30 protein-coding genes are annotated in these 45,802 nt (G+C 69.3%); 2 read left to right on the forward strand and 28 right to left on the reverse strand.

The window, feature by feature from the left end; genetic code table 11:
• The first annotated feature begins 150 nt into the window (after window positions 1-150).
• Window positions 151-1,485, forward strand: coding sequence for a Gfo/Idh/MocA family oxidoreductase (locus PLE19_16515; GenBank protein HPD16558.1), 1,335 nt, complete (start codon window positions 151-153; stop codon window positions 1,483-1,485).
• Window positions 1,486-1,514: 29 nt separating this feature from the next.
• The gene (locus PLE19_16520) at window positions 1,515-3,728 is read left to right on the forward strand and encodes a HEAT repeat domain-containing protein (GenBank protein ID HPD16559.1); all 2,214 of its coding nucleotides are present in this window, start codon (window positions 1,515-1,517) and stop codon (window positions 3,726-3,728) included.
• Between the two features lie 84 nt (window positions 3,729-3,812).
• Here PLE19_16520 and PLE19_16525 read toward each other — a convergent pair whose 3' ends face one another.
• The 28 genes from PLE19_16525 to PLE19_16660 form a co-directional block, all read right to left on the reverse strand.
• Complete coding sequence (locus PLE19_16525; GenBank protein HPD16560.1) at window positions 3,813-5,237, reverse strand: glutamate synthase subunit beta; 1,425 nt, start codon at window positions 5,235-5,237, stop codon at window positions 3,813-3,815.
• Window positions 5,230-9,813: a glutamate synthase large subunit gene (gltB, locus tag PLE19_16530; GenBank protein ID HPD16561.1), complete on the reverse strand. Its 4,584-nt coding sequence runs from the start codon at window positions 9,811-9,813 to the stop codon at window positions 5,230-5,232. Before gltB ends, PLE19_16525 begins: the two co-directional genes overlap by 8 nt.
• A gap of 24 nt (window positions 9,814-9,837) precedes the next feature.
• Window positions 9,838-11,616, reverse strand: a complete 1,779-nt coding sequence (locus PLE19_16535; GenBank protein HPD16562.1) for an NAD+ synthase — start codon at window positions 11,614-11,616, stop codon at window positions 9,838-9,840.
• A gap of 65 nt (window positions 11,617-11,681) precedes the next feature.
• Window positions 11,682-13,811: a glutamine synthetase III gene (locus PLE19_16540; protein HPD16563.1), complete on the reverse strand. Its 2,130-nt coding sequence runs from the start codon at window positions 13,809-13,811 to the stop codon at window positions 11,682-11,684.
• Window positions 13,812-14,910: 1,099 nt separating this feature from the next.
• Window positions 14,911-15,447 carry a hypothetical protein gene (locus PLE19_16545; GenBank protein HPD16564.1) on the reverse strand — a complete coding sequence of 179 codons (537 nt, stop codon included), beginning with the start codon at window positions 15,445-15,447 and terminating at the stop codon, window positions 14,911-14,913.
• A gap of 143 nt (window positions 15,448-15,590) precedes the next feature.
• Window positions 15,591-17,171 (reverse strand): hypothetical protein, encoded by a 1,581-nt coding sequence (locus tag PLE19_16550; protein HPD16565.1) that lies wholly within the window; start codon window positions 17,169-17,171, stop codon window positions 15,591-15,593.
• 17 nt (window positions 17,172-17,188) lie between these two features.
• Complete coding sequence (locus tag PLE19_16555) at window positions 17,189-19,243, reverse strand: hypothetical protein (GenBank protein HPD16566.1); 2,055 nt, start codon at window positions 19,241-19,243, stop codon at window positions 17,189-17,191.
• A 167-nt stretch (window positions 19,244-19,410) separates the two neighbouring features.
• Entirely contained in the window at window positions 19,411-20,367 is a 957-nt protein-coding gene (locus tag PLE19_16560; GenBank protein ID HPD16567.1) for a hypothetical protein, read from the reverse strand.
• Window positions 20,368-20,587: 220 nt separating this feature from the next.
• Complete coding sequence (locus tag PLE19_16565) at window positions 20,588-21,382, reverse strand: DUF4159 domain-containing protein (GenBank protein HPD16568.1); 795 nt, start codon at window positions 21,380-21,382, stop codon at window positions 20,588-20,590.
• A 10-nt stretch (window positions 21,383-21,392) separates the two neighbouring features.
• Window positions 21,393-23,681 carry a glutamine amidotransferase gene (locus PLE19_16570; GenBank protein HPD16569.1) on the reverse strand — a complete coding sequence of 763 codons (2,289 nt, stop codon included), beginning with the start codon at window positions 23,679-23,681 and terminating at the stop codon, window positions 21,393-21,395.
• Window positions 23,678-27,070 carry a hypothetical protein gene (locus PLE19_16575; GenBank protein ID HPD16570.1) on the reverse strand — a complete coding sequence of 1,131 codons (3,393 nt, stop codon included), beginning with the start codon at window positions 27,068-27,070 and terminating at the stop codon, window positions 23,678-23,680. The genes PLE19_16570 and PLE19_16575 overlap by 4 nt, the downstream gene beginning before the upstream one ends.
• 19 nt (window positions 27,071-27,089) lie before the next feature.
• Window positions 27,090-29,159, reverse strand: a complete 2,070-nt coding sequence (locus PLE19_16580) for a BatA domain-containing protein (protein ID HPD16571.1) — start codon at window positions 29,157-29,159, stop codon at window positions 27,090-27,092.
• Between the two features lie 138 nt (window positions 29,160-29,297).
• Window positions 29,298-30,194, reverse strand: a complete 897-nt coding sequence (locus PLE19_16585) for a DUF58 domain-containing protein (protein HPD16572.1) — start codon at window positions 30,192-30,194, stop codon at window positions 29,298-29,300.
• A 108-nt stretch (window positions 30,195-30,302) separates the two neighbouring features.
• Window positions 30,303-31,325 (reverse strand): AAA family ATPase, encoded by a 1,023-nt coding sequence (locus PLE19_16590; protein ID HPD16573.1) that lies wholly within the window; start codon window positions 31,323-31,325, stop codon window positions 30,303-30,305.
• A gap of 8 nt (window positions 31,326-31,333) precedes the next feature.
• Entirely contained in the window at window positions 31,334-32,365 is a 1,032-nt protein-coding gene (locus tag PLE19_16595) for an AAA family ATPase (GenBank protein ID HPD16574.1), read from the reverse strand.
• Between the two features lie 189 nt (window positions 32,366-32,554).
• Window positions 32,555-32,953, reverse strand: coding sequence for a response regulator (locus PLE19_16600; protein ID HPD16575.1), 399 nt, complete (start codon window positions 32,951-32,953; stop codon window positions 32,555-32,557).
• Window positions 32,925-34,421, reverse strand: a complete 1,497-nt coding sequence (locus PLE19_16605) for a HAMP domain-containing sensor histidine kinase (GenBank protein HPD16576.1) — start codon at window positions 34,419-34,421, stop codon at window positions 32,925-32,927. Before PLE19_16605 ends, PLE19_16600 begins: the two co-directional genes overlap by 29 nt.
• A complete protein-coding gene (locus PLE19_16610) occupies window positions 34,418-34,672 on the reverse strand; it encodes a hypothetical protein (GenBank protein HPD16577.1) in 255 nt (84 codons plus the stop codon). The genes PLE19_16605 and PLE19_16610 overlap by 4 nt, the downstream gene beginning before the upstream one ends.
• Before the next feature lie 74 nt (window positions 34,673-34,746).
• Window positions 34,747-36,111, reverse strand: coding sequence for a cytochrome c3 family protein (locus PLE19_16615; GenBank protein ID HPD16578.1), 1,365 nt, complete (start codon window positions 36,109-36,111; stop codon window positions 34,747-34,749).
• Entirely contained in the window at window positions 36,108-36,698 is a 591-nt protein-coding gene (locus tag PLE19_16620; protein HPD16579.1) for a tetratricopeptide repeat protein, read from the reverse strand. The genes PLE19_16615 and PLE19_16620 overlap by 4 nt, the downstream gene beginning before the upstream one ends.
• Before the next feature lie 3 nt (window positions 36,699-36,701).
• Window positions 36,702-37,802 (reverse strand): cytochrome c3 family protein, encoded by a 1,101-nt coding sequence (locus tag PLE19_16625; GenBank protein ID HPD16580.1) that lies wholly within the window; start codon window positions 37,800-37,802, stop codon window positions 36,702-36,704.
• A complete protein-coding gene (locus PLE19_16630) occupies window positions 37,778-38,374 on the reverse strand; it encodes a cytochrome c3 family protein (protein HPD16581.1) in 597 nt (198 codons plus the stop codon). Before PLE19_16630 ends, PLE19_16625 begins: the two co-directional genes overlap by 25 nt.
• 64 nt (window positions 38,375-38,438) lie before the next feature.
• Window positions 38,439-39,527 (reverse strand): 6-bladed beta-propeller, encoded by a 1,089-nt coding sequence (locus PLE19_16635; protein ID HPD16582.1) that lies wholly within the window; start codon window positions 39,525-39,527, stop codon window positions 38,439-38,441.
• Window positions 39,528-39,625: 98 nt separating this feature from the next.
• Window positions 39,626-40,687 carry a tetratricopeptide repeat protein gene (locus PLE19_16640; GenBank protein ID HPD16583.1) on the reverse strand — a complete coding sequence of 354 codons (1,062 nt, stop codon included), beginning with the start codon at window positions 40,685-40,687 and terminating at the stop codon, window positions 39,626-39,628.
• 19 nt (window positions 40,688-40,706) lie between these two features.
• Window positions 40,707-42,689, reverse strand: coding sequence for a hypothetical protein (locus tag PLE19_16645; GenBank protein HPD16584.1), 1,983 nt, complete (start codon window positions 42,687-42,689; stop codon window positions 40,707-40,709).
• A gap of 2 nt (window positions 42,690-42,691) precedes the next feature.
• The gene (locus PLE19_16650) at window positions 42,692-43,348 is read right to left on the reverse strand and encodes a cytochrome c3 family protein (protein HPD16585.1); all 657 of its coding nucleotides are present in this window, start codon (window positions 43,346-43,348) and stop codon (window positions 42,692-42,694) included.
• A gap of 35 nt (window positions 43,349-43,383) precedes the next feature.
• Window positions 43,384-44,565 carry a hypothetical protein gene (locus PLE19_16655; GenBank protein HPD16586.1) on the reverse strand — a complete coding sequence of 394 codons (1,182 nt, stop codon included), beginning with the start codon at window positions 44,563-44,565 and terminating at the stop codon, window positions 43,384-43,386.
• Between the two features lie 73 nt (window positions 44,566-44,638).
• Window positions 44,639-45,265 (reverse strand): cytochrome c3 family protein, encoded by a 627-nt coding sequence (locus PLE19_16660; protein ID HPD16587.1) that lies wholly within the window; start codon window positions 45,263-45,265, stop codon window positions 44,639-44,641.
• Between the last annotated feature and the right edge of the window lie 537 nt (window positions 45,266-45,802).

Here is a 45,802-nt window from a genome sequence, read left to right on the forward strand (position 1 = left end):
CCTATTTCGCTCCTTCGGAGCTCCCGCAGCCACCTACAATTCCGGCCCACACCCGGCGCCGAACTTGACAGCGGGCGGCTCGATGCGTATGAATAGGGCAGTGACACCCCCGCGCCAGCGCGGAATCCGTGCAAGCGAAAGGAGGCTGGAATGCCCCACACTGAAGCTCTGGGATCGAACTCAAGGCCGGCCCGCCGCCTGGGCCGCCGCGAGTTCCTCACCTCGGCCGGCCTCGCCGGCGCGGCCCTGGCGCTCGTGCGCCCGAGCGCGCTGGGCAAGGACGGCGCCGTGCCGCCCAGCGAGCGGATCATCATGGGCGGCATCGGCCTGCGCGGCCGCGGCATGGGCGACCTCGGCTGGATGCTCCCTGAGAAAGACGTCCAGTTCGTCGCCATCTGCGACGCGCAGCGCTCCGCCCGCGAAAACTGCAAGAAGTTCGTAGACCAGCGCTATGGCAACACCGACTGCAAGACCTACCCGGAGGTCAACGAGTTCCTGGCCGAGCGCACCGACATTGACGGCATCCTCATGGCCACGGGCGACCGCTGGCACGCCCTGATGTCCATCCTCGCCATGCGCGCGGGCAAGGACGTCTACACCGAGAAGCCCTCGGCCATGACCATCGCCGAGGGCCGCGCCGTGGTCGAAACCGCCCGGCGCACCGGCCGCGTCTACCAGACCGGCACCCAGCGCCTCAGCGAGGGCAACCACGTCTTCTGCATCGAGATGGCCCGCACCGGCCGCCTCGGCAAGGTCCACACCGCCTACGCCCACATCGCCCCGTGGGACGACGCCTACATGAAGCACGACTGGCTGCCCGCCGAGCCCGAGCCGCCGAAGGACGAGGTGGACTGGGACGCCTGGCTCGGCCCCTGCCCCTGGCGCCCATTCAACTCGGCCTACATCCGCGGCGGCTGGCGCGGCCACTACGACTTCCACACCAGTTGCATCGGCGAGTGGGGCGCCCACACCTTCGCCCAGGCCCAGGCCGGCCTCGACATGCTCCACACCTCGCCCGTCGAATACGAATACATCAACAACTCCACCGGCGACGGCATGGTCACCCACTTCGCCAACGGCGTCCGCCTGATCCTCTCGCGCGGCGACCGGTACTGGCACGGCTCGTGCGGCGAGCGCTTCGACGGCGAGAAGGGCTGGGTGGCCGCCGCCGACGGCTACTCCAAGCCCGACGTCTCCTCCCCCGCCCTGCTGGCCGACTTCAGGAAAGTGGTGGGCGACTACATGGAGCGCACCCAGCGCCCGATGAACCACATGCGCAACTTCCTCGACTGCATCAAGAGCCGCCGGCCCACCGTGGCCGACCCCGAAGTGATGCACCGCTCGATGACCACCGTCCACTGCGCCAACATCTGCATGTGGCTCCGCCGCAACCTCAAGTACGACCCGGCCAAAGAGGAATTCGTCAACGACGACGAGGCCAACCGCCTCCGCTCGCGCGCCATGCGCGCCCCCTACGTCATCTGAGGCCCCCGCTTCCGGAAGGAGACCGAACGGTGTTCAAAACCCAGTGGATTCTTCTGGCCGTTGCCGCCCTGGCGCTCGGCCTCGCCGCGCGGCGCACCGAGGCCGGCGCGCCCAAGCTGGAGATCCAGCGCGCCACCTACGAGGCCACCGACGGCGCCGGCAAGGCCGACGTCACCGACAAGGTCAAGGCCATGCTCAAAGGCGGCCGCCTCGTGGTCGAGGTGAGCAACGACGCCCTCGGCGGCGACCCCGCCAACGGCCACGTCAAGCAGCTCAAACTCGAGTACACCCTCGACGGCAAGGCCCTGGTCCTCACGGCCAGGGAAGGCGAGACCATCGCCATCCCCGAGCTCCCGCCTCCCTCGCCCGAAGAGGCCCTGGCCAACGCCCTCGCCGTCCTGAAATCCGACGCGCCCCAGGCCGACAAGGCCGGCGCCTGCCGCCTGCTCCAGCGGGTCGGCACCAAGGCGGCCATCCCCGCCCTCGTGGCGCTCCTGCCCGACGCCAAGCTGTCGCACATGGCCCTCTACGCCCTCGAGCCGATGCCGTTCCCCGAGGTGGATGACGCCCTCCGCGCCGCCCTCCCCTCGCTCAAGGGGCGGCAGCTCGCCGGCGTGATCAACTCGCTCGGCGTGCGGCGCGACCCGAAGGCCGTCGGGCCGATCGCGAAGTTCCTGGGCGACCCCGACCGGGACGTGGCGGCCATCGCCGTCCGAGCCGTCGGCACCATCGGCACGCCCGAGGCGGCCAAGGTGCTCACGGCCGCCATGGCCACCCCCTCGGTCCCCGTGGCCGATGGCGCGCTCCGCTGCGCCGACGCGCTCGCCGCCGCCGGCTACAAGGCCGAGGCCCTCGCCCTCTACGAACTCGTCCGAACCTCCAAGGCCGCCCCCTTCCAGCGCGCTGCCGGCGTGCGCGGCATCGTCCGCACCAAGGGAGCCGAGGGCGCCGCGTTCCTCGCCGAGCAGCTCCGCTCCGGCGACTACCTGCTCTTCGCTGCCCTCATCCACCTGGTGCAGCAGGAGCTGCCCGAGAAAGAGATCACCCAGGCCCTCATGGCCGAGGCCCAGAAGGCGGCCGGCGACAAGAAGCTGCTGCTCATCCAGGCGCTCGGCTGGCGCCGCGACGAGGCGGCTCTGCCCACACTCGCCGCCCTCGCCTCGGCCGGCGACCCGCCGATGCGCGTGGCCGCCATCCTCGCCCTCGCCACCATCGGCAAGCCCGCCGTAGTGCCCGCGCTGGCCAAGCTGTGCGAGGATGCCGACACCGAGATCGCCAAGGCCGCGCAAGAGGCCCTGGCCAGCGTGCCCGGCCAGGAGGCCGACCAGGCCATCCTCGCCCTCCTCGAGGCCAAGGAGGCCCCGCGACGGGTCCTGGGCATCCAGCTCGCAAACCGGCGCAGGATAGCGGGCGTGATGCCGGCGATCCTCAAGGCCGCCAAAGACCCCGATGCCACCGTACGCACCGCCGCATTCGGCGCGCTGCGCGACCTGGCCACCGAGGCCGATGTGCCCGCCCTCCTCGACCTGCTCGCCGCCGCCGAGGCGGGTGCCGAGGCCGACGCCGCCCTCCAGGCCCTCCTGGCCGCCTGCCGCGATGCGGCTCAGCCCGACGCCCTCGTGGCCAGGATCGCCGAGAAGATGGCCGCCTCCCCCGCGAAGACGAAGGCGGCACTCCTCCGCGCCCTCGGCGCCGTGGGCGGCCCCGCCGCCCTCAAGGCCGTCCGCACCGCCGCGGCCGACGCCGACACTGACGTGAAGCGCGCCGCCCTCCGCGCCCTCGCCGAGTGGAAGGACGCCGAAGCCGGCGCCACCCTGGCCGAGCTCGCCAGGACCGCGGCCAACGACACCGACAAGCTGCTCTGCCTCCGCGGCCTCCTGGGCCTGGCCGGCCGGCAGAATCTGCCGCCCGATCAGCGCCTGGCCCTCTGCAAGCAGGCCGCCGCACTCATCACCCGCGACGATGAGCGCAAGCAGCTCCTCGGCGCCCTGGGCGGCATCCAGACGCCCGAGGCCCTGGCCGAGATCGTGCCGCACCTGGACAATGCGGCCACCAAGGCCGAGGCCAGCCTGGCCATCCTGGGCATCGCGGAGAAGCTGCTCCAGGGCCGCCAGACCCAGGCCAACGCGGCCAAGGTGGCCGGCCCGCTCGAAAAGGTGGTCGAAGCGGCGGCCACCCCCGAACTGGTGAATCGGGCGAAGGCCCTGCTCAAGCGCGCACCGGCCCCCCGCGTCCGCCAGTAGCCGCTCCGGCGTGGGCTCTGTGGTTGGCAGATGATCGCGCCCGTCGAAGCGGCGCACCCTGCGCGAACGGTGCCGGCCGTCCGGCTAGCGCATCAGGTGGCGGTCCATCGCCGCCGCGGCCTGCCGGCCCAGGTAGATGGCCCGCACCACGAGCGAGGCGCCGAGCACGCTGTCGCCCGCCGCGAACACCCCCTCGGCGCTGGTGCGGTAGTCGGCGTCCACCCTCACGACCCCGCGGTCCGTCACCTCCACCCCGAGGTCCTCGATGAGCGGGCCGTGCTCGATGCGCGTGAAGCCCATCGCCAGCAATACGAGGTCGGCCGGCAGCTCGAAGTCGGAGCCAGGCACCTCCTTGAAGGAGGAGCGGCCGCTCGCATCGGGCGGCGACCATTCGAGCCGGACGCAGCGGAGCTTCTGCACTCGCCCCTCGCCGACGAACTCGCGCGTCCCGATGCTCCAGAGGCGCCGGCACCCCTCTTCGTGAGAGCTGGAGCTTCGCAAGGTGCGCGGCCAGGTGGGCCATGGATTGTCGGGCGGCCGCTCGGCCGGCGGCTCGGGCAGGAGCTCGATCTGCACGATGTCGCGGGCCCCCTGCCGCCGGGCCGTGCCGATGCAGTCGGCGCCGGTGTCGCCCCCCCCGATGACGACTACGCTCTTCCCCGCGGCCGAGATCGCCTCGTCGGGCGGGATCGTGTCGCCGGCGTTGCGGCGGTTCTGCTGCGTGAGGAACCGCATGGCGAAGTGGATGCCCCCGAGCTCGCGGCCCGGAATCTTGAGGTCGCGCGGCGTGCGCGCGCCGGCAGCGAGCAGAATGGCGTCGAACGTGCGGCGCAGATAGCGCACGGACACGTCGCTGCCCGCCTCCACGCGCGTCTCGAACACGACGCCCTCCGAACGCATCTGCTCGATGCGGCGGTCAATCACCCACTTCTCGAGCTTGAAGTCGGGGATGCCGTAGCGGAGGATGCCGCCGGGCCGGTCGGCCTTCTCGAACACCACCACCTCGTGGCCGCGGCGCGCGAGCTGCTGGGCGGCGGCCAGGCCGGTGGGCCCCGAGCCGATGATGGCCACCTTCTTGCCCGTCCTCACGGGCGCAGGCTCCGGCTGCACCCAGCCGCGCTCCCACCCGCGCTCGATGATCTGGAGCTCGATCTGCTTGATGGCGACCGGCTTCTGGTTGATCGAGAGCGTGCAGGCGGCCTCGCAGGGCGCGGGGCACACGCGGCCCGTGACCTCGGGGAGGTTGTTCGTGGCGTGCAGGAGGTCCAGCGCCTTCCGCCACTGCTTGCGGTAGACCATGTCGTTCCAGTCGGGGATGAGGTTCTGCACGGGACAGCCGAACGAGTGGCAGAACGGGATTCCGCAGTCCATGCACCGGGCGGCCTGGACCTCGAGCTGCGGCACGGGGAGGCGGAGCTCGATCTCCTGGTAGTCGTGCACACGCTCGACGACGGGGCGCTTGGGCGGGTCCTGGCGCTCGTAGAGCAGGAAGCCGGTGGGCTTACCCATGGTAGACCTCCTCGGTCGCCGACACGGTCTCGCGGTCGGTGTCTTCGCCGAGGCGCATGCGCTCGAGCGATCTCCGGTAGTCAATCGGCATGACCTTCACGAAGAGCGGCAGGCAGGCCTCCCAGTTGTCCAGGATGCGCTTGGCCCGCGCGCTGCCGGTGTGCCGGTGGTGGGTCTCCAGCAGCAGGCCCAGCTCGCCCTTGTCGGCGGCCGTCACCACGCTCTCGAGGTCCACCATGTCCAGGTTGCAGCAGGTGTCGAACAGCCCGGTCTCGTTGTAGACGTAGGCGATTCCGCCCGACATGCCGGCCGCGAAGTTGACCCCCGTAGGGCCAAGCACCACCACCGTGCCGCCCGTCATGTACTCGCAGCCGTGATCGCCCACGCCCTCCACGACGGCCCGGGCGCCGCTGTTGCGGATGGCGAACCGCTCGCCCGCGATGCCCAGGATGTAGACCTCCCCCCCCGTGGCGCCGTAGAGGCACACGTTGCCGACCAGGATGTTCTCGGCTGGATCGAAGGTCGCTTCGCGCGGGGGCACGACGATGATGCGGCCGCCGCACAGCCCCTTGCCCAGGTAGTCGTTGGCGTCGCCCTCGACCCGGAGAGTCACGCCCGGGGCGAGGAAGGCGCCCAGGCTCTGGCCCGCCGAGCCCCGGAGGTGCGCCACCACGGTGTCGTCGGGCAGGCCCCGCGCGCCGAACTGCTTCGTGATGACGCCGCTGAGCATGGCGCCCACGGTGCGGTGGGTGTTGCGGATCGGCCTCTCGATGGCCACGGGCCGCTTGTTCTTGAGCGCCGGCTGCGCCAGGCGGATCAGCTCCTGGTCGAGGTGCTCGGCCACCTCGTGCTCCTGGGGCCGGGTGCAGCGGACGGCGGCGCCGCCCTCCCGTGCGCCGGCGGCGAGCAGCGCCCGCAGGTTCACCTTGCCGGCCTTCCAGCGGCCGGCCAGGTCGGCCGTCTCCAGGCGATCGGTGCGGCCGATCATCTCGTCCAGCGTGCGGAAGCCCAGGGCGGCCATGTGCTCGCGGAGTTCCTGGGCGATGAAGCGCATGAAGTTCACCACGTGCTCGGGCCGGCCGGGAAAGCGGGCGCGCAGGGTCTTGTCCTGCGTCGCCACGCCCACGGGGCACGTGTTGAGGTGGCACTTGCGCATCATGATGCACCCGAGGGCCACCAGGGCAATGGTGCCGAAGCCGAACTCCTCCGCCCCCAGCAGCGCGGCGACGGCCAGGTCGCGGCCCGTGCGGAGCTGGCCGTCCACCTGCACGCGAATGCGGTCGCGCAGGTGGTTGTTGACCAGGGTCTGCTGGGTCTCGGCCAGGCCGAGTTCCCAGGGGAGCCCGGTGTGCTTGATGGCCGTGAGGGGCGAGGCGCCCGTGCCGCCGTCGTGGCCGGCGATGAGGACCATGTCGGCCTTGCCCTTGGCCACGCCGGCCGCCACCGTGCCCACGCCGACCTCCGAGACCAGCTTCACCGAGACCCGCGCCGCGGGATTGGTCATCTTCAGGTCGTAGATGAGCTGCTTGATGTCCTCGATCGAGTAGATGTCATGGTGCGGCGGCGGCGAGATGAGCGTGACGCCCGGCGTGGTGTGGCGCACGTGGGCGATCTCTTTCGACACCTTGTGGCCGGGGAGCTGGCCGCCCTCGCCCGGCTTGGCGCCCTGGGCGATCTTGATCTGGAGTTCGTCGGCGCTCATCAGGTACTCGGTGGTCACGCCGAAGCGGCCGCTGGCCACCTGCTTGGTGCGCGAGCAGCGGTTGTCGCCGTTGGGCAGCCGCCGGTAGCGGGCCGGGTCTTCCCCGCCTTCGCCCGAGTTGTTGCGCGCGCCCAGGCGGTTCATCGCGATGGCCATCGCCTCGTGCGCCTCGAGGCTGATGGAGCCGTGCGACATCGCCGCCGTGGTGAAGCGGGTGACGATGGATTCGACGGGCTCGACCTCCTCGATGGGCACGGGCGTGCCCGGCGTGAAGCGGAGCAGGCTGCGGAGGGTGACCTCGGCGCTGGACTGCTCGTCCACCAGGCGCGAGTACTGCTTGAAGAGGGCGTAGTCGCCCGTGCGGACGGCGTGCTGGAGCAGATAGATGGCGTCGGGGGTGAGGCGGTGCTTCTCGCCGCCGATGCGGATGTGGTAGACGCCGCCGGGGTCCAGCACGCGGGGCGGGTCGCCGGCCTCGGGGAAGGCGCGGCGGTGGCGCGCCATGGCTTCGGCGGCCAGCTCGTCGAGTCCGATGCCGTCCAGCCGCGAGGCGGTGCCGGTGAAGTAGCGCTCGACCAGTTCGCGGCCGAGGCCCAGGGCTTCGAAGATCTGCGAGCCCTGGAAGCTGCGGATGGTCGAGATGCCCATGCGGCTGAAGGTCTTGAGCAGGCCCTTCTTGACGGCGGTGATGTAGTTGTCGAGCGCCCCCTCGGGCGTCACGGCCGTTTCGAGCAAGCCCTCCTCGGCGAGCTGGCGGGCCGTGGCGAAGGCCAGATAGGGGCAGACCGCCGTGACGCCGTAGGCGATGAGCTGGGCGAAGTGGATCACTTCGCGCGCCTCGGCCGTCTCGACGATGAGGTCGGCATAGCCGCGCAGGCCCTTGCGGATGAGGTGGTGGTGAAGGCCGCTGGCCGCGAGCAGCACGGGGATGGGCGCGTGGTCGCGGTCCACCTGACGGTCGGTCAGGATGAGCAGGGTTGCGCCCCGCGCGATGGCCGCCTCGGCCTGGGCGAAGAGCGCGTCGAGCGCCCGCTCGAGCTCGGCCCCTCCGCCGCCGGCGGGGAACACGATGTCGAGGTCGAACACCGCCACGTCGGGGTGCTTGCTCCCGCGCAGGCGGAGCATGTCCTCGGGCGTGAGCACGGGGTGGTGCAGCTTGAGCTGGCGGCAGTGTTCGGGGGTCTCGTCGAGCAGGTTGCGCTTGCGCCCGGCGAAGTTCATCAGCGACATCACGAGCTCTTCGCGCAGCGGGTCAATGGGCGGGTTGGTCACCTGGGCGAAGAGCTGCTTGAAGTAGGCGAAGAGGAGCTGCGGGCGCTGCGACAGGCAGGCGAGAGCCGCGTCGTTGCCCATCGAGCCCACGGCCTCCTGCGCGTTGGCGGCCATGGGTCCGAGGACCATCTTCAGTTCTTCTTCCGTGTAGCCGAAGGCGTGTTGCTTCTGGCGCAGCACCTTGGGATCGGCGGGGGGCGGCTCGGCAGGCATGAGCAGGCCGCGGAGCTCGATGCGATTGTCTTTCACCCAGTGGCGGTACGGCTTCTGGCGCGAGATGCGGGCCTTGATCTCCTGGTTCGGGATGATGCGGTGCTGCTCGAGGTCCACCAGCAGCATCTTGCCGGGCTGAAGCCGCCCCCGGGACAGAATGCGGTCGGGTGGGATGTCGAGCACGCCGGTTTCGGAGGCCAGTACGACCAGGCCGTCGCGCGTGATGGTGTAGCGCGCGGGCCGCAGGCCATTGCGGTCCAGCGTGGCGCCGATGTAGCGTCCGTCGGTGAAGACGAGAGCGGCCGGGCCGTCCCACGGCTCCATGAAGGCCGCGTGGTATTCGTAGAAGGCGCGCTGGTCTTCCCCCATCGTGAACTTGGCTCCCCAGGCCTCGGGCACGAGCATCATCATGGCGTGGGGCAGCGAGCGGCCGGCCAGCACGAGGAGTTCGAGGGCGTTGTCCAGCATGGCCGAGTCGCTGCCGCCCTCGACGACGATCGGTTTGAGCTTCGCGATGTCGTCGCCGAAGAGGGCCGAGCGAAGGGTGGCCTCGCGCGCGCGCATGCGGTTGGTGTTGCCGCGCAGGGTGTTGATTTCGCCGTTATGAGCGAGCATGCGGAACGGCTGGGCGAGCTGCCAACTCGGAAAGGTGTTGGTGGAGTAGCGCTGGTGCACGAGCGCGAAGGCGCTGGCGAAGCGTGGGTCGGCCAGGTCGGGGTAGAAGACGGGCAGTTGCGACCCGACGAGCATTCCCTTGTAGACGATCGTCCGGCTCGACAGGCTGGCGAGGTAGAACTGGCTGGCCTCGTCGCCCCAGGCGGCGGCTTCCTTCTCGGCGACGCGGCGGATGACGTAGAGCTTGCGCTCGAACGCCTCGCGGCTGGCGGTGCCGCACCGGAGGAAGAGCTGGCGGACGGCGGGCATGGTGCGGCGTGCGAAGTCGCCCAGGGGTGCGGCATCCACCGGCACGTCGCGCCAGCCGAGCACCTCGGCTCCCTCGGCTTGCGCGATGCGCTCGAGCGCGCCCGCCGCGCGCTTGGCCAGCGCCGGCTGGCTGGGCAGGAAGACCATCCCCACGGCGTAGGCGCCGGCCTCCGGCAGCCGCAGGCCTTTGGCCGTGCAATCGGCGGCGAGGAGTTCGTGCGGGATCTGGACCAGCAGGCCGGCGCCGTCGCCCGTCGCCTTGTCGCCGCCCAGGGCGCCGCGGTGTTCGAGGTTCACGAGCACCTGCATGGCCGCGGTCACGATGGCATGGTCGCGTTGCGCATCGAGCCGCGCGACGAAGCCTACGCCGCAGCTATCGTGCTCGAAGGCTGGGTCGTAGAGGCCGAAGGCGCGGGGAAGCCCCGAGGGGGTGAAAGGTCGTCGTTGGCCGTCATCGCTGTTCACAGTGCGGACCTCTGAGGGGTTATTTTACCTGGTTGCCGTTCCCGGCACAAGGGGCGCGGGAGCGGAGGGCGGAGGGGCGGCAGGGCGGGGTCGGGCGGCGCCCGTGTAGCGGTTGGTGATGGGGAAGCGGCGGTCACGCCCGAAGGCTTTGGGCGTGATCTTCACGCCGGGCGGGGCCTGGCGGCGCTTGTACTCGCTGCTGTCCACCAGGCGCACCACGCGCCACACGTCGGCCGCGTCGCAGCCGCCCGCGATGATGGCTTCGGGCGACTTGTCCTCTTCCACGTAGGCGGTCACGATGGGGTCGAGCACTGCATAGGGCGGCAGCGAGTCCTCGTCCTTCTGGTTCGGCTTGAGTTCGGCCGTGGGTGCGCGCTCGATGACGCTCGGCGGGATGATGGCCCGCCCCGCCTTGCGGTTCACGTGGTGGCTCAGTTCGTAGACCACGGTTTTCGGCACGTCCTTGATCACCGCGAACCCGCCGGCCGTGTCGCCGTAGAGCGTGCAGTAGCCGACGGCGGTTTCGCTCTTGTTGCCCGTGGTGAGCACGAGCCAGCCGAAGCGGTTGGACAGGGCCATGAGGAAGTTGCCGCGCACGCGGGCCTGAAGGTTCTCGCACTCGATGCCCGGTTCGCCAGGGCCGAAGGCGTCGGCCAGCGACTCCAGGTAGCGCTCGAACACGGGGCGGATCGGCAGGGTGAGGAGCCGGATGCCCAGGTTGCGGGCCAGCAGGGTGGCATCGGCGAGGGTTTCGCTGGAGGTGAAGTGGGAGGGCATCGTGACGCCCACCACGTTGTCGGCGCCCAGGGCATCCACGGCGATGCAGGCGGTGAGCGACGAATCCACGCCGCCGCTGAGGCCGATGGCCACCTTGCGGAAGCCGTTCTTGAGGACGTAGTCGCGGGTGCCCAGCGTGAGGGCCTCGTAGATTTCCTCGATAGGCTCCAGCGGGCGGGCGACGGTGAACGGCGCGGGGGCCGCCCCGGCGGAGTTGGCCGACTCGAGCACGATGCGGCGTTCCCAACGCCCGCTCGTCTGGCGCGGGTGCACCGATTCTCCGGCGCCGTTGGTCACGATGTCGAACACCAGCAGGTCTTCGCGGAACCGCGCCGACGAGGCCACCATTTCGCCGGCCGGGTTGAAGACCAGGCCGCCGCCATCGAAGACCAGTTCATCCTGGCCGCCGACGAGGTTGTTATAGCACAGCGTCGTCCCGGTGCGCCGGGCGAAAGCCGCGAGCACGTTGCGGCGGGTGGCGAGCTTGCCGGCATGGAAGGGCGAGGCCGAGAGGTTGAGGACCACGTGGGCCTGGTTGCGCTGGGCGTAACGCTCGGCCATGCCGTCGCGCACCCACACGTCCTCGCAGATGGTGGTGAAGAGTCGCACGCCGTTCATCTCGAACACCAGGCAGCCGCAGCCGGGGGTGAAGTAGCGTTTCTCGTCGAAGACGCCGTAGTTGGGGAGCTCGAGCTTGTGGTAGATGCCGAGCAGGCCGCCCTCGTGAAGGAGAGCGGCCGCGTTGTAGACCTTGCCGTTGGCTGCCTCGGGGAAGCCCACGAGCGCCGTCATGCCCCGCGTGGAGCGCGCCACCTCGTCGAGAGCCGCGCGGCAGTCTTGAAGGAAATGGGCGCGCAGGAGAAGGTCCTCCGGCGGATAGCCGCAGAGGGCGAGTTCGGGGAAGATCACCAGGTCGGCCTTGGCGTCGCGCGCGCGCTGCACCCATTGGGCGGCCAGGGCCACATTGCCCGGCAGGTCGCCCACCGTGGGGTTGATCTGCGCCATCGCGATGCGCAGGGCACCCATGACCGCATCTCCTGAGGCCGGGACCGACGGCCCGGGCTCGCGCGGCTCCCCGTTGTCCCGGGCCGCTAGCGGACGAAGAGCATCTCCGCATACGTGGGCAGCGGCCAAAGCCGCGCGTCCACGATCTGCTCGAGCTGGTCCACGGTCTCCCGGAGACTGACCAGCGCGGGCATCACGACGTCGCGGTAGGCCTTCGCGCGCCCGACGGCTTCGTGGACCGGCGCCGCGGCGGCCACGGCGGCCTCCAGGCCGGCGATGCGGGCTTCGAGGGCCTCGACGAGCCCACACGTTCGCTCGAGCAGGGCCCCCTGCGCCTTGGCCGCCAGGCCCACTCCTTTCACCTGGCTGACGGCGGCCGCCAGGGCATCCGTCTGTCCGATGACTGCGGGGAGCACCTGGCGTTTCGCAATCTGGAGCGCGGTGCGCGCCTCCACGTTGATCTGCTTGGCGTACGTTTCCAGGAGCAGATCGGTGCGGGCGTGGAGCTCGCCGCGCGAGAGCACGCAGTGCCGCTCGAGGACCGCCATGTTCTCCTCCTCGGCGAGGGTGAGCAGGCTGTCCACCGAGCTGCGGATGTTGGGCAGACCGCGCCGCTCGGCCTCGGCCACCCAGTCCTGCGAGTAGTTGTCGCCGTTGAAGATGATGCGCGCGCTCTCCCTGGCGAAGCGCTGGAGCAGGGCCTGGGCCGCCGCATTCACATCGCCGGCGCCCTCGAGCTCGTCGGCCACTTCCCGCAGAACGTCGGCCACGATCGTGTTGAGGGTGAAGTTCGGGCCCGCCGTAGACTGGCTGGAGCCGACCATTCGGAACTCGAACTTGTTGCCCGTGAAGGCGAACGGCGAGGTGCGGTTGCGGTCGGTGGTATCCCTGGGCAGCGGCGGCAGGGTGCTCACGCCGAGCTTGAGTTCGCCCCCGGCCTTCGAGGTCCGCTTGCCGCCGCTGGCGAGTTGCCCGAAAATCTCGGTGAGCTGCTCGCCCAGGAAGATGGAGACAATAGCCGGCGGCGCCTCGTTGGCGCCCAGGCGATGATCGTTGCCCGAGGTGGCCACGCTGGCGCGCAGGAGCTTGGCATACTTGTCCACCGCGCGCACGACGGAGCACAGGAAGACGAGGAATACCTCGTTCTCGTGGGGCGTGTTGCCGGGGTCGAGCAGGTTGATGCCGTCGTCGGTCACGAGGCTCCAGTTGTTGTGTTTGCCCGAGCCGTTGACGCCGGCGAACGGCTTCTCGTGCAGCAGGCACACGAAGCCGTGGCGGCGGGCGACCTTGCGCAGGGTCTCCATCGTGAGCTGGTTGTGGTCGGTGGCCACGTTGACGGTGGTGAAGACGGGCGCCAGTTCGTACTGGGCGGGGGAGACCTCGTTGTGCTGGGTCTTGGCCGCGACGCCCAGGGTCCACAGCTCGTTGTTCAGCTCATTCATGAGCGAGGCGATGCGCTCGTCGAGGGCGCCGAAGTAGTGGTCCTCGAGTTCCTGCCCCTTGGGCGGCGGCGCGCCGAACAGCGTGCGGCCGCACAGCAGGAGGTCGAGGCGCTTCTCGACGAACTTGCGATCCACCAGGAAGTACTCCTGCTCGGGGCCGCAGGTAGCGGCCACCCGCTTGGTCGTCGTGTTGCCGAAGAGCCGCAGCACCCGCAGCGCCTGGCGGTTCAAGGCGTCCATCGAGCGAAGCAGGGGCGTCTTCTTGTCCAGCGCCTCGCCGCGGTAGCTGCAGAAGGCGCTCGGGATGAAGAGCGTGACATTGGCGCCGTCGCGCTTGACGAAGACGGGGGAAGTGCAGTCCCACGCCGTGTAGCCGCGCGCCTCGAAGGTCGCCCGCAGGCCGCCCGAGGGGAACGACGAGGCGTCGGGCTCGCCCTTGATCAGCTCCTTGCCGCTGAACTCCATCATCGTGCGCCCATCGGCCATCGGCGAGATGAAGGAGTCGTGCTTCTCGGCCGTCGTGCCCGTCATCGGCTGGAACCAGTGGCAGAAGTGCGTGGCGCCCTTCTCCGTCGCCCAATCCTTCATCGCGTTGGCCACGACATCGGCGATCGAGGGGTCGAGGCTCTCGCCCCCTTCGATGGTCCGCCGCAGCCGGCGGTAGACGTTCTTGGGCAGACGCTCGCGCATCACGGCATCGTTGAAGACATTCGAGCCGTACACCGCGGGGACGCCAGAGCCCTTCCCATTGGTCGTGCTGTCGCCGTTGGCCATCGCCGGACCCCTTTGCGATTGAGGTGCTTAGGACACGGGTCGCCTCTCAGATTTCTGGCGACAGCAATCTGCGTGCCACATGCCGCACCGAGATAGTGAATAGGGCGGCTTCCTGCCCCGAAGTGGGCAATCGGCGGGTTCTTCGGCAGCGTACGCCGTCCATGCTGGGTGAATGCGGTTTTTCATCGGGCAGGATGTGCCTACCGTCCGGTACGTTCCTTGCAACGAGAACCTACCGGCCGGTATGACATGCCGAATGCCCCGCGACGCCCTCCCCCCGCCTCCCCTCGATGCATCAAACAATCCCGTGGTCCAGCAGCCTGTCCACGGTTTGGCGATCTTGGTCCGAGTGGCCTGGTGCGAGGCGTCGGCATGCCTGCTCCCCGCGGCGCTGGCGGTTCCTCGGGCGGGCCGTGTCGAGTGCCTGGGGGCCGGCGCCTGCCCATGCTGTATCAACCCTGTGAGGGGGAGAGTGATACAGCATGGGTAGACGGGCGAGAATGGGCGATCCTCGCGGTTCCGGCCATATTCGCTCATCTGCGGGATGAGCAAGCATGTATGGGGCATGGCCGAAGAGCGTAAGGCAATGGGGCATAAAGGGTTATACGTACTGGCGAGATGGATGAAGGGGAGCAGAGACCTCCCTCCCGTAGGTTCCAACACCTTCGGGAGGGGAACAGGAAGGGCGAGCGCTGCTGGGCTTGCCCTCCCGAACGTATTGGAACGTTCGGGAGGGGGCTCGCTGGTCGGCTACAGGCGCATACAGCGCCCCTGGCGAAGGCCGAAGTTCACATCGCAACCGCCCCGCTACGCCCATACTTGCTCAACCCTGAGAGGGGGGAATGAGCAAGTATGGGTAGATGGGCGAGAATGGGCGATTCTCGCGGCTCCGGCCATACTCGCTCACTTCTGGGATGAGCAAGTATGTGAGCGGGAATGGCCGGAGAGCGTAAGGCATTGGGGCATAGATGGTTATGGAGTGTTCATCGCTGGCGTCGCAGCCCCGGCCCCACGCTCCCAGAAGGCGGCTGCATCCGGATCGCCAGACCGTGATGAGCCGCATTGAGGACGTCTGCGGGGCGGAGCCGGGGATTGAACGCTACTTCCTGCCGGGCTCAGGCAGGGGCTTGAGCCCGTGGAGGTCTATGAGGGGAACCTTGACCTCGAAGTCGCGCAAGGGGGGAGAGATCCAGCTCAGCTTTGAGAGGTGGTCGGCAGCGGACTCGAACTGTTTGCGCACGCGCTCGGTCTCGGCTGAGATGCCAACTTGTTTCTCACGGGCAACGGCATCCAGGGTGCGCCAGAAGTCGCGGGTGCGGCCGAAATGCGGTTCGCGGGCCTTGGCAGCGGACTGCGCGGCTTCGGCAAGGGCTGCCTGTAGCCCGCCAGGCTGGGGCCGCGCCAGCAGCGAGAGGTACCACTCGAGCTGCCCCGCCCTCCCCCAGTCGTTGAGCGCCTCGTGGATGCGGGTGAGGCCGAGAGCGGCGTCGCGCCGCAGGTGCTCGCTCTGCCCTTCGTCGGCGACGATGCGCTCGAGCGCGTCGCGGGCGTCGCGGAGGGCGGCCACGTCGTCCGCCGACAGGCCGGCCAGGCCGCCATCGCCATCGCCGTGGGGCTCCTGGCCGAGAGCGGGCACGAGGGAAGCGGAGAGCAGAAACGCGAATATCGAGAGCCGAACGCGGAATGTCGAATGACGAACCAGCGGGCGCACAAATGGCCGTAGGGAAGCCGTCCCTCGGCGTTCGTCACTCGACGTTCGGCAATGGGCGTCCTGGGGCTTCATTGGATCAGCGGCTCGAATGGGTTCTTGAGGTCGTCGGGGGTGCCGGGCTTGCCGTCCTCGCCGGCGGGGCCGAAGTTCATGTAGTCCGCGAAGCCCTTCAGGCCCACCGCGTGGCCTCGAACGGCCCGTGCTCCGATGACGATCAGGTCCTGGGCAATCGCCTTGTAGTCATCGCCCGTGGCGCGCGCGAAGGCGTCGAGGTAGCACTGAAGGGCCTCCTTGGGGTGGCCCGTGTAGATGTAGGTGAGGGCGCGGAAGCGAGAGGCCTGCGCCGTGTCGCCGGCCGCCTTGCGCGCCCCCGCGAAGGCTCGCTCGCGCTCGGTGTACGCGGGGCGCGGAACAGCGGCGAGCTGGTCCTGGAGATCGTCGGGGGTGCCGGGCTTGCCGTCCTCGCCGTTGGGCCCATAGCGCTGGAAGTTGATCACTTGGTTGGCGCGGGCGACGTGGCCGTCAATCGAGCGAAGGATCTCGGCAATGACCAGTGTGTTGCCCGCGATGGCGCCGCGGTCGCCCGAGGCGTCGAGGCAGATGCGCGCGGCCTGAAGGGCCTCGACGAACTTCGCCTGCCGTCGCAAGGCGTCCACGATCATGGACTGGGCGCTATACCACTGGTCGGGGAGTTCGGGGTAATCGGTGAAGGCGCGCTCGAGGGTTCTGGCGGCGGCATCGGGCCTGCCGCCATCGAGGGCGGCGCGGCCGGCGAGCATGCAGCATTCCTGGGCGAACCGGCGGTTATCGCCGGCCTTCTTCTCGATATCGAGGAACCAGGCGGCGGCCTCGTCGAAGCGCTGGAGGCGGAGGAGGCACTCGCCGGGACGCTTGAGCAGGACGGGCCGTTCCCATTCGGCTCGCGTGTCGAGTCGCCTGGCCTCGAGCAGGCGCGTGGCGGCGTCGAGGGCCTTCTCGGCCTCGCCCTTGGTCCACGCGGCCTCGAACATCACGAGCAGGGCTTCGGCCACGAGCTTGTCATCGGCGGGGGCCAGCTCCGCGGCCCTCTTCGCCGCGTCGTAGGCCTCGTCGAGCTTGCGGGCGCGGTGAAGCTGGAAGCGTGCGAGCCACAGGCGGCCCGCCGCCTCGCTCGCCGCGTCGCCCGCGCTGGCGGCGATGAGTTCGTTGGCCTTGTCAACCGCTTCCTTCGCCTTGTTCCACTCCCACATGGCGGCGCACTGGTCGAGCAGGGCCTGGCGGCCGAGCGCCTTGTCGTCGGGAGAGGCGGCACGCAGGCGGTCGAGGGTCTGGATCACCTCGGCGAACTTGCGCTTCTGGCGGTAGATATCGGCCATGATTCCGAGGGCGGCAGCCTTCTGCTCGCTCTTGGCGAGGGGGCTGGCAGCGGCCTCCTCGCAGGCGCGGAGGGCCTCCTCGTGTTTCCGCGAGTCACCGCTCCAGGCTTTCGCCTGTTCCAGGAGCCTGGCCACGGGGTCGGCGGCGGGCGCCTCGCCGCCGAAGGCCGATAGGCCCAGTGCCCAGCAGCCAATGATCAGCCCCCAGCGGCCCCAGGAGGAGCGAAGCCCAACCGGCCCGCCGCCCCTCGTTTCTGCTTGGACATTGAGCATTGTGGATTGGATATTGGACATTGGGCTTCGGCTCCTCATCACGGCCTTGGCCTCGCGTCGGAATCCAGTTCGTCCTTGCTGCGGACAAGGCGGATGTCGTCCACCCACCACGTGCCGGGGGCTGTGCCTTCGCCGGAGAAGATGACCCAACAGAAGAGCCGCGAGAGGAAGCCGGGCGTCCTCGCCAGCAGCGGCTCGAGAGGAATGTCCACGCGGCGAAACTCGCCAGACGTCTTGCCCAGGCCCACGGGCGGCGTGGTGGTGGGGGCGATGTAGTCGGGCTGGTCACGAAGCTGCACGCGCAGCTCGTCGGCGCTGGTGCCGTCGGACTTCACCCAGAGCGACACGGCGTGGAAGCCGGTGATGTCGCGCGGCACATAGGGGTTGCCGATGGGCAGTGTCCAGGGGCCCTTGCCGGCCGTGATGCGCCAGCTCGAGCGGCTGGTGGGCAGCGGGGCCACCTGGCGATCGAGTGCGACCGTGACGTCGCCCGTGGGGTTGCGAACCGAGATGGCGTAGTCCTCGCCCCAGAAGTAGAAGCTCTCGGCCCGTCGCACGCCGAAGAGGATGCCCACGGCGCCCGCGAGGGCGCCGTCGCTGCCAACGGCAGTGACGGTGAGGTCGAGGGAGCCGGGCCACTCGCGGCGCCAGTCGCGGCCGTCGTGGTGGATTTCGCGGGGTCTGAGGATGATGGGCGCCCCGTAGATGCCGTCGCCCGCCGCCCCGTCGCCGTGCTGGCCATCATCGGCCATGGGTGTGCGGGGCGAGCCGCCCAGGCGACTGAGGTCCACGGTCACCGACTTCGGCTTTCCCCTCTGATCCACGACCAGGGCGGTGATAGCGAGTTGCGTGGGCGCGAGGGCTGCCTCCATGTCGCGCGCGAAGCGGGCGATCTGCCGCGCGATGCCTGCCGCGTGGGGCGCCCTGGGCAGGACGCTGAGGCAGCGCTGAAGGCTCGACGCGCCCTCGCTCCAGGCGCCCGAGGCAAACGAGAAGGCCGGCGGCGATACGACGACGTTGCTCACCTTCAGCGCCCCGTCGAAGCGGAAACCCTTCGCCAGCGCGCCGTTGGCCGCCGCGTAGAAGATGGTGCCGTTGGCATTGGCGCGCAGGTGGGCGCCCTCGGCCACGAAGGGGCTGAGGGGCAGGCCCTGGTTGCACGGGGTGAGCGTCCTGAAGCCGTCCAGCGAAGCCACCATCCCCAGCCTCGTAGGCTCGTAGGCGTAGAAGACCTGGCTGTCGGCGGTAGGACCCGGCACCACGCCCAGGCTGGCCAGGCGCGTCAGTTCGTCCGAACCAGCTTTGGCGAAGTTCGCGCCGTTGTTGGTGACCACGTGCACCCCGGCGTCGGCGGTGGCCCAGTAGACGTCGCCTCGAAGGACGGGCAGGGCCGCGTCCGTGGGCACCACGTCGCGCACGACCACGTACCACGGTTCGCCGAGCGAGGCGGCGGACAGGATGTTCCGCACGTCGGGCTTCTCACGGGTCGAGGCCGCCAGGTAGAGGCGCAGACTCGACGGCCCGCTGCACAGGAGTTTCCACGCGTGCAGGTCGGGCGACGTGATGCGCCAGGTGCGGCCGCCGTCCTCTGTCACCGAGATGCCGGGCGCGGCGGCCCCGTGAATGGCCAGGAACGTGAGGAATCGCATGTCGGCCGGGTAGAGATGCACGGCCAGCACCGCGTCAGCGGCCAGGCCGTTCGCCTTCGAGCCTGCCTGGCGGAACGTCTTGCCGCCATCGGTGGTGCCCCACACACCCCGGCCGTCGGTGGCCAGATAGAAGACGCCGGGCGAGACGGGGTCGAAGGCCACATGGCGGACCGTTCCGACCCTGGCGGGCGCCGCTTCGGGCAGCGGCGCCCAGGTGCGGCCCCCGTCGTCCGAGAGATGCAGGCCCGCGGCCGTGGCGGCGACGACGCGTTGCGGCAGCGTGGGGTGAGGGAAGACGCCCGCCACATCCGCCAACCGCGCCTCGCGCACCCATGTGACGCGAAAGGGCGGGTACTTGCCGGCGTGGCGCCATTCGTGCTGGGGGTAGCCGTGGGTCTCGACGGCCTCGAATGGCGGAGGGGCTTCCTCGCCAGCGCGAGACAAGGAAAGGAGCGTGGCGAGCAAGAGGAAGGGGGGAAGAGAGAATGTCGAACGCTGAATCAGGAATGGCGACTGATGAAGGAAAGCCCGATGCCTTCTCGGTTGCTCCGCCCCAGTTCGACATGCAGCATTCGGCGTTCGATATGCGACATTCGCCTTCGAGGCCAAGGCTACTTGCCTCCTTCAGCGAGCAGCCCCGGCTTCCCGAGCACCACGCGCCGGGCCAGCGCGCCGGGCTCCCCCTCTTTGACGCCGGCAATCGGCTTGTAGCCGTCGCCGCCGAGGGGCGAGACGCCGCGCTCCTGGCCACAGTCTTCCAGCACGGCATGCTCGGCCACGATACGGCGGCCGAACCAGAAGTCATCAAGCCCGCCCTTCGGGCGAAGCGGCACCGGCTCGTCGGCAGCCGTGGCGTCGCTGGCCGGCGAGAGCTTGCGCGTGGCCGGTTCGCCCTCGGGGCTGCCATAGAGCTTCTGGAAGATCTCGACACTCTCTTTACCGTCCACCTTCCAGCCCGCCTCGGTGGACTTCATTCGCCCCGTCCACATGGCGGCCTGGTAGCTGGCCCAGTTCGATGCCTCGAGGAGGGTGATGGTGCCGTCGAGTAGGCCCGCCTGGGGCGCGCCCTCGCCGTCGGCCCGTTTCGACTCCAGGCCGCGGAGGAAGAACTCGGCCAGCACCGATTCGCTGACTTCGGCGGGACTGGTCGCCGCCAGCGTCACGCGCCCGCCACGGGCGAGAAACCGCACGGCATCGCCCGCGCTGGAGGTGAAGTTGAGGAGCACCTGGTTGCGCGCGCGCACCGCGGCGAGCGCATCAGCCAGCTCCTGGGCATTGATGTCCTGGCCCGGGAGGACCATGGAGGGGAGCGTCTCGGCAACGGTGCCGTGGCCAATGAGGATGAGGATGAATTGGTCCTCGGGCGCAGCCCTCCTGGCAATGCCGGCGATGGACTGGCGGATCGCGTCGCGCGTGGCCTTGCCCGAGAGGATGGGGTCCCTGAATGCGTCGTCGCCCGAGAGCACCACCACGTTTGCCGCGGGCACCTTCGCCGTCTGGGTCAGATGAGCGTGGAAGCGCCGGAGCCAGTCGGCGTATCGGCGGGCATAGACGGCCGGGCCGGGCATGCCGCCCACGAGAAGAGCATGGCAGGCGGGTTCGGGAGCCGGCTCGGCCGCGAGCGCCGAGGCCGCAAGCGCGAACCCGCAGACAAGGCAAACCGAATGCCGCCCGATGAATGTCGAATATCGAACGCGGGACGGGACGCTGCTGGTCAGGCTCTGCCCCGTTCGACACTCGCCGTCTCGTGTTCGATATTCGGTATCCGGTGTGCCCATGTCTCAGGCGCTAGTGGCTGAGGAAGTAGAGGATGATGTTGATGCCCATCTTGATGGCTTCGAGGTTGCGGCCGTCGCTCCAGTAGCGGTTCACCCAACCGCAGTGGATGTCGCCGGGGCAGCTCACGGTCATGAGGCGGCCCGTGCCGCGCTCGAAGAGGCCGTAGGCGCCGTGCGGCACGCCCTGCATGTGCGGGCAGCCGTCCTTGAAATGGTAGTAGATGTGGAAGACCTCGTGGTCGTAGGGGATCTTGCGCAACGGGTTGTCGGGGAAGAGCTTGTCAATCAGCTTGTTGTAGGTGCGGAAGAAGCGGTCTTCGCGGGCCGCGTAGACGCAGTCGTCGGCCAGGATGAAGCCGCCGCGCTCCAGAAACTCGCGGAGGTTCCGCTCCTCCTTCTCGTTGAGCTTGAAGTAGCCCTCGGAGGTCATGAAGACGAAGGGGTTGAGCACCATGTCCTCGAAGTCGTCGAGGCGCACGACCTTCGGCTCCTGGCTCGCGTTGATGTTCGTGAGCTCGCGGAGCTTCAGCCGCAGGTTCACGTCGCCCACAGGGTGCACGTTCCAGATGTCCGGCGTGTTGTCGTAGACCGAGAACTGGAGGCGCGGGAAGATGAACTGCCCGGTTGTCACCGCCTTGTCGGCGATAGCGGTCCCCGTGGCCATTCCCCCTGCCACGCTGCCGAGCGCCGCGGCGAGGAACCGCCGGCGCGAGAGTCGCCGAATGGCCTCCATGCCCCCGGCCAAACCTTCCGCGTTTCGTCCGAGGGTGAGGTCATGTCTCGTGTGGATGATCGGTTTGCGCATCGGAGTCGCCTCAAGCCAGACCGGATCGGCGTCGGAGGAACCACTCACTCCCCATTATAGCCAAGAGCGCGATGAAAAAGAACGGCGCGTCCCAGATCTCCTGATCGTGCGGCTTCACGCCGGCCAGGCGGGCCGCACTGACGGCACTCTCGACGGCCTTGGGCACATCGCGCGCCTCGGCCAAGGTGAAATAGCGGCCTCTGGCCGTCGCCGCCATCTGGCGCAGCAGCGGCTCCTTCAGCCCCGCGTCGGTGAACTCGATCAGCGGCTCGCTCACCAGGAACCCGGCCGTGGCCGAACGGTCTTTCCAGCCCTCGACGCGAACGGCCACCTGGTGCTCGCCCTCCTCGTTCGGCACGTAGCGCGCCTGGTAGACTCCCTCCTGCGTGAGCACCCAGTCCATCGGCACCTCCTCCGTGTTGCCGAAGGGGTCTGTGACAGCGGCCACGACCGCTGCGTCGTTGACAGGGCGCAGGTCCCTTCCCAGCACGGTCGCGCGGATATTCACGGGGCTCCGCCGCGCGTAGATGTCGGCATCAGTCTCCAGTGTCAGTTGTTCCTTGGCACCCACGGCGAGCCAGCGGACGAGCTGCTTCCAGAACTTCTCGTGGAACTCGTCGTCGGCCGGCCTCGAGACCTGCCAGTACCACGACCCGCCCGAGGTGAAGGCGGCGACGCGTCCCGCCCCGTAGTTCTGCACGGCGAGGACGGGCCGGCGGCCGTCTCCGCTGGCGATGAGGAGCTGGGCGCCTGCCTTCACCCCGCGCACCGGCGTGAGGCCAAGCAGCGGCGGGGCCTTCTCCCACAGGCGGCGGTTCGCATCGGGGTCGGGCGACAAGCGCATCACCGGGTGCTTCAGCCCCTCCGGCGTCACGATGGCGCTGAAGCGCTCCTCCGAGTAGGCAGGGTCGGCCGGCGAAATCTCGAGCGGCAGGGCCTTGCCCACGGGGGTGCCCGCGTACTTGCCGAGGCCGAACGAGTTGACCCCGCCCAGCATCAGCAGGCCGCCGCCGCGCTCGCGCACAAAGTCCTCTAGCAGTTCGAGCTGGGGCACGGTGAAATGGCTCGCCTCGATGTCGCCCAGGAGGACGGCCTCGAAACGGAAGAGCTGCTCGCGGGTTTCGGGAAAGCCTTTCTCGAGGAACGCCTCGGCCTCGCTGGCGCCCTGCACATAGAAGCGGTCGGACGCCAGCCGCAGGAGCCCCACGAGGCGGAAGTCGCGGTCGCGGAAGAGCGCGCGGCGCAGGAACCGGTACTCGAGCCTCGGGCTGCCCTCGATGTAGAGCACGGGCAGGCGATCGTCCTGAATCTGGATCGTGAACTCGCGCGCGTTGTTGTCGGTGATGCTCTCGCCCTCCGCGGCAGGCACAGCCAGCCGGTAGGTCGCCGTGCCCTCGTGGTCGGGGGTGAAGGCGAGGCGAAGGCTCGTGAGGTCGGTGCCCTTGGCCGGCTCAACGTGTTTCGAGACAAGCGGCGTGTCGCCACGGCTGATGCGAATCTCGAACGGCTCCGCAAGATCGGTGTGGCGGACGGTGGCGTAGACCTCGACTTCGGCGTTCCGCCGCACGCGGCGCGGGGCGAACACCTGCATGACCTCGTAGTCCCTGGGCGGGTTCGGGTTCCCCAGGCCGACGATGTAGAGCGGCGTGCCACGCGCTTCGAGCAGGCGGGCCGCCTCGTCGGGCTCGCCGCCCGTGTTCCGGCAGCCGTCCGTGAGCATCACCACGGCAGCCAGCGGCACCGAGCGCAGGTCCGAATCCACGTCCCGGACCGAGCGGAAGATATTGGTCTGCTGGCCCTGGGCTTTGAGGCGTTCGACGTCGCCCACCCGCGTCGCCTGGGCATCGAAGGCATACGCCAGCACGTTCGAGCCGCGTTCGAGCGTGAGGAGCAGGCCGGGGTCGTCGGGCGTGCCGCTGGCGAGGAGCACCTGCTGCGCGGCGGCGAGGCGGCTCTGGTTGCCCTTCGCCGTCGGAATGTCCTCGATAGACATCGAGCGCGACGTGTCCACCATCACCGCCGTGAACACCCCGCTCGGCCTGGGGCTGCGGAAGCGAAGGGCAGGGACTCCCAGCAGGAACATCAGGAGCGCCACACCGGCCACGCGCAGGCCGAGGAGAAGGCGGTTCATGCGCTTCGGCATGCGCCCGGCCACTCTGCGGTACAACCCCCATGCCAGGGCGACGAGGCCCGCCAGCACGAACAGCCGCACCTCGCCCGGAATGCGGCTGAGGAACACAAGCCGGCCGACCGCGTAGTCGTGAGCGGGGTACTTGAGGAGCGCTTCGAACAGGTTCACTTCCTCGCTTCCGAGAGGGCCTCGTAGTACTTGTTCACCAGCTCACGGTACTGCGGCGGACACTCCTCGCGCTGGGCGGCGAAGAGCTTCTTGGCCTCGACCTTGGCCTCGTACTCGGCTTCGAGCTTGTTGCGCACGCGCCGCACGACGCGCAGCACCTCGCCCCGCCTCTCGCCGTCCTTCGCCAGGCTCTGGCCGAGTCTCTGGGGGTCTTGGGCCGATTGCCTGAGGAACTCGGTGTCTTGCGGCTCGGCGAATTCGCGGTTCTCGAGGTGCTTGGCGAAGCGCTTGATCTCATAGGCGGCCTGCGCCGCCTGCTCGGCCGCCTCGCGCGACGCCGCTTCCCTGGGCTCATCGCCCTGGCCCTTGGGCTCCGCCTCGGCGCCTTGCTTGGGGTCAATTCGCTCGATGGCCTTCTCGATCCGTTGGGCCTCGTTCCGGGCGCGCCGCAGCTCGCTCTCGATGTCGGAGGCCAGGCTGTCGTTGGCGGCTCGGATGCCCTCCAGGGCCTTCTGGAGGGTCTCCTCGGCCTGCTTCTGCTCGCCGGCCGCCTTGGCTGCGCGCTGGGCGGCCAGTTCGACGACCGCGTTGGCCATCTTCTGGTCCGCGCGGCCGCGCACCAGCTCGCGATCGGCCTGCTCAATGTGCTTCGCGGTCTCGGGCCGGGCGCTGCCCTCGGCCCACCCGCGCAGTTCCTTGACGTTCTTCACGGCCTCGCCGAGTTCGGTCTTGAGGCGCACCTGGTCCGAGGCCGCCGCGCGGAAGTCGCGCTGCTGGGCGGCGTCGGGCTGCTGGTCCTTGGGCGCGGCTCGGTCGAGCGCTTCGCTGGCTGCGCGGGCCTGCCGCTGGCGGTCCACCAGACGTTCGAGCCGCGCCTCCGCTTCGTCCAGAGCGCGCTCGAGCTTCGTCTGCGACACGCGGTCAGCGGCGTCGCGTATCTCGCGGAGCGTCTGGCGGGCGCGCTCGGCCTCGGGCACGGCCTGCTCGATTCGGCCCGTGCGCATCTTGGCCGCGGCCGCCTGCATGTCGGCGGCCGCTCGGCCGAGCTTGCGCGCCATCTCGGCGAGGGTTGGGTCGGTCTGCGCGGCGGGGTCCTGCGTGGCCTCCTGGCCGGCCTTGCGGGCCTCCCGCGCGACGTTCTCCTGTTTCTCGGCGAGTGCGCCGCCGGCTTCGCGGTTCTCGCCGCCCTTGGGCTGGGGCTCACCCTCCTTGGGCGGCGTGGCCGCCTGCGCCTGCTCGGCAGCTTCGCGCACGATCTCCGCCTGCCGCTGCTCGAGGTCGCGCGCCTCGGCGGCCACCCGTTCGGCCTGGCGGGCCAGTTCGCGCTGGTTCTCCTGACTCTGCTGGGGCGGAGCGTTCATTTGCATCTGAGCCGCTTCGGCCTGCACGCGAGCCGCCTCGATGAGCGCAAGCTGCTTGAGCGGCTCGTTCGACATCGGCACGGCGCCCTGGGGCACCACCTGGGCGAATTCCTCCGTCACGTCAATCTTCGCGATCTCGGCCAGAGCGACTCGGAAGGCGTCCACCGCTTTGCCCGTGTCGTGCGCGAGCAGGGCCTGGTGGCCCTTGGCCACGTACTCGGCGACGCGCCGCAGGTTCTCCTGCTTGGCGGGGTCGTGGCTCTTGGCGTAGGTGAAGAGCTGGTTGGTCTGCGGGTCCACCATCGCCGCCGCGAGTTCCTCGGTCTGGCGGTTGTAGTCGTTGGGAGCGAGCACCTCCCTCTGCGTGTGAATGTGCCAGGCGGCGCGGAAGATGGGCTCGAGGCTGCGGGTCTCCTCCTGCCCCTCCTCCATCGGCTCGGTGGTCCAGGTGGCCCACGTCTCGTAGTGGATGACCGTGATGAAGTAGATGTCGGAGACAGCCTTCTGCCCCTTGCGGTCGCGCGATTCGAGGTAGTAGGCGATGACCTCCTCGGGCTGAGCCGCAGGGCGAATATCCTCCAGGCGGAAGTTGAGCGTGGCCCTGGCGGCCACAGGCGGGACGCCTGCGCCCCCGTCCACCTGCATCGGCACGCGGATCTCCTTGGGGCTCTCCTCGCCCGCTCGCATGTACACAAAGTCCACGCCCTCGATGCCGAAGTCGTCGGCCGCAGTCGCCAGCGCCATGATCTCACCGAGGGGAATGAGGTCCACCGTCTCGGTCGGGTGCGTGAGTTCCACGGTCGGCGGCTTGTCGGGCAGGGCCTTCACCACGGCGGGGGCCGGGCTCTCGCCCCGCTGATCCGTAATGTCGCGCACGCGGAACACGTAGGAGGCATCCTTGGTCAGCTCGAAAGTGGCGGAGGCCGAAGTCTTCTTCTCTCCGTCAATGGCCAGAGGCTGTTTCGGCCCACCTTCCCATTCGAGGACCCCCTCGGCGAGAGGCCGGTTGGTGAGGATGCGCACGGTGATCCGCGAGCCGATCGGCGCCGCCACATCGCCGGTGACCTGCACCTCCCTGCGCTCGGCCAGCTTCAGGTAATCGGGAAACCGGGTGACCACCTCAATGCCTTCGATGGCCAGCGGGTCGTAAACGCTGATGCGGTGGGTCGCCGAGCGATCTTCGCCCGCCGCGACGAAGAACTCCATCTCCTCATTAACGTCGGGGATGACGATGCGAAAGCCGTTGAGCTTCTCGATCTCCGCCATGGGCAGGTGGCGCCATCGGGTCTGCGCCTGCTCTTCGGCCAGCGAACGGAAATGCAGGAACACAGGCGCATCGGCGGCCCGCGAGAGGGTCACCTCGAGGTCGAAGGGCGTGCCTCGCAGCAGGCTCGTGTCCTGACGCGACAAGGTGAAGGCGATGGGCGGCCGGACCTCGGGCGGCGCCTCGACCGCGGGGCGATCCTCCTGCGTCGGCTCCCACGGCTTGAGCACGCGGACGGCGTGATGGCCGACCGCCGACGGGAAGCTGATGCCGGCCACGAGATAGCTGAGAAGCGCGGCCGCGGCGGCGACGCCGTACTTGCGGAAGCGGCCGAGGTCAATCACCTGGCGCAGATCGAGCCGCTCGGCTCGCGCGGCGGCCGACGCGATGATGGCCTCCACGAGGCCCGCCTCCTGAGCCGAGAGGAACTGGCTGTCGCGGAATTCGGCCGCTGCTACGAGCGCGCCCTCGAAGCGTGGGTCGTGCTCCTCCACGTACAGCGCGAGTTGCGGATCGCCAATGCGCCGCAGCAGGGGCGCCACGACGTTCCGAGCCAGCAGATAGGCCAGCGCCGCGGCGGCCAACGCGAAGATGCCCACCCGCACCGGCGGGCGTGGGCGGTACAACACGTCAAGCAGCAGAGCCACAGTGAAGATGCCTGTGGACTCGAGCACCACCACGGCCAGCCCCGCAAGCGCCGCCGCGCGCTTCCACGCGCGCCGCACCGTGTGGAGCCGTTTGGCCACGTGAGCGTAGTCGTTCATCTCTGCTTACTCCGGCTGGCTAATGGCGCGTCGCGCGGCTCCCGAGGGCCAACTCGCCCACCGAGAGCGCCGCAACGGCCAGGAGCACATACCACCACAACCCCGCCTCGTCCTCGCGACCTGGCCGCCTGGCCGTCTCGGCCGCCTCTTCGCCGGCGACCACCTCGCCCTGCACGCGCTCCAGAGCGGCGATGATCTCCTGCGGCTCGACAGCCGCCGGGTCGGCCTCCGCAGGGTCGCAGTTCACAGCGAACTGGAAGACGGGGCGAACCTCCCGCGGGTTCGAAGCCTGTGGAAGGTTCGCTTCGACCGAGTAGAGGCCAGGCCGCGCGGCAATGGCATCGGCCGCCGCCACGGGCTTGCCGTCCGGCCCTCGCAGGGTGTGGCCCTCGGGCACCGGCAGGCGCTCGCCGACGCGGAAGGCGGTGCGGCCCTCCGTGCGCACGGCCAGGTAGCGCACTGCCTGGTGAAGCAGCGGCAGGAAGATCGCCCGCAGGGGCAGATTGCTCCATTGGAGGTCGGCGGGGTTGGTGAGCATCATCGAGGTGCCCGCCTCGATCGACCGTTCAAGCAGCGCGGGACGCCCATCGTCGTACCGGGCGAGCACGCGCGAGAGCTGCGAGTCGGTGACCTCCCAGAACTGGGTGAACCGCGCGGTCGAGAGGTCGCCGTGATGCGGGCGCTGGAAGATCTCGAAGATCGGGTGGTCATAGTCCACCCGGGCGATGCCAATCTCTGCCCGCTCGTCGGCGCGGGCGGCAGGGGCGATGATGCGCCGCAGCTTGCAGGGCGCCAGGTCGCCGAGCGAGCGGTTGAACGTCTCGGCGTCCACGCGGTCGCCCGGCAGAAAGAGCAGGCCGCCGCCCCGCTGGAGCAGCGCGGCCAGTGCGTTGTGGATGGCCGGCGCCACCTCGCCCACGTTGGCTAGGATCACCACGCGGGCGTCCTGCAATTCCTCGGGCAGCGCCTTCCCCGCGTCCAGGCTCCTGGCCACAAAGGGCGCGTCGTCGCCCGGCGCCAGGGCCTTCGCCAGAAACCACGCCGCATCGGTCATCGGGCTCGTGGTCGGCCGCCCGTTCAGGATCGGCACGGGGATGCGCGGGATCACCCGCACGTTGAACCAGAACTCCTGGCCTCCCGTCGGGGCTGCATCAGCCTTGATGCGGATCGAGCCGGGGTTGTCGCCCGCCGTGTCGAACACGTGGCGAAAGCGCACCGGCATTCGTGCCCCGGGGCGCAGGCTGACCTTCTGCGCGGCGACCTCCTTGCCCCCCATCGAAAGGGCGACCTCGACGTCGCGCGCCTCGGCCCGCGAGAAGTTGGCCACGCGGGCGGCCAGGGTGCGCGGCGTGCGGCTCAGCGCCACGCTCTGGGGCGTGTCGGCCTCCACAATCGCCACGCCGCCCGAGCCTTCCTTCGGTTGCACGGGCCGCACGATGAGACGCACGCCGGGCGCCAGCTTCCAGTCGCCCTCGAAGTCGGTCCAGCCGGTCCGCTGAAGGTCCGAGATGAGGATGACCTCCTTGGCGCGGGCCTTGACGGCGCGGAGCAGCGTGTCGGCCTGCTGAACGGCCGCGGCGATGCGCGTGCCGCTGTGCGTGGGCGCGATGCCCTCGAGCTTTGCCCGCACCTCGCCCAGGCGGCGGGTGAAGGGCGCCTCGACGCGCGGCGCGTCGGCGAACGTCACGAGCGCCGCCGCGTCGCTGCCTTCGCTCAGGGAGTTGAGCGCGGTGAGGGCCTCCTCGCGCAGGGGCGTGAGCAGCCCCTCGCGGCCCATCGAGGCCGAGAGGTCCACAACGATGGCTCGAGCCGTGCCTGGCGTGAACAGGGCGCCGGCCCCGCCGTCGCCCGACGCGAGAAACGGCCGCGCGAACGCGACAGCGAGCAGGGCGCAGGCCGCCGTGCGCATGGCCAGCAGGATCATCTCGTAGATTCGCTTGCGTCGCAACACGTTGCGCGAGACGTTCGCAAAGAACCGCAACGTCGAGAACGCCACCCGCCGAACGCGGTCGCGCGTCAGGAGGTGGATGAGGATCGGCACTGCCGCGCCCAGCAGGCCGATCAGGAAGTAGCGGTTCAGGAAATCCATGAGGTTCGTTCCGGCTTAGAAGAAATGGACAAGGGGCGATGGACACAATGGACACGATAGACGTGGGGCGGAATCCCGTGACCATCCATCTTGTCCATACCATCCATCTTGTCCACACCGTCCATCTCGTCCATTCCCTCAGTTCATCTGGCTTCGCCGGTGCAGGTACTCGCTCAAGCCGAGTTCCAGCGGCGTACGGGTGTCGAACAGCTTGTAATCCGCCTTCAGGTCGGCGCAGCCTTTCTCATACGAGGAAAGAAAGCGCTTCAACTCGGCCATGTAGACGGGCTTGATGCCCTCGGGGGCCACGAGTAGCTTCTCATTCGTCTCCAGGTCCGTGAACTCGGTCATCGTGTCGAAGGGGAAGGTCAGCTCCGCGTCATCCATCACCTGGAACACGATGATGTCGTGGCCTTTGAATCGGAAGTGCTGGAGGGCCGAGAGCACCTTCTGCGGGTCGTCGAGGAGGTCGGAGATGAGGATGATGAGCCCGGTGCGCTTGAGGCTCTCGGCCAGGTCGTGCAACGGGCCGGCCACGTTGGTCTCGCCGCCCGGCGCCAGGTGGTCGAGTTCGGTGAGAATGCGATGGAGGTGCGACTGGCGGGTGCGCGGCGGCAGCATCAACCGCGCCTTCGTGTCGAACACCGTGAGGCCCGTGGCGTCGCGCTGCCGCATCATGAAATAGGAAAGGCACGCGGCCAGGCACGAGCCGTACTGGAGCTTCGAGAGGCCGGTCTCCCGCGACTTGTAGGCCATCGAGCCCGACGAGTCGAGCAGGATGTGGCACGTGAGGTTCGTCTCCTCCTCGAATTGCTTGATGTAGTAGCGGTCGGTCTTGCCGTAGACCTTCCAGTCAATGTGTTTGATCTCGTCGCCGGCCGTGTACTGGCGGTATTCGGCGAACTCCACGGAGAAGCCGCGATAGGGGCTGCGGTGCAGGCCGAGGATGAATCCCTCGACCACCACTTTCGCGAGGAGCTGCATGTTGCTGATCCGCGCGATCACGTCGAAATCGAGATACGGGCTCTTGGCCATCGCAGCACCCGCTCAGTTCCTAGCCCGGACCACCCGTCGAAGCAACGGACCCGTCAGAGGCGTCCGACGGGTCGGGCACGTGCGACCGGCCCGCCGGAGGCAGGTCGTTCACAGCCCCGATCTCGGCGGCGACACGGCCTCCAGCAGCCGCCGGATGATCTCCTCGGAGCTGATGCCTTCGGACTCCGCGCGGAAGTTCGTGATGATGCGGTGGCGCAGGACGGGGAAGGCGACCGACTGCACGTCCTGCACCGACACGTGGGGCCTGCCGGCGAGCGCGGCGCGCGCCTTGGCCCCCAGCACCAGGTAGTGCGATGCTCGAATCGAGGCGCCCCACGAAACATAGTCCCGAATGAAGTCGGGCGCGCCCGCCTCGGTCGGGCGGCTGCGTGCGGCGAGCGACACGGCATAGGCGATCACCGGTTCGGCCACGGGGATCCGGCGAATGAGACGCTGGTATTCGATCAACTCGCCGCCGGTCATGCACACCTCGGGCTGCGCCCCGGCGGCGCTCGTCGTGGCGTCAATGACCTCGATCTCCTGCGCCTTCGGCAGGTAGTCAATCAGCAGGCTGAACATGAAGCGGTCCTGCTGGATCTCGGGCAGCGGATACGTGCCCTCCTGCTCGATGGGGTTCTGCGTGGCCAGGACGAAGAACGGCTCCTGGAGCGGATAGGTGGAGCCGCTCACGGTCACCTGGTGCTCCTGCATGGCTTCGAGCAGCGCCGCCTGGGTCTTCGGCGGCGTGCGGTTGATCTCGTCGGCCAGCAGGATATTGGTGAAGATGGGGCCGGGGCGAAAGACGAGCTTGCGGCTGCCGGTCGCGCGATCCTCCTCCAACACCTCGGTGCCCGTGATGTCGGCCGGCATCAGGTCGGGCGTGAACTGCACGCGGCGGAAGGTGAGGTCCATCGCCCGCCCGAGGCTCGAGATGAGCAGCGTCTTGGCCAGGCCGGGCACGCCGGTGATCAGGCAGTGCCCGCCGGCGAAGAACGCGGCCACCACGTCGTTCACCACGGCGTCCTGCCCGATGATCACCTTGCGAATCTCGCGGAGGATTTTCTCGCGGCCTTCGCAGAGCGTCGCCAGCAGGTGGGCGTGCGCGGGGGCCGCGGTCGCTTCGGTTGCCATAGCATCCCTCAGTGGCTCGGGGGTTCGGGGCAGGCCTCGATCAGCCTGCGGATGACGTCCTCGACCGACACGCGGTCCACCTCGGCCCGGAACGACAGGCCGATGCGGTGGCGCATCACCGGCACGATGGCCTGGCGGATGTCCCGCGGCTCGACCGTGGCCCGGCCGTCCTGCGCGGCGGCCGACTTGGCGGCGAGGGCGATGTTCTGGCTCGCGCGCAGGCCGGCGCCCCAGGCCACGTACTCTCTGACGAAATCGGGGCAGCCTTCGACCGTGGGGCGGCTCGAGGCCACGAGGTCCACCACGTAGCGGCTCAGCGCCGGCGGCAGCTTCACCTGCCGCACCGCCTGGGCGAAGGCCAGCAGATCGGCCGCGCCGATGACCTTCTGGAGTTCGACGGCCTCGGCGCCCGTCGAGCGTCGCACCACTTGCGCCTCGCTCTTCTCGGGCAGGTAGTTCATCGAAATGGTGAGCATGAACCGGTCCTGCTGCGCCTCGGGCAGCGGGTAGGTGCCCTCCTGCTCCAGCGAGATCTGCGTGGCGATCACGTAGAAAGGCTCGGGCAGCGGATAGGTGCGGCCGCCCAGGGTCACCTGCCGCTCCTGCATGACCTCGAGCAGCGCGGCCTGGGTCTTGGGCGGCGTGCGGTTGATCTCGTCGGCCATCACGATGTTCGAGAACACGGGGCCCCTGGCGAACTTCAGCACCCGGTGGCCGGTCGTCTGGTCCTCCTCGAGGATCTCCGTGCCGGAGATGTCGCTGGGCATCAGGTCGGGCGTGAACTGGATGCGCTTGAACGAGAGGTCCATCACCCGGGCGACGCAGGTGGCCAGGAGCGTCTTCGCTGTGCCGGGCGGGCCCTGGATCATGCAGTGGCCGCCGGCAAACATCGTCACGAGCACCTGGTCAATCGGGTCGTCCTGGCCGACGATGACCTTGCGGAGCTCCGCGACGATGGTCTGGCGCGCCGCCTTCACACGCGCGAGCACCCGCTCAGTCTCGGCGGGGTCTGCCATTGCCGCCTTGGGCGACTCGGTCATGGCGGTGAGGTTCTCCACATGCACGGGACCCGTCGGGCGTACCCGCGCGCGCCGTACGGCTCGCGCGACGCTCTCATTGTCTATATTAGGCCCGGGGAATCAAGTGGAGAACCCCTGCCCTGCCGCGCGGCGGGCGCTTCCGGCGGCCGGAGCCTCGTTCCATCCACGAGGGAGTGCCCAACAACCCCGTCAGGTTGCCCTGGCCAACAGGTCATTGACCCTGCGACACAGCACGGCAATGTCCACGGGCTTCTCGAGAAAGTCCTGCACGGGCATCCAGTGGTCGTCAATGTCGCTCGCGCTGAACCCGAAGGGGAACTTCTGGTTGACCGCGGTGAGCATGAGGATGGGGACCTTCGCGACGGGCTGGCCCGCGTCGCGTATCTCGCGGGCGAGGTCGAAGCCGGCCGAACTGCTCTCGGGGAACATCACGTCCAGGACCACGAGGTCGGGCGTGCGAGCCTTCATGCGGCTGAGCGCGTCGGTGGTCTCCAGCAGAATGTCCACCTCGTGGCCCGAGGCACGCAGGGTCATCGCGGCAGCGCTGGCGAAATCCTCGTCATCGTCCACGATCAGCAGGTAGGCCATGGTCAGACTCCTTTCTCTCACGCGACGGCGCGAGGCGGCGGCCCGTGGGTGGGAAGGCGAGAACACATCGGGTCCCTTCACCCGGCGCGCTCTCGATTCGCAGGCGGATGCCGTAGGTCTGCGCCACCGTTCGCACAATGGCGAGGCCGAGGCCGGTGGATTCGCGGTTGTGCCGCACGGCCTCGTCGGTGCGGTAGTAGGGCTCGAAGACCCTGGCGAGTTTCTCGGGACGGATGCCGATCCCATGGTCCTCGACGACCACCTGGGCTCCGCCATTGCCTAGCGGCCGGCACTCGATGCGCACAGGGCCGCCCGGGTGCGAGTAGGCCACGGCGTTGGCCAGGAGGTTCCCGAACAGCATCTGGAGGTGCTCCTCCGCGGCGGTGGTTCGGGCGGGCTGGAGGTCGGCCTCGATCGTCACCTGGCGCTCCGCCACGATGGGGCCCACCTGCTCGATGCACGCGGCGATCACCTCGGCGAGGTCGAGGTCGGCGCAGGGCAGCGGTTCCTGGGCCTTCGATTCGAGGTTCGCCAGTTGCAGCATCTCCTTGATCTCGCTGGCGAGGCGCTGGCATCGCCTGGACACGCGGCTCAACACGTCGCGTGCGGCCGGGGTCATCTCGCCGCAGTATCCGCGGAGCAGGAGTTGCACGTTGGCGTGGATGGCCGAGAACGGGGCCTTGAGCTCATGGGTGGTGCGCAGCATGTGCTGCATGCGTTCCTGCTGCGCCACCACGAGGCGGCGGTTGGTCTCGGCCAGCTCGTGGTCGCGCTGCTGGACCATCGCTGACAGGCTGGACGCCAGGTACCACACGACGAGCCACGTGAGCACGGCCCAGCCGACGTTGAAGAGGCGCACGTGGGGCAGGTTGTCCAGCAGGCCGCGCAGAGAGGCGTCGGCATAGAGGCCCGCGGCGGGAAGGATGCCGGCCTCCTCCAGGGTCACGCACGCGATGTACAGTCCGCATGCCACAGCAGTGACCGCCAGGGACCACGAGCGCGGGAAGAAGATGCAGGCCAGGACAATATGAAAGAGATAAGCGAAAGGCACGTAGGTTTCGAGGCTGCCCATCTGGTGGACGACCACGGTCAGGACAGGGAGGTCCACCGCAATCTGGCTCCACAGATTCGTGCGCGCTCCACGCGAGCCGGGCGACCGGGCAGTTCGCCGGGCATGAGCCACGAATGCCAGGTTCGCCAGTGCGAGAACCGCTGCGGCCGCCAGCGGCCAAGAGCCCTGAGGCCGAAGCCCCAGGCGCTCGGCCAGGCTGCCCAATGCGAGCCCCAGGGCGCCGAAGACGCCCAGGATGGCTACGACGATCCAGCGAAGGCGGCACACCCACATCACATGTCGAAGCAGCAGGCTCTCGGGCAGGCACGCGCGTTCGTCGCTCCGGGCCGCAGGCCCGCCGTCCGCCACCAACGGCAGTTCGTAACTGACCCTGGCGTCTGAGGACGGGGCAGTCATGGGAGGCGATCCCTTCCCAAGGGTGTTATGCCGGAACCCGCGCGGGCCGCCTCGGCACCGTGCGCCGCGGGCAGGTGGAGGCCGAGCGGGATCGCGTCGGGCGGTTCCTCGCTCGCGAAACGCAGGCCCCCGCGCCCGTTGGCGGCGCGCCGCACGGCGCGGCCCCGTGCAGCGAGCATGAGGGTCAGAGCCTCGCGGCAGTCGTGGGCGTCAATCAGCGGGAAAGGGCGAGAGCCCTCGGCAAAGGCCATGGCAGACGCTCCTGACACGCGGCCAGGTCGGCTCGCGTCCGTGGACCGGCCACAAGCGGCAGTGTCTCCCGGCCCTACTTTGGACTCACAGGCTCCCCCTTCGGGGCCCCCTGCTTGGGGGATTCCTTGGGGGGTTCTTTGAGGGATTCCTTGGGGGTCTCCTTGGGCAGTTCCTCAGGCGCTCCCTTCGGGGGTGGCGGAGCCTCGCCCTTCGGCGGCGCGGCGGGAGCGGTGTAATCCACGGGGTGCTCGCGATCATAGGCCCTGGGCACGTGGCAGCCGGAGGCGCAGGAGCCGCCGGTCTTGGTCTGTTCGAACCGCACCGGGAGCATCCAGCCGCCGCGTCCGAAGGGCACCGCGTCGCGAATCTGGAGCGGCTGGTCGCTGGCATGGCTGGCGTGGCAGGCGCGGCAGGTGCGGCCCTTGACGGGCTTGTTGACGTGGAGGTAGTGAAGGTTCAGCGTGCCGTTCCTGAAGCCGGTCGCCACCTTGGTCTTCTCTTCGGTGAAGGGCTTCTTCTCGTGGCACTGGAGGCAGAGGGCGTAGGACTTGAGGTCGAACGGAGCGTAGAAGCCGGGCGGGTATTCCTCGAGGAGCAGCGACACGTGGCTCGACGCGTGCGCGGTGTGGCACAGGCCGCAGTCCTTGTCTTCCATAGGGGGATGGACGTGCTTCCTCGCGGTGAGCTGTTCTTTGATGCTTGGGATCGTGCGCGTGGCCGGCTCGGCGCCGGCGGGGCCTGCGGCCGCCACGGTGAGCGTCCTGTCGTGGCAGCTCAGGCAGGCGTCCATCGGCTTGGCCTTGAGCAGCTTGGCGAAGTCGCTCACGTGCGGCTTGTGGCAGCTCATGCAGGCCTTGCCCTCCAACACAACCGAGTGGACGGAGCGGCTGGTCTTGGCCCTGGCCTTGGCTACGACCTCGTCGTGGCACGTCTCGCACAGCTTCACCACGCCGGCGGTGAGCATCTTGGTCGTGTCGCCGCCGTGCGGGTCGTGGCAGGTGGCACAGTCGTCCCTGACGGGCTCGTGGACGACCTGCTTCCTGGCGGCTTTGGGCTCCTCCTTGCCCTTTTCGGAGCTGGACTCCTCCTTGCCCTTTTCGGGGCCGAGCGCCTGTTTGCCTTTCTCGGCCTCCTTGGGCTTGTCCTTGGCGAAGATGAGGTCGTCGTGGCACTCGGTGCAGAGGGCCGTGCCTTTGCGGGCGAGCTTGAACTCATGCTTGTTGTCCTTCCACACGTGGCAGCTCGCGCACTCTCCCGCGGCAACGGGCCCGTGCACCTCCTTCTTCTGGGGAAAGCCCGCGTGGCACGTGGCGTTGATGCACGGGGCCTTGGGCACAAGCTCTTTGGGCGGCTCGGCCCCGCGCGCCGCCAGCGCCGCGAGGGCCAGGGCAAACGCCAGGGGCGCGGAGGGCAGGGGGTGGCGGACCGGGGTCGTCATTTCCCTGGTTCCTTCTCCTCGGGGTTGGCGGCCTTGGTGGCGGTCTCGGGGTCGGGGCGGCGTGCGGCCGCGGCATGGGCGGCGGCGGTCTTGGCGATCTCGGTGCCGGGGGCCAGTGTCGCCACCCGCTCCCAGAGCTCCGCGGCCTTGGCCCGGTCGCCCGTCAGTTCGTTCACGACGGCCAGATTGTAGGTGGCCTGGACGTGTCCCGCGTGTTTCTGTAGGACGCGCTCGTACTCGATGCGGGCCTGGCCGAGGTGGCCCATCTCCTTGTAGCAGGTGCCCAGATCCGTGCGTGCGCTGAGATCCTCGGGGCGTTCCCGAAGCACGGCCAGGTAAAGCGGCACGGCACGGTGCGGGCGGTCCATGTCGTAGTAGAGGTTGGCCAGGGCGAGCCGCGCGTTGGTGTCGTCGGGGTGGGCGGCGAGGTGCTGGCGGAGGCCGATCTCCCGGAGCGCCAGCTCCTGGGCCTTGGCCGCCAGAGGGGGCAGTTGCGGCACACCCTTGGCGGGCAACTGGGGGGTGCTGGTGGAGTCGCATCCGGCGAGCGAGAGCAGGGCGGCGGCGATCAGGGCGATGAGGCGCATGAGCTAGTACCCCAGGTTCACGTGGTTCTTGCCGTGGCAGCGGAGGTTGCAGGAGCCGTGGTTTCCGGCGGAGCTCTGGTAGTTGAGCTGGTTGTTGCTGTTGGGGGTGACGATCGTGGTGTCGAAGTCGATCAGATGGGCGTATTGCTCGCTGCCATGGCTGTTGTGGCAGGCGCGGCACGAGGCGCGCTTTTCGAGGTGCTTCTTGTGGTAGCGGAAGCTGGACTGGCTCTCGCTGTTCACCGTGGCCCGGTTGTGGCACCGGTAGCAGAGGGCGTACTGGTTGAGGCTCTCGGCCTGGCCGTCCTGGGTGCTGTAGTTGGCCTTGAGGATCGGGCGGAAGAGCGAGCCGTGGGGGCCGCGCGGGGCGTTCGCCTGGTCGGACCCGTGGCAATCGGTGCAGGCGGTGTAGCTCTGCGTGGTGTAGGGTTGAATGAGGCTGGGCGTGCTGGGGTTCTTGCCAATGGCCTGCACGGGGTGATAGGAGGCGTTGCCGGGGTTCACGAGGCGCTGAATGTCCACGCGCCCGGCGCTGGCCGCGCCCGTGCCGTGGCACTTGTAGCACAGCTCGTATTCGGGCCGGTCGCCGTGCCGTGAGTTGCCGATCTGTCTGATCTTGGTCACGTCGAGTTGCCCGCCGTTGGCGGCTTTGGTCTGGTAGTGCTCGTCGTGACAGTCCACGCACGCCACGGTCGAGAGGGCGGCGGGAGCGCCCCCCGCGACGCGCTGGACCGGGATGCGCAGGAGCGACTGCGTGCTGTTGCCGAGCGGATGGTGCGAAATCTTCAGGAACTCGGCGCCCACATTGCCGAGGCCCTCGGTCTGGGTGAGCAGGCCCTTGGCCCTGGCCGCGTCGCGCGCGGCGGCGTCGCCGTGGCACTGGAGGCAGGTGCCGTCGGCTCCGCTCGGGAGCATGAGGCTGCGCGGCGGGCCGTGGCCCACGTGGCAACTGCCGCAGGCCCGCGGCAGCAGGGTGGCGTTGCCGTGCGCGGCCTGGGCGAAGGCGCCGGCCTGGGCGGCGCCGCCCCAGGCGAGCAGGGCGGCGGCCAGCAGCGCCAGGAAGAGCGTCCTGCGTGGTCCTAGTGGTCGTGACAGGTCAGGCATGTGCCGCTCCAGGATGGCTTGACGTAGAAGTGCGGCACCCCCGGGGCGCCGAAGTTGCTGTCGTCGTGGGGGTCGTGGCAGGTCGTGCACTGCATCTTGCCCTGCTTGTCGAGCTTGACGTCGGGGTCCGTGAGCGTCGAGGGGAAGCGCAGGGGCATGTCGCCTGCGGCGTTGTTCCGGCTCGCGAGCGCATCGTCGTAGACGAACGAGATCGGGTGGCTGCCCGAGAGGTCGGTGCCCAGGTAGCCCTTCTGCCCTGGCTGAAGCATCGGGCCGCCGCTGACGGGGATTTCGGTGTCCCGGCTGCGCACGGCCCCGAGGGCGATCGTCCCATCATGGCAGCTCAGGCAGAGCTTCGACGAGCCATCGGGCTGAAGCCCCCCCGCCCCGTAGGCCTGGAGCGTGGGGCTGGTGGGCATCACGTAGTTGCGCACGGCGTCCAGGTCGCGGTTCCACAGCGGCGCGCGCGGGTCGGCGTTGTGCGGCGTATGGCAGAAGATGCAGATCTGCTTCTCGGTGGGCGACTTGATCGGCCCCGGCCCCGTGACCGACAGGTTGTGGGGGGTGTTCACGATGCTGCCGGCCAGGGCCGTCGAGACGAGCCCGAGCAGAAGCGCGAGCGTCAGACTGGCGCGTTCACGGAGCCTGCGGCCCCTGGGCCGGCTCCGCGCGCAGGTACTGGAACACCTGGATGCGCGAGTTGCCTGTGTCAGAGACATAGATGCGATCCTCGTCATCGGTGCACAGCCCGGTCGGCAGCCACAGGAGGCCCTCCTCCTTGCCGCTGCCCCCGAACGCCAGCAGGAACCGGCCCTGCCGGTCGAACACCTGCACCACGTCGTAGAGGGAGTCCACCACGTAGACGTGCCCCTCGGAGTCCAGGGCGATGCCCTTGGCCTTGGCGAAGTCGCCCGTGCCGTCGCCCGCCTGGCCGAACGCGCCCAGGCGCTTCCCCTCGGCGTCGAAGAACTGGATGCGATGATTCAGCGAGTCGGTCACCCACAGCGTTCCCGCGCGGTCCACGGCCGCATGCGTGGGGAAGTTGAACGTTCCGGCCTCCTCGCCCCGCCCCCCCAGCGTGTGCACCAGGCGCCAGCCTTCCGCCGCACGCTCGAAGGTGCTCACCACATGGGCGCCGGAGTCCACCACGTGCAGCCGCCGCCGGGCCGCGTCGTAGGCGACGCCCGAGGGCCGCACGAACTTGGCCTCTACCTCGCCCAGCGGCCGGCCATCGGCCGACAGGCAGAAGACCCGGGCCAGTGCGGAATCGGATACGAACAGCGCCCCATCCTCCGCAATCGCCAGCCCGATCGGACAGCGCAGCCGCGTGTCGCCCACGGCCTCGATCACCTTGTAGCGCCTCTCGGCCAGGTTCACCACGTGCACGGCCGGGCGCCCCGAGTCGGTGAAGGCCAGCAGGCCGCGCCCGACGCACAGCCCGTGCGGCGTCGAGAGTTCCACTCGTCGCGCGCCCGCCAGCCAGTCGAACACGCGCCAGCCCGTGCGGGTGGCGAACCGGAATGCCTGCCCCGCCGTGATCGCCCCTTCGTAGCGAATCCGGGGCGGGTCCGGCGGCAACGGCCAGACGAGGGGGCGCTTCGGCGGGGCCCACGGGTGAGCCGGCGGGGCCGCGCAGCCGAGCATCGCCGCCAGGCCCGCCGCCACACCCAGGGCGCAGCGCCCTGGCAGGGTCCCTCGCAGGTGCGTTGCCACGCGCATGGCCATCGCTATGTGCCCCTGCCAATCGGAGACGCGGTGCCGTGTACAGAGCAATTCTCGTGCCGGCGAGCCCATCCTCGACGGCGTGGCTCGCCCGCGCCCCATCACTTCTCGGTGCCCTTCTTCATCGAGCGGTGCATGTCGCGCAGGTTCTTCATCGAGGCGAGGAGCTTGGCATGTTCGGCATTCCCAGGCTCCAGCTTCACGCAGATTTCGAGTTCCTTCACCGCCTCGTCCATCATGCCGGCCCTGGAGAGGGCGATGGCATAGGCCCGGTGGGCGGCAGGGTCCTTGGGGATCAGGCGCACGGCCTCGGCCAGGTGGCGGAGGGCGTCATGCCACTTGTTGAGCTTCGAGTTCAGTTGGCCTGCCCGCAAGCGCAGCGCGCCGTCGCCTGGGGCATCGCGGAGTTTCGCCTCGACGGCCGCCAACTCGTCGTAGGTGGACTTCTGCGCCTTCGCCTGCTCGAGCCAGACCAGGTAGGGGCCGGCGTGGGCCGCGTCCACGCTGGCCAGCGCGGTCCAGAGGCGGATGGCATCGTCCACGTGCCCCAGGCGGTAGTGGGCGAGGCCGGCGATGCCCAGGCCGTCGGGGTCGTTGGCTTTGGCCTTGAGCAGGGCTTCGCCGTCGGCGAGGGCGGCCGGCCATTCCTCGCGCACGACGCGTGCCGTGGCGCGGGCCACCAGGGCGTCGCGGTCTCCGGGCGTCTTGGCCAGGATGGCGTCCAGCTCGGCCAGGCGGGCGTCTTCCTGGCGGCGCTTCTGCGCCCAGGCGATGCGCGAGGGGATCTCTTTGCTGGTGGGGTCGAGTTCCTGGGCCTTTTTCCAGCGCTCGATGGCCTTGTCGTACTCCTTGAGCTGGCAGAGGGCCTCGGCGGAGAGGGCGAGGGTGGCGGCGTGGTCGGGCTTGAGGGCGATGGCCTCCTCGAGCAGAGGCGCCGCGCGCTCGCCGTAGCCGAACCGCAGGTAGATCTGCGCCAGTTCCACACGGGCATCCCAGGACTTGGCGTCCTGCTTGCATACGGCCTGGAGTTCCTGGATGCGCTGGTGGATGCGTTGCATGGTGGTGCCGGGGGCGTTGCCGTGGGGCGCGTCGGGCTGAGCGCCCAGAGCGGCCAGGGCCGAGAAGCCCACCACGAAGGTGAGAAATCGAGTCGAGAGTCGCATAGGCAGGCCTCCTGACTGATCAGAAGCGGCGGCGGATGGTGAGGAACATGTAGTTGACTCGCTCGTTGGAGTAATCGTCGTCGCGCTCGCTGAGCCGCAGGGAGAGGGCGATCTCGACGGCGCGGATGCGGTGGCTGACCTCGGCTCGGGCATAGGTGTAGCTGGACGAGAATCCCCTGTCGTCCTGCATATCACGGCCCAGGGTGAGGGTGTAGGAGGTCTGAGGCAGGGGCGCGGAGGTGTAGGTGACCGACACGGTGCGGAACCTCGAGTCGCCGCCCTCATTTCCATATGATACCCTGCGCACCGTTGCGTTGCCACTGATCGTTTGGGTTCTTCCGAGCGCCTGGCTCACGGCCAGTTGGGCGCTGTCGGTGACGTGGGGCGAGAGGTTGCTGTCGTAGTTTTCGTGCTCGAGGGTGAGGGTGGCGGGGCCCATGCGGATGGCGGTGCCGACGAGGGTGTCGCGGAGGTTCTCAAGGCGCCCCTGGTCAATGCCCGAGCGGAGCTTCTGGTCGCGGTCGCGCACGCCGCCATAGAGGGAGAGGAAGCCGAAGAGGTCGAGGCGGAGGTTGACGCGCCGGTCGAGGGTGGTGAAGGAGATGGGCGTGCCCACCTGGTAGGAGTAGTCTACCAGCACGGTGCCGCCATTGGGGATGAGGCCGCCGGGGATGCGGCGGATCTCGAGCCGGCGGCCCTGGGGGATGAGGCGGTAGTCCACGTCGAGCAGGTAGATGGTGGTGTTGGTGCCGTCGGTGACGAAGACGGTGCCGGCCAACACGTCGAAGTTGTTGAGGAACTCGGGCACGCCGTCGGTGAGGGTGTGGCCCTCGTCGAGGATGGGGCGGATGGTGCCGCCGCCGGTTTCGTCGGTGTACTCGCGGCCGGCGCCCAGGTCGAGGAAGAGGGTGCCGTGGGGGATTTTCTTGACGTAGTTGAGGGTGAGGGAGCCGCCGCGTATGTCGCGCCCCGAGCTGCCGAAGCTCTCGTCGGAGCCGTGGACTTCGGCGGTGGTGGTGAGGCTCTTGAAAAGGCGGTGAGTGAGGGCGGCGCGGCCTGACAGGATGTCGGACTGGGTGGAGCCGACGGTGTCGCGGGAGTAACGCAGGGAGTAGTCGCTGGCGAGGTTCGGCGCGTGCCGCAGGTGGAGGCCCTCGTCAATGCTGGAGCGGGTGGAGGGGGAGGTGCCGGTCTCTTCGCGGTGGCTGAGGTGCGAGGCGAGGGAGTGGAAGCCGTCGCGCCCGAACTGGAGGCGGTTATCGAAGTCCCACTGGTCGGTGACGTAGTGGCCCTTGAACTCCGGCTGTGCCGTCATCGGGCGGCCGATGGTTTGGGTCCTGTCCTTATGCTCGTAGCTGAGGGTGGAGTTGGAGTTGCCGAAGGTGTTGTGGATGACGAACCCTGCGGTCTTCTCCTCGTCGGTGCGGTTCTCGTCTGCGCCGCGGGTGACCTCGTCGGTGCGCTGGTGCGAGGCGTAGACTTGCGTGGGAAAGAGGTCGTTCTTGATGTTCAATTGGGCCTGCTGGTACTCGGTGTCCACCACGGTGAAGCCGCCGTATTCGCGTGCGGCGTAGGCCCGGCTCTTCTGGAGCGCGAAGCTGAGCGAGACGGGGTGCTGGGGCAGGAAGGTGCCGCTGATCGAGTAGAGCGGGGAGATGTCGTTGATCGAGTCGCGTTGGGTGTCGCCGGGCAGCTTGGTTACGGCCTGGCTCTGCTCGACGTCGAAGGCGAAGGTGGCGGCGAATTCGAGCAGGCGGGGGTGGTAGACGTAGCCGCGCCAGCCGAGGGTGAGGATTTCGTGGAAGCTCAGTTGGGTGAACTCGCGGGTCGTGTTGCCCGCCTTCTCGGTGTACTGGCGGTTCTCGTAGAGGGTCTGGAGCTCGAGATCGGACTCGAAGCTGCGGATGCCCAGGAGGCGGAAGCCTTCCTGGGCGCCGCGCGCGCCGGCGGAGACGGCGGCTGGGAGGGCCAGGAGTAGGAGCGTCGTGCCGAGTCGCCGCACGGCTAGCTGCCCTCCCGCTTGGGAGGCTCAGGAGGGGCGCCGCCGCGCGGGCCCTTGCCCTGGCGGTCGAGGAGGAAGTGCACGTCGGTGCCGCCGTGGGCGTCGTGACAAGTGAGGCAGGCGGCCTGGTCGGAGGGCCTGGGGCAGGGGTGCGGCTTGGCGCCTTCGGGGGTGCGGTCGTGGCACCGGAAGCAGAGGCCCGGGGCCTCTTCGCGCAGGAGGTGCTTGTAGCGCGAGGCGTGGGCCACGTGGCACACGGCGCAGTCGCCGAACGCCACGGGGCCGTGCATGCGGGGGAACTCGCGCAGGGTGGGCTCGTGGCACGACACGCAGAGCTCGGTGAGCGGCTTCACGATGGCGAAGGAGGCGTTTCGGTCGTGGCACGTGCCGCACAGCTTCTTGTCGAGGGTGGGCTTGTGCTCGGGCCAGGTGACGCGCGGCGGTTCGGCGGCCTGCGCCACGCCCTGGGCGGTGGTGGCCTTGGCCGCGGCGCCCGCGGCGGCGCCCGGCTCGGGCTCGGGGTGAAGAGGCGGCACGCCGTCGAAGAAGAACGTGAGGACCCGGTGCCGCGACTCCGGGGTGCACGCGAAGGCCCCCAGCGCGGCGGCAGCGGCGATGGCCCCGAGAAGCGTGAGGAGATGGGGGGGGCGGTGCGTCATCCTCGGGCCTCAAGAAGGCGCGGGCGCGCCCGGAGCTACCTCGGAACCTGCACGGGCGGCGGCCCGGCCGGCCCCGCGGGGGCTGGCGCGGCCGGCGCCCCGCCCTTGTTTGCGCCGAAGCCGTACACGTTGATCTTGTCGGGGCCGAGCTGGTTGCCCACGAAGAGCAGGTACTCGATCTGGAATCCGGGCGCCGCGTGCCCCACGAAGTGCTCGATGCCAGTATAGCTGATGGCCACCTTCGCGGGCAACGCCAGGGTGCCGCGCCCAGGCCCGGGGCCGCCCAGGAACATCAGGAGCCGCCCCTCGGCGTCGAACACTTGCACTACCTCGGCGGCGGCGTCGCACACGTAGAGCCGGCTCTGGCGGTCCACCGCGATGCCCTTGGGCCGCACCATCTGGCCGAGCCCGCGGCCCAGCGTGCCGACGGAGCGCACCACCTGGCCCGACGGCTCGAGCACCTGCACGCGGGCATTCAGGGTGTCGCTGACGTAGAGGAGGCCGTCGGGGCCGAACGCGAGGTTGGTGGGCTGTGCGAATTGCCCGAGGCCGCTGCCGCTGGCGCCGATCTGGCGCCGCACGCGGCCGCTCTGGGGGTCGAGCACCTGGATCGAGTTGCTCTTGAGGTCGGCCACGTAGAGCTCGCCCTGGTGCCACACGGCGTCGCAGGGCTTGAGCTCGCCGGGGCGGCCGAGCGCCCGGAGGGGCTTGTCGTCGCGGTCGAACACCACGATCTGCCCGCGCACCGTGTCGGTGACGTACTTCTCGCCGTCGGGGCCGACGCTGATGTTGATCGGCTGGCCGAAGCGGAACAGGCCCTCGCGGCCGAACGTGCGGCACTCGCGGAGGGCGAAGTCGAAGACCACCCCCTGGCGCGAGCCGGAGTCGCACACATAGAGGCGGTGCTCCCAGAAGGCCAGGCCGTAGGGGCGCACGAGGCGGGTGGCGCTCCGCAGCCGGTCGTCGCCGAGGAGGAACCGGGCGAACGCGCCCGGGGTGGGCGTGACGTCGGCCGAGGAGTTCAGGCTGCACAGAAACTGGATGCGCGGCGCCTCGGGCGCAGGGGGGTAGAAGACGGGGGGCTGGGGCGTGGGCCTGGGCGCCCCGCACCCGGCGGCGAGCGCCAGGGCGAGGGCGGGCGCTATCGCCCTTCGACATCTGGCCGCGCCGACGGGTCGCCCGAGGAAGCTGTCGCGACGGGGTGCCGGGGTGTTCATGGCGCCGCCTCCTGCCGCGCCGGCGCGGCTCCCGGGAGTGTGGCACGCGGGACCGCAGCTACCGGGCCGTCGGCTACTTGTTGTGGCAGGTGAGGCAAAGGGCGCTGCCATCCACCGTGATCCGCAGGAGGTGGGAGTTGCCCGCGCTCACGGAGTTGTGGACGTCGTGGCATGAGGCGCACTCGAGGTTGCCGGTGCCGAAGAGCAGGTCCTTGGTGATGGTGCCCCCCAGCGCTGTGGTCTTCGAGTCGGGGTTGAACAGCCCCTTGTCCACACTGGCGAGAGCCGCGTCGTAGGTGAGGCCGATGGGGTGGGTGCCGCGGAGGTCGGTGCCGATCAGCGCCTTGCCGGTGGCAAACGTAGTGCCCGTGGCGCCGCCGAAGCTGTCCACCGCCACGGTGCCGTCGTGACAGCTCAGGCAGAGCTTCGAGCCGTAGTGCTCGGGCTGCCGCACGGTGGCGTCGAGGGTGGGGCTGGAGTAGAGGGTGTAGCTTGCCGTGGTGGTCTGGTGGTTCCACAGCGGGGCGCCGGGGACGCTCGTGTCGGCGTGATGGGGCGTGTGGCAGGCGTTGCACACCTGTCCCCTTGACCAGCCCTGGCTGCTGAAGTCGTGGGCGGAGGCCGCCATGCCGGCCGAGCATACCCGGGCGGCAGCCAGGCTCGCAACCAGCGCCACGGCGAGTGCGCATCTTACAACCATCGAACGGCCTCTGCAACACCCTCTGCCCGAGCGGCGCCGGTCACCGCCCGATGCAAGCCCCTCTGGGTGTTCACGTAGCTAACCGCGTGCCGGAGCCCGCATGAAAAGCTTGCCGTGCGCTACGGGCGCAGGGTGGCATAAACGCGAGCGGAACGGTCATTTGCGGAGAGCCCCAACCGTGATGGGCGGGGCTCGGAGGCGCGCCGTTCCAAGCCATGCGAAAAGCGTGCCGGAATGTTCCATCGGGCGGGAAGCGCTGGTTGCCCAGGAGGCGGTTGCGATGTCTGAAGTTGCTGAGCGCCAGTCTCCTGCGCGCGCCTTCCGAGAAGTGCCCCCAACTCACCCCGGCCGTATGGCAATTCAGGCCCTCTCTTGAATGTGGCATCCTCTCTGGTGCGATTCCACACCTCTTGACCCCTCTCGCCCCTACGCTCCGTCATCTTCTCTTTCTCGCCCCTACGCTCCGCGTGGGGGCGAATCTTCGGACGCTCCCGCGTCCAACCCCAACCTCCCGCGGGTTCGCAACCCGCGGGAGGT

The sequence above is a fragment of the Planctomycetota bacterium genome, assembly GCA_035384565.1.
Classification (GTDB): Bacteria; Planctomycetota; PUPC01; order DSUN01; family DSUN01; genus DAOOIT01.

Bases quoted from the DNA above. Each gene is read 5' to 3' on its own strand.
- PLE19_16515 (HPD16558.1), top strand. From the start codon at position 151: ATGCCCCACACTGAAGCTCTGGGATCGAACTCAAGGCCGGCCCGCCGC.
- PLE19_16525 (HPD16560.1), bottom strand. From the start codon at position 5,237: ATGGGTAAGCCCACCGGCTTCCTGCTCTACGAGCGCCAGGACCCGCCC.
- PLE19_16535 (HPD16562.1), bottom strand. From the start codon at position 11,616: ATGGGTGCCCTGCGCATCGCGATGGCGCAGATCAACCCCACGGTGGGC.
- PLE19_16540 (HPD16563.1), bottom strand. From the start codon at position 13,811: ATGGCCAACGGCGACAGCACGACCAATGGGAAGGGCTCTGGCGTCCCC.
- PLE19_16550 (HPD16565.1), bottom strand. From the start codon at position 17,171: ATGTCCAATATCCAATCCACAATGCTCAATGTCCAAGCAGAAACGAGG.
- PLE19_16560 (HPD16567.1), bottom strand. From the start codon at position 20,367: ATGCCCGGCCCGGCCGTCTATGCCCGCCGATACGCCGACTGGCTCCGG.
- PLE19_16565 (HPD16568.1), bottom strand. From the start codon at position 21,382: ATGCGCAAACCGATCATCCACACGAGACATGACCTCACCCTCGGACGA.
- PLE19_16575 (HPD16570.1), bottom strand. From the start codon at position 27,070: ATGAACGACTACGCTCACGTGGCCAAACGGCTCCACACGGTGCGGCGC.
- PLE19_16580 (HPD16571.1), bottom strand. From the start codon at position 29,159: ATGGATTTCCTGAACCGCTACTTCCTGATCGGCCTGCTGGGCGCGGCA.
- PLE19_16585 (HPD16572.1), bottom strand. From the start codon at position 30,194: ATGGCCAAGAGCCCGTATCTCGATTTCGACGTGATCGCGCGGATCAGC.
- PLE19_16590 (HPD16573.1), bottom strand. From the start codon at position 31,325: ATGGCAACCGAAGCGACCGCGGCCCCCGCGCACGCCCACCTGCTGGCG.
- PLE19_16595 (HPD16574.1), bottom strand. From the start codon at position 32,365: ATGACCGAGTCGCCCAAGGCGGCAATGGCAGACCCCGCCGAGACTGAG.
- PLE19_16600 (HPD16575.1), bottom strand. From the start codon at position 32,953: ATGGCCTACCTGCTGATCGTGGACGATGACGAGGATTTCGCCAGCGCT.
- PLE19_16605 (HPD16576.1), bottom strand. From the start codon at position 34,421: ATGACTGCCCCGTCCTCAGACGCCAGGGTCAGTTACGAACTGCCGTTG.
- PLE19_16610 (HPD16577.1), bottom strand. From the start codon at position 34,672: ATGGCCTTTGCCGAGGGCTCTCGCCCTTTCCCGCTGATTGACGCCCAC.
- PLE19_16615 (HPD16578.1), bottom strand. From the start codon at position 36,111: ATGACGACCCCGGTCCGCCACCCCCTGCCCTCCGCGCCCCTGGCGTTT.
- PLE19_16620 (HPD16579.1), bottom strand. From the start codon at position 36,698: ATGCGCCTCATCGCCCTGATCGCCGCCGCCCTGCTCTCGCTCGCCGGA.
- PLE19_16625 (HPD16580.1), bottom strand. From the start codon at position 37,802: ATGCCTGACCTGTCACGACCACTAGGACCACGCAGGACGCTCTTCCTG.
- PLE19_16635 (HPD16582.1), bottom strand. From the start codon at position 39,527: ATGGCCATGCGCGTGGCAACGCACCTGCGAGGGACCCTGCCAGGGCGC.
- PLE19_16640 (HPD16583.1), bottom strand. From the start codon at position 40,687: ATGCGACTCTCGACTCGATTTCTCACCTTCGTGGTGGGCTTCTCGGCC.
- PLE19_16650 (HPD16585.1), bottom strand. From the start codon at position 43,348: ATGACGCACCGCCCCCCCCATCTCCTCACGCTTCTCGGGGCCATCGCC.
- PLE19_16655 (HPD16586.1), bottom strand. From the start codon at position 44,565: ATGAACACCCCGGCACCCCGTCGCGACAGCTTCCTCGGGCGACCCGTC.
- PLE19_16660 (HPD16587.1), bottom strand. From the start codon at position 45,265: ATGGTTGTAAGATGCGCACTCGCCGTGGCGCTGGTTGCGAGCCTGGCT.